The organism is Candidatus Methylomirabilota bacterium, assembly GCA_035936835.1.
Taxonomy (GTDB): Bacteria; Methylomirabilota; Methylomirabilia; order Rokubacteriales; family CSP1-6; genus AR37.
This window is the reverse complement of the sequence record DASYVT010000196.1, coordinates 1-54,662: the sequence shown is the minus strand read 5'-3', so window position 1 is coordinate 54,662 and position 54,662 is coordinate 1. Positions and strand designations below refer to the sequence as shown.

Annotated in this window: 50 protein-coding genes; 48 read left to right on the top strand and 2 right to left on the bottom strand. The window is 68.3% G+C overall.

Annotated elements, in window-relative coordinates; all coding sequences use genetic code 11:
- The first annotated feature begins 56 nt into the window (after positions 1 to 56).
- The 30 genes from VGV06_17680 to VGV06_17535 all read left to right on the top strand — a co-directional run bounded on the left by VGV06_17680 (position 57) and on the right by VGV06_17535 (position 33,802).
- Positions 57 to 917: an ABC transporter substrate-binding protein gene (locus VGV06_17680; GenBank protein ID HEV2056976.1), complete on the top strand. Its 861-nt coding sequence runs from the start codon at positions 57 to 59 to the stop codon at positions 915 to 917.
- Positions 914 to 1,906, top strand: coding sequence for an ABC transporter substrate-binding protein (locus VGV06_17675; protein HEV2056975.1), 993 nt, complete (start codon positions 914 to 916; stop codon positions 1,904 to 1,906). The genes VGV06_17680 and VGV06_17675 overlap by 4 nt, the downstream gene beginning before the upstream one ends.
- A 607-nt stretch (positions 1,907 to 2,513) precedes the next feature.
- Positions 2,514 to 2,993, top strand: coding sequence for a hypothetical protein (locus VGV06_17670; GenBank protein ID HEV2056974.1), 480 nt, complete (start codon positions 2,514 to 2,516; stop codon positions 2,991 to 2,993).
- Positions 2,994 to 3,015: 22 nt separating this feature from the next.
- Positions 3,016 to 3,384 carry a HEPN domain-containing protein gene (locus tag VGV06_17665; protein HEV2056973.1) on the top strand — a complete coding sequence of 123 codons (369 nt, stop codon included), beginning with the start codon at positions 3,016 to 3,018 and terminating at the stop codon, positions 3,382 to 3,384.
- Between the two features lie 571 nt (positions 3,385 to 3,955).
- Positions 3,956 to 5,623, top strand: a complete 1,668-nt coding sequence (locus VGV06_17660) for an iron ABC transporter permease (protein ID HEV2056972.1) — start codon at positions 3,956 to 3,958, stop codon at positions 5,621 to 5,623.
- A 3-nt stretch (positions 5,624 to 5,626) separates the two neighbouring features.
- Positions 5,627 to 6,811, top strand: a complete 1,185-nt coding sequence (locus VGV06_17655; protein HEV2056971.1) for an MFS transporter — start codon at positions 5,627 to 5,629, stop codon at positions 6,809 to 6,811.
- Positions 6,808 to 7,923: an ABC transporter ATP-binding protein gene (locus tag VGV06_17650; GenBank protein ID HEV2056970.1), complete on the top strand. Its 1,116-nt coding sequence runs from the start codon at positions 6,808 to 6,810 to the stop codon at positions 7,921 to 7,923. Before VGV06_17655 ends, VGV06_17650 begins: the two co-directional genes overlap by 4 nt.
- Before the next feature lie 48 nt (positions 7,924 to 7,971).
- Positions 7,972 to 8,292 (top strand): rhodanese-like domain-containing protein, encoded by a 321-nt coding sequence (locus VGV06_17645; protein HEV2056969.1) that lies wholly within the window; start codon positions 7,972 to 7,974, stop codon positions 8,290 to 8,292.
- A gap of 116 nt (positions 8,293 to 8,408) precedes the next feature.
- Positions 8,409 to 9,173 (top strand): enoyl-CoA hydratase-related protein, encoded by a 765-nt coding sequence (locus VGV06_17640; GenBank protein ID HEV2056968.1) that lies wholly within the window; start codon positions 8,409 to 8,411, stop codon positions 9,171 to 9,173.
- A gap of 4 nt (positions 9,174 to 9,177) precedes the next feature.
- The gene (locus VGV06_17635; protein ID HEV2056967.1) at positions 9,178 to 9,909 is read left to right on the top strand and encodes an HAD family hydrolase; all 732 of its coding nucleotides are present in this window, start codon (positions 9,178 to 9,180) and stop codon (positions 9,907 to 9,909) included.
- Between the two features lie 52 nt (positions 9,910 to 9,961).
- A complete protein-coding gene (locus VGV06_17630; GenBank protein HEV2056966.1) occupies positions 9,962 to 10,486 on the top strand; it encodes an adenine phosphoribosyltransferase in 525 nt (174 codons plus the stop codon).
- A 132-nt stretch (positions 10,487 to 10,618) separates the two neighbouring features.
- Complete coding sequence (locus tag VGV06_17625) at positions 10,619 to 10,972, top strand: hypothetical protein (GenBank protein HEV2056965.1); 354 nt, start codon at positions 10,619 to 10,621, stop codon at positions 10,970 to 10,972.
- A 55-nt stretch (positions 10,973 to 11,027) separates the two neighbouring features.
- Positions 11,028 to 11,885 (top strand): 3-hydroxybutyryl-CoA dehydrogenase, encoded by an 858-nt coding sequence (locus tag VGV06_17620; protein HEV2056964.1) that lies wholly within the window; start codon positions 11,028 to 11,030, stop codon positions 11,883 to 11,885.
- An 11-nt stretch (positions 11,886 to 11,896) separates the two neighbouring features.
- Complete coding sequence (locus VGV06_17615; GenBank protein HEV2056963.1) at positions 11,897 to 13,183, top strand: ABC transporter substrate-binding protein; 1,287 nt, start codon at positions 11,897 to 11,899, stop codon at positions 13,181 to 13,183.
- A 33-nt stretch (positions 13,184 to 13,216) separates the two neighbouring features.
- On the top strand, positions 13,217 to 14,089 hold the full coding sequence (locus tag VGV06_17610; protein ID HEV2056962.1) for a branched-chain amino acid ABC transporter permease: 873 nt from the start codon (positions 13,217 to 13,219) through the stop codon (positions 14,087 to 14,089).
- Positions 14,090 to 14,097: 8 nt separating this feature from the next.
- Entirely contained in the window at positions 14,098 to 15,045 is a 948-nt protein-coding gene (locus VGV06_17605; protein ID HEV2056961.1) for a branched-chain amino acid ABC transporter permease, read from the top strand.
- Entirely contained in the window at positions 15,042 to 15,776 is a 735-nt protein-coding gene (locus VGV06_17600; protein HEV2056960.1) for an ABC transporter ATP-binding protein, read from the top strand. Before VGV06_17605 ends, VGV06_17600 begins: the two co-directional genes overlap by 4 nt.
- Positions 15,754 to 16,467, top strand: coding sequence for an ABC transporter ATP-binding protein (locus VGV06_17595; GenBank protein HEV2056959.1), 714 nt, complete (start codon positions 15,754 to 15,756; stop codon positions 16,465 to 16,467). Before VGV06_17600 ends, VGV06_17595 begins: the two co-directional genes overlap by 23 nt.
- A 267-nt stretch (positions 16,468 to 16,734) precedes the next feature.
- Positions 16,735 to 22,929, top strand: a complete 6,195-nt coding sequence (locus tag VGV06_17590; protein HEV2056958.1) for a GAF domain-containing protein — start codon at positions 16,735 to 16,737, stop codon at positions 22,927 to 22,929.
- An 8-nt stretch (positions 22,930 to 22,937) separates the two neighbouring features.
- Positions 22,938 to 23,993: an anthranilate phosphoribosyltransferase gene (gene trpD / locus VGV06_17585; protein HEV2056957.1), complete on the top strand. Its 1,056-nt coding sequence runs from the start codon at positions 22,938 to 22,940 to the stop codon at positions 23,991 to 23,993.
- Positions 23,994 to 24,157: 164 nt separating this feature from the next.
- Positions 24,158 to 24,892 (top strand): GntR family transcriptional regulator, encoded by a 735-nt coding sequence (locus VGV06_17580; GenBank protein ID HEV2056956.1) that lies wholly within the window; start codon positions 24,158 to 24,160, stop codon positions 24,890 to 24,892.
- Positions 24,889 to 25,668: an electron transfer flavoprotein subunit beta/FixA family protein gene (locus VGV06_17575; GenBank protein ID HEV2056955.1), complete on the top strand. Its 780-nt coding sequence runs from the start codon at positions 24,889 to 24,891 to the stop codon at positions 25,666 to 25,668. The genes VGV06_17580 and VGV06_17575 overlap by 4 nt, the downstream gene beginning before the upstream one ends.
- A 26-nt stretch (positions 25,669 to 25,694) precedes the next feature.
- A complete protein-coding gene (locus tag VGV06_17570; protein HEV2056954.1) occupies positions 25,695 to 26,684 on the top strand; it encodes an electron transfer flavoprotein subunit alpha/FixB family protein in 990 nt (329 codons plus the stop codon).
- Between the two features lie 99 nt (positions 26,685 to 26,783).
- Positions 26,784 to 27,941, top strand: a complete 1,158-nt coding sequence (locus VGV06_17565; protein HEV2056953.1) for an acyl-CoA dehydrogenase — start codon at positions 26,784 to 26,786, stop codon at positions 27,939 to 27,941.
- Positions 27,942 to 28,024: 83 nt separating this feature from the next.
- The gene (locus VGV06_17560; GenBank protein ID HEV2056952.1) at positions 28,025 to 29,677 is read left to right on the top strand and encodes a methylmalonyl-CoA mutase family protein; all 1,653 of its coding nucleotides are present in this window, start codon (positions 28,025 to 28,027) and stop codon (positions 29,675 to 29,677) included.
- A gap of 12 nt (positions 29,678 to 29,689) precedes the next feature.
- Complete coding sequence (locus tag VGV06_17555; GenBank protein HEV2056951.1) at positions 29,690 to 30,757, top strand: branched-chain amino acid aminotransferase; 1,068 nt, start codon at positions 29,690 to 29,692, stop codon at positions 30,755 to 30,757.
- A gap of 2 nt (positions 30,758 to 30,759) precedes the next feature.
- Entirely contained in the window at positions 30,760 to 31,173 is a 414-nt protein-coding gene (locus tag VGV06_17550; GenBank protein HEV2056950.1) for an HIT family protein, read from the top strand.
- Positions 31,174 to 31,184: 11 nt separating this feature from the next.
- The gene (locus VGV06_17545) at positions 31,185 to 31,589 is read left to right on the top strand and encodes a cobalamin B12-binding domain-containing protein (GenBank protein ID HEV2056949.1); all 405 of its coding nucleotides are present in this window, start codon (positions 31,185 to 31,187) and stop codon (positions 31,587 to 31,589) included.
- A 273-nt stretch (positions 31,590 to 31,862) separates the two neighbouring features.
- Positions 31,863 to 33,026 carry an acyl-CoA dehydrogenase family protein gene (locus VGV06_17540; GenBank protein ID HEV2056948.1) on the top strand — a complete coding sequence of 388 codons (1,164 nt, stop codon included), beginning with the start codon at positions 31,863 to 31,865 and terminating at the stop codon, positions 33,024 to 33,026.
- The gene (locus VGV06_17535) at positions 33,023 to 33,802 is read left to right on the top strand and encodes an enoyl-CoA hydratase/isomerase family protein (GenBank protein HEV2056947.1); all 780 of its coding nucleotides are present in this window, start codon (positions 33,023 to 33,025) and stop codon (positions 33,800 to 33,802) included. The genes VGV06_17540 and VGV06_17535 overlap by 4 nt, the downstream gene beginning before the upstream one ends.
- Positions 33,803 to 33,814: 12 nt before the next feature.
- On the opposite strand, the gene VGV06_17530 is transcribed toward VGV06_17535, so the two are convergent.
- Positions 33,815 to 34,867 (bottom strand): 2-dehydropantoate 2-reductase, encoded by a 1,053-nt coding sequence (locus VGV06_17530; GenBank protein ID HEV2056946.1) that lies wholly within the window; start codon positions 34,865 to 34,867, stop codon positions 33,815 to 33,817.
- A 56-nt stretch (positions 34,868 to 34,923) separates the two neighbouring features.
- On the opposite strand from VGV06_17530, the gene VGV06_17525 reads away from it, so the two are divergent.
- The 5 genes from VGV06_17525 (at position 34,924) to VGV06_17505 (ending at position 39,635) form a co-directional block, all read left to right on the top strand.
- Positions 34,924 to 35,679 (top strand): ABC transporter ATP-binding protein, encoded by a 756-nt coding sequence (locus tag VGV06_17525; GenBank protein ID HEV2056945.1) that lies wholly within the window; start codon positions 34,924 to 34,926, stop codon positions 35,677 to 35,679.
- Between the two features lie 22 nt (positions 35,680 to 35,701).
- The gene (locus tag VGV06_17520) at positions 35,702 to 36,424 is read left to right on the top strand and encodes an ABC transporter ATP-binding protein (GenBank protein ID HEV2056944.1); all 723 of its coding nucleotides are present in this window, start codon (positions 35,702 to 35,704) and stop codon (positions 36,422 to 36,424) included.
- 48 nt (positions 36,425 to 36,472) lie between these two features.
- Positions 36,473 to 37,684: an ABC transporter substrate-binding protein gene (locus VGV06_17515; protein HEV2056943.1), complete on the top strand. Its 1,212-nt coding sequence runs from the start codon at positions 36,473 to 36,475 to the stop codon at positions 37,682 to 37,684.
- An 84-nt stretch (positions 37,685 to 37,768) separates the two neighbouring features.
- Positions 37,769 to 38,656 carry a branched-chain amino acid ABC transporter permease gene (locus VGV06_17510; protein HEV2056942.1) on the top strand — a complete coding sequence of 296 codons (888 nt, stop codon included), beginning with the start codon at positions 37,769 to 37,771 and terminating at the stop codon, positions 38,654 to 38,656.
- Positions 38,657 to 38,744: 88 nt separating this feature from the next.
- A complete protein-coding gene (locus VGV06_17505; GenBank protein HEV2056941.1) occupies positions 38,745 to 39,635 on the top strand; it encodes a branched-chain amino acid ABC transporter permease in 891 nt (296 codons plus the stop codon).
- Here the strand turns inward: VGV06_17505 and VGV06_17500 are convergent.
- Positions 39,619 to 39,972, bottom strand: a complete 354-nt coding sequence (locus VGV06_17500; GenBank protein HEV2056940.1) for a hypothetical protein — start codon at positions 39,970 to 39,972, stop codon at positions 39,619 to 39,621. The genes VGV06_17505 and VGV06_17500 overlap by 17 nt on opposite strands.
- 276 nt (positions 39,973 to 40,248) lie before the next feature.
- Here VGV06_17500 and VGV06_17495 point away from each other — a divergent pair, with 276 nt between their 5' ends.
- The 13 genes from VGV06_17495 to VGV06_17435 form a co-directional block, all read left to right on the top strand.
- On the top strand, positions 40,249 to 42,159 hold the full coding sequence (locus tag VGV06_17495; GenBank protein HEV2056939.1) for an AMP-binding protein: 1,911 nt from the start codon (positions 40,249 to 40,251) through the stop codon (positions 42,157 to 42,159).
- Positions 42,160 to 43,035, top strand: a complete 876-nt coding sequence (locus tag VGV06_17490; protein HEV2056938.1) for an ABC transporter ATP-binding protein — start codon at positions 42,160 to 42,162, stop codon at positions 43,033 to 43,035.
- Between the two features lie 37 nt (positions 43,036 to 43,072).
- Positions 43,073 to 43,966, top strand: coding sequence for a branched-chain amino acid ABC transporter permease (locus VGV06_17485; GenBank protein ID HEV2056937.1), 894 nt, complete (start codon positions 43,073 to 43,075; stop codon positions 43,964 to 43,966).
- Positions 43,967 to 44,110: 144 nt separating this feature from the next.
- Positions 44,111 to 45,187: a branched-chain amino acid ABC transporter permease gene (locus tag VGV06_17480; GenBank protein HEV2056936.1), complete on the top strand. Its 1,077-nt coding sequence runs from the start codon at positions 44,111 to 44,113 to the stop codon at positions 45,185 to 45,187.
- A gap of 32 nt (positions 45,188 to 45,219) precedes the next feature.
- Positions 45,220 to 46,530, top strand: coding sequence for an ABC transporter substrate-binding protein (locus VGV06_17475; GenBank protein HEV2056935.1), 1,311 nt, complete (start codon positions 45,220 to 45,222; stop codon positions 46,528 to 46,530).
- A gap of 25 nt (positions 46,531 to 46,555) precedes the next feature.
- Positions 46,556 to 47,371, top strand: a complete 816-nt coding sequence (locus tag VGV06_17470) for an ABC transporter ATP-binding protein (protein HEV2056934.1) — start codon at positions 46,556 to 46,558, stop codon at positions 47,369 to 47,371.
- A complete protein-coding gene (locus tag VGV06_17465; protein HEV2056933.1) occupies positions 47,368 to 48,159 on the top strand; it encodes an ABC transporter ATP-binding protein in 792 nt (263 codons plus the stop codon). The genes VGV06_17470 and VGV06_17465 overlap by 4 nt, the downstream gene beginning before the upstream one ends.
- A gap of 16 nt (positions 48,160 to 48,175) precedes the next feature.
- Positions 48,176 to 50,068 (top strand): AMP-binding protein, encoded by a 1,893-nt coding sequence (locus VGV06_17460; GenBank protein HEV2056932.1) that lies wholly within the window; start codon positions 48,176 to 48,178, stop codon positions 50,066 to 50,068.
- Positions 50,061 to 50,957: a branched-chain amino acid ABC transporter permease gene (locus VGV06_17455; GenBank protein HEV2056931.1), complete on the top strand. Its 897-nt coding sequence runs from the start codon at positions 50,061 to 50,063 to the stop codon at positions 50,955 to 50,957. The genes VGV06_17460 and VGV06_17455 overlap by 8 nt, the downstream gene beginning before the upstream one ends.
- A gap of 3 nt (positions 50,958 to 50,960) precedes the next feature.
- Positions 50,961 to 52,028: a branched-chain amino acid ABC transporter permease gene (locus VGV06_17450; protein HEV2056930.1), complete on the top strand. Its 1,068-nt coding sequence runs from the start codon at positions 50,961 to 50,963 to the stop codon at positions 52,026 to 52,028.
- Between the two features lie 24 nt (positions 52,029 to 52,052).
- Complete coding sequence (locus tag VGV06_17445) at positions 52,053 to 53,300, top strand: ABC transporter substrate-binding protein (protein HEV2056929.1); 1,248 nt, start codon at positions 52,053 to 52,055, stop codon at positions 53,298 to 53,300.
- Between the two features lie 91 nt (positions 53,301 to 53,391).
- Positions 53,392 to 54,186, top strand: coding sequence for an ABC transporter ATP-binding protein (locus VGV06_17440; GenBank protein ID HEV2056928.1), 795 nt, complete (start codon positions 53,392 to 53,394; stop codon positions 54,184 to 54,186).
- A 128-nt stretch (positions 54,187 to 54,314) separates the two neighbouring features.
- The coding region (locus VGV06_17435) for an AMP-binding protein (protein HEV2056927.1) at positions 54,315 to 54,662 on the top strand (348 nt) is incomplete at its 3' end.

Here is a 54,662-nt window from a genome sequence, read left to right as displayed (position 1 = left end):
AGCAGGCGGGAAAGGTGCCTCGGATAGGTTTTCTTGGGGGGAGGTCCCCTTCCGATATGTCGCCCTTCCTCGACGCGTTCCGGCAAGGGCTGCGCGAGCTCGGGTGGGTTGAGGGCCAGAATATTGTCATCGACTATCGATTTGCGGAGGGTCGGTTCGACCGGCTCCCGGACCTCGCGGCCGAGCTGGTCCGGCTCAAGGTGGACATCATCGTAGCGGTGTCGACGCCAGGAGTGGTGGCAGCCAAGAACGCCACCGAGACGATCCCCATCGTCATGATTTCCGTTGGCGATCCTGTAGGGCTCGGGCTCATCGCGAGCCTCGCGCGCCCGGGCGGGAACGTCACAGGGTTGTCCTACAGCGCCGGCCTGGAAATAGTCGGCAAACAGCTGGAGCTGCTCAAGGAGACCGTCCCCAAGATCCGCCGTGTGGCGATCCTCTCGAACCCGGCCAATCCGTCCCACCCGCCCGCGATACGAGAACTGAACGTCGCGGCCCGGTCGTTGGGAGTGCGGCTTCAATTCCTGGAGGCCCGAGGTCCCAACGAGTTCGACGGCGCATTCGCGGCGATGGCCACAGAGCGTGTGGGAGCACTCCTCGTACTGACAGATGGGGTGTTCATCCTCCACCGAACACAGCTCGCAGACCTCGCAGCAAGGAGCCGCCTGCCGGGAGCACATGGCACTAGGGAGATGGTGGAGGCCGGGGGCCTCATGTCTTACGGGCCGAGCCTGCGCGATCTCTACCGGCGCAGCGCCGCGTACGTGGACAAGATCCTGAAGGGCGCGAAGCCGGGCGACCTCCCCGTCGAGCAGCCGACGAAGTTCGCGCTGGTCATCAACCTCAAGGCCGCGAAGGCTCTGGGGCTCACGATCCCGCCGTCGCTGCTGCAGCGGGCGGATGAGGTCATCCAGTGACCACACGCCGGGCATTCATCGGCATTGTGGCTGGCGGCATCGTCGTCGCGCCGCTCGCGGCCCAGGCCCAGCAGGCGGCCAAGATCGCTCGAATAGGCTACCTGACGCCCAACCTGGCCGCTTCCCCCCACACGCACGAGGCCTTCCGTCAAGGACTGCGTGACCTCGGTTACATCGAGGGTCGCAACGTCGTCATTGAATACCGAGATGACGAGGGAAAGCCCGAGCGGCTCCCCGCTCTCGCGGCCGAACTGGTTGCGCTCAAGGTTGATGTCATCGTGGCCGGAGCCACACGCCATGCCCTGGCCGCCAAGCAAGCGACCAGGACCCTCCCCATTGTCTTCGCTGCTGCGGGCGATCCGGTTTCGAGCGGGCTCGTCACCAGCCTGGCGCGGCCGGGCGGTAATGTCACGGGGTTGTCCATCCTCGGCCCGGAGCTCGTCGGCAAGCGTCTGGAACTGCTCACGCAGGCCGTTCCGGGGGTCACGCGGGTCGCTTTCCTCTGGCATCCAGGTGCCGTCCCCGAACGCACGTACAAGGACATGCTGAAGGCAGCAGAAGTCGCGGCCCGGGCGCTGGGGGTGCGGCTTCACTTCGTTGAGGCGCGAGGGCCCGTTGATTTCGACAGGGCCTTCTCGGACATGACCAGGGCGCGCGCGGGTGCTCTGACTGTGTCGCCAAGCGCCATGTTCGTCACCGAGCGAAGACGCCTCGTGGACCTGGCGGCAAAGAACCGGCTGCCGGCAGTGTACTCATGGAGGGAGTTTATCGATGCCGGGGGCCTTATGGCCTATGGACCGAACGTTACTAATTCGTTTCGGCGCGCCGCTACCTACGTGGACAAGATTCTCAAGGGTACGAAGCCCGCCGACCTGCCCGTCGAGCAGCCGACGAAGTTCGAGCTGGTCATCAACCTCAAGACCGCCAAGGTGCTCGGGCTGACGATCCCGCCGTCGCTACTACAGCGCGCCGACGATGTCATCCAATAAAGCGATGTGCCTCCCCGACACCGTGGACCCGCGCGAGCCCAAGGGGAAGTGAATGGCTGCCGCTACCAGTGTCCTCGTCACGCGATGCCAGGAAAGAACCGAAAGTTGTCTCCTACTTGCGGGGGCTCACACAGGCGGCTATGCTCGCGCCGAGCCTCAAGAGGCTTTGAGACGGGCCTTCAGGTGTTAGGGGAAAACGTACATCTCTGGTAAGGTGAACGCGCATGGGGAATGAGCCCGTTGGACAAGCCCTCCTGACGTGTGACGCTGTGGCCCGCGATCCAGGCGGGAAGATTACCCTCTATGGACTCTTCGACCGCATTTGGGCGGGAAAGTTTCCTGCCGTCCATCCGATGATGTCGGTTTACTGGAGATGTCAGCTTCCGGGTCCAGGCCGTGTCGGAGTTGGACTCCTCAAGCCAGATGGGGCCAGCCTGATCGAACTTGAGCCAGCGGAATCTGGGCGAGAAGGGCAACACGTAATGCAAGGGACCTACACGCTGTCTCCCGTAGAGTTTCCCAGCGATGGAGAATACACACTCGTATTGCGCTACAACGGCAAGGACGTTATGAGAAGCGCCCTGCAGCTCCAGAAGCAAGGCTAGCGGTGAGCACCGACACCGTTGTTGAAGATAGAGACGTCGCCACCATTGGTTTCGTGTTCGCTCGAAGAGCGACTTCCACGTCCTACGGTGAAGAGGATGTGGCGGGCGGGTTGCCGACGACGCACCGTCCATCCGGCAGTTCGGACTTCTGGGGAGTATTCACGCATACGACCGCGGCGCGGAAGCGGCCAATCGACGTGGAGTCTGCGATGGTTGCTTTTGCGGGAAGCGCCTTGGGGGTACCGGACGTTATCGCCGTGACCTACGCCAAGGAACGTCATTCCAATCTTGTGTGGACGTTCATTAGGCAGCGCGACAGGGCTGTCAGAAGAGAAATCTACGTCAGAGAGCGAGCGCTGATGGCTCAGTACCCAGAGCTTACCTTTGACTTCAACGTGGTAGCGCTAGACCAGAGCGCGGTAGGGACGCTAGTTCCAGATGATTTGCAAGGCCGGGTGGTCATGTACCGTCCGAGAGAGTAGTCTCTGGGGTCTCTTCTCTGAGATGCCGACGAAGGAGCAGCACCTTCATCAGGCGCAGCACAACGAAGCCTTCCTTGCAGCCTTCGATCTAGCTCGCTCTCCTTTTCTAGATTGGGCTGTAACAGCAGCCTTCTATGCGGCGTTGCACTATCTGCGGGCGCTGATGTCCAAACTGAACTACACGAACATCTCGGGCTACGGGGACATGGATAGGGCATTTGACCGCCTTGCAATCCTCAAGAGGAATCCCGAGATACACGACTCGTACCGGCAACTGAAAGACGACTCTCGATCGGCCCGTTACGACATGTGGCGTCCGACAGGCGGAGATGTTGTGGACCTTCGCGACGAATTGGCAAAGATAAGGGACTTCGTCGTTCCGAAGCTCTAGCGCACCCCACGCACCAGACTGCTTCGCCAGGCTCCGGCACAAGCCGCCAATAGGTGTCCGCTTCAGGCACCGCCAGGAACCCCTACCCGTGACCGGGCTCCCGCCTCTCGCTCAGCGGGCGAGCGCCGTCTCGATCAGCCGCGTCGCCACGGGGCCGGGCAGCGTGACCGGTAGGCGGGCGGGCACACACGACGCGGACGAGGCCACGCACGGCGGGCCTGTGGTCGTCAAGGAGTGCATGGCCCATGAGGCGCGTCTGGGGCGCGGTATAGATGCCGTCAAACTATCGCAGCAAGTTCAACGTGCCGCTCGGGATCGAGAGCCAGGGCTTCTGCGTCCTGCCGAAGGCGCCCTGAGGATCGCCGCCGTCTCCATGATATTCTTACCGGCACCATGTTCGGCGCAATGCTCGATCCGACCCGTACGCCTGCCGCGCGCGTGACAGCAAAGTGACGCCCAAGGCCGCCCGCAGCACGTTCTCCACGACCAGCGAGGCCGAGCAGCTCGTGCGCCCCGACACGCCGGGAGGCGCTCGCCTCTTGACGGTGAGCTGCCGGCCGTCGCCTCACTCGTGACCCGGCGCCCGAGCGCCGAGAGCGTGCTGGTGTGGTCCCTGCTCCTCCTGCTGGGGGCGGGTATCGTCTACCCGCTGCTGCAGGTGCTGTCCGTGGCGGTCATGGTGGACGGCCGGCCGACCGCGGCGCCGTTCCTCGCCTTCTTCGCGCGCCCGCTCTTCCGGGAGGCGTTCGTCAACACGCTGGTGTCGGGCGTGCTCGCGGTCGCGCTGGGCAGCCTGATCGCGGTGCCGCTGGCGCTGCTCACGGTCCGCTACAGCTTTCCCGGGCGCGGGCTGTTGACGACGCTCGGGCTCCTGCCGCTCGTCATCCCTCCGTTCGTCGGGGCCGTCGCGTTCCAGCAGATCCTGGGGCGCAGCGGCATGGTCAACCTCTTCCTCCTCGAGCGGTTCGGCGTGACCGTGCCGTTCATGGAGGGGCTCTGGGGCGTGATCATGGTGCAGACGCTCCACTACTTTCCGTTCATTTGGCTGAACACTGCGGCCGCGCTCTCGGCGCTCGACCGGTCGCTCGAAGAGGCGGCGCAGAACCTGGGATCGTCCGGCTTCCGGCTCTTTCGCCGGGTCCTCTTGCCGCTGTCACTGCCGGGCTACGCGGCCGGAGCGCTCTTGACCTTCATCCGCGTGATCGACGACCTCGGGACTCCGCTCATGCTCAACTACACGAAACTGCTGGCGCCGCAGGCCTACGTGCGCGTGACGACGGTGGGGTTGACCGACGTGGACGGCTATGTCATCTGTGCCGTGCTGGTGGCGTTGTCGCTCTCGGCCCTCTGGATCTCGAAGGGGCTCCTGGGGCGCGGTGACTTCACGTCGCTTGGGAGGTCCGGCGAGACGCCGGCCGTGGCGCTCGGCGGGGGCGGGACGCTCGCGGTGTGGGCGATCGCCATTCTGCTCCTGGGGCCGGCGCTTCTCCCGCACGTGGGCATCGCGCTCCTGTCCGTGTCCAAGGTCTGGAGTCTCTCGCCGCTGCCGTCGGTGTATACGCTGGGCAACTACGACGAGATCCTTTTCCGCGCGCCGCATTTCATCTGGAACACGTTGCGCTACGCGCTCTTGGCGGCGGCGCTCGACGTGGGGCTGGGGGCCGTCATCGCCTGGCTCCTGCTGCGCGGGCGGACCCGCGGGCGGCAGTGGCTGGATGCCATCGCCACCATGCCCTTGGCGGTGCCGGGCGTGGTGCTGGCGGTGGGGTACCTGCGCGTCTTCCACGGCTGGAGCGTGCCGGGGCTGGGGGCGCCGCTGACCTCGACCTGGCTCATTCTCGTCGTCGTCTACGCCGTGCGCCGACTGCCCTACACGGTGCGCGGCGCCTACGCCGCGCTCCAGCAGCTGCCGGTCTCGCTCGAAGAAGCGGCGCAGAACCTGGGCGCCAGCCGCGCGCGCGCCTTTCTCAAGGTGACGCTCCCGCTCATGGGGCGCGGGCTCCTGGCGGGCGGGCTCCTGGCTTTCGTCAGCTCCGCGGTGGATCTCTCCTCGACCATTCTTCTCGTGCCGAACGTCGAGCTCGGGCCGCTCTCGTACGGCATTTATCTCTACATGCAGTCGGCCGTGGGCCGCGGCCCCGGCGCCGCGCTCGGCGTGGTCGCCATCGTGCTCGTCGCGGCCGGCACCTGGCTCGCCACGCGCCTCGCGCGCGGCGGCGCCGGGCTCTTCCGGGCGTAGGGCATGGCTAAGCAAACGTTCCGGGGCGACTGGGTGCTGCCGTTCTCGATGTTCTTCGGCACCTTCGCCTGGTCGTTCGTGTTCGTCAGCCTGCCCTTCTACATCCTGAAGATGTCGACGGTGGACGCGGCGGCGACGCTCCGCTGGACGGGCTGGATCCTCGGCGTCAGCTCGCTCGTGACCGTGGTGACGGCGCCGTTCTCGGCGCGCTTCTTCGGCGAGCGCCACCCGAAGCGATCGTACATTCTCACCCAGCTCCTGCAGGGCGGGGGCTTCTTCCTCATGGCGATGGCTCGCACCCTTCCGGAGCTGTTCTTCTCGCGCATGCTGCTGGGCTTCATGGGCGCCGTGTCGACGTTCGCCTTCATCATGGTGGGGCGCTCCGGCCGCGACGTGCGGCGCGGTATCGCGTCGATCCAGTCCGGCATGACGCTGGGGCAGGTGCTCGGCCCGGCCGCGGGCGCGCTCGTGGCCGGGCGCATCGGCTTCCGGTTTTCGTTCGTGGCGGCGGGCCTCATGCTCTGGGCCTGCTCGGCCCTGGTCGCGTGGGGCGTGCCGTACCGGCCGGTGGAGCTGCTCCCACACGAGCGCCCGCCGACGGCGTCGGTCAAGGAGGTGGCGACGGTCTGCCTCCTGGTCCTCGCGGGCTCGACGCAGGTCTTCTTTCTCACGGCCATCCTGCCGCAGATCCTCCCGCCGCTGGGAGTCGCTCCGTCGGACATGCTCGAGGTGAGCGGGTTCCTGCTCTTGGCCACCGGCGCGGCCGCGGCGGTCGGCGCCATGCTCGCCCCGCGTGTCGGCGAGATCGTGGGCGACCGGCGCACCATTGTGTGGTTCCTTGCGGCCTCGTCGCTCGGGCTGGCGGCGCTGGCCGCCGCCCCCGACGTCTGGAGCTTCGGCGTGCTCCGCTTCCTGCAGGTGCTCTGCATAGCCCCGGTCTTCCCGCTGTCCGTGGCGGCCATCGCCCAGCGGGCGTCGGGGACGGCCATCGGTATCGTGAACTCATCGCGGATCGCGGCCGCGTTCCTGGGCCCGGTCATCGCCACGACCCTCCTCGCCTGGATGCCTCCGGGCGCGGTTTACCTGGTGCTGGCCGGCCTGGGCCTCCTGGTAGTGCCGCTGCTGGCAGGGCTGTCCGGGCCGGGGGCATATCCGCCGGGGGCATATCCAAAGGAGGCACGCTCGTGACGCAAGACGAAACGGTGATCCGGGTGTCCGAGGTGCGCATGGAAGGGGTGGGCAAGCGCTACGGCGCCGCCTGGGCCGTGAAAGACGTGTCCATCTCTATACGCCCCGGCGAGTTCTACACCCTGCTGGGCCCGTCGGGCTGCGGCAAGACCACGCTCCTGCGCATGCTCGCGGGCTTCGTCCAGCCCGACCTGGGGCGCATCTTCGTGGACGACGAGCCGATCGACTCCGTGCCGCCGTGGAAGCGCAACCTGGGCATGGTCTTCCAGCACTACGCGCTGTGGCCGCACATGAGCGTCTTCGAGAACGTCGCCTTCGGGCTGCGCGAGCGCCGGGTCTCCGGGGCCGAGCTCGACCGCAAGGTCAAGGCCGCGCTTCAGCAGGTGGGGCTCGAGGGCTTCGAGACGAGACGGCCGACGCAGCTCTCTGGGGGGCAGCAGCAGCGCGTGGCGCTCGCGCGCACGCTGATCGTCCAGCCGCGCCTCCTCCTGCTCGACGAGCCGTTGTCGAACCTCGACGCCCAGCTCCGCTCCCAGATGCGGCTCGAGCTGGCGAGACTCCACCGCGACGTCGGCATCACGACGCTGTACGTCACCCACGACCAGGCCGAGGCGCTGTCGCTCTCCACCCGGATCGCGGTGCTCTCGGACGGCGCCCTCGTGCAGGAGGGGCGGCCCGAGGAGATCTACTGGAAGCCGCGGAACGCGTTCGTGGCCGAGTTCGTCGGCGCCGCGAACCTCGTGCCGGTGAGCGTGGTCGAGCTGCGCGAGATGGGCGTGGTCGTCCAGACCCGAGGCGGCGCGCGCCTGCCCGTGTCGTCGGGTGCGCACGCCTGGTCGGTGGGGGACCGGGCGCTCCTCTGCCTGAGGCCCGAGGCGCTTCGCGTCGAGGAGGGGGAGCGGTCGGCCGGCGGCATCCCGGGGACGGTGGCCGCCCACGTCTTCGAGGGCTCGCGCCAGCTCTACGACGTGACGATCCCCGGGGGCACGATCAGGGTCGAGATGATCACCTCGGCCCTCGTCGGGCGGAGCTTCAAGCTGGGCGACCAGGTCAGGGTAGAGGTTTCGCCCGAGACGTCCGTCCTGCTCCCTGACGAGGGGGCCGCGGCATGATATCGTCGGACCCGGAGGGCCCGCACCCATGAGCGCCGACCCACACCCGTGAGTGCTGAACTGACGGCCGTTGAACTGAAGCAGCGGCTCGATCAGCGCGAGCCCCTCGTGCTCCTCGACGTCCGCCAGGATTGGGAGACGCGGCTCTGCCGGCTCGACAATGCCCTGCATATCCCCATCGAGGAGATCGAGCTGCGCTCGGACGAGCTCGACCCGGCCGCCGAGATCATCGTCTACTGCCACCAGGGCGTGCGCAGCGCCGCCGTCGCCGAATACCTCCGCGGCCTCGGCTTCGCCAATGTTCGGAACCTGGCGGGCGGCCTCGACGCGTGGGCCCGCACCGTCGACCCGTCGATGCGCCGGTACTGATGTTCGAGCTGAGACGCTGCCGAGGAGCCGCAGGCGTGGCGGTTCGAGCTGAAGGGCGAAACCCTGAGGCGAGAGCTGAGTGGATCGGCGGCGAGGCGAGGGCTGAATAGGTGCCCATGCCCGCGCTCGTGCGCGTCGAGAAGAAGGCCGGCTGCGCGTGGGTCACGCTCGACCGCCCGCCGCTCAACCTGATCGTCCCCGAGCTCATCGCCGAGCTGCGCGCGGCATTCGAGGCTCTCGCGCGGGACGAAGGCGTGCGCGCGGCGGTCGTGACGGGCGCCGGGCGCGCGTTCACGGCCGGCATGCAGGTGCAGGTGCTCCGGGACCTACGTCCTGCCACGGCCAAGGCGCTCATCACGTCGCTGCACGAGGCGATCCACGCCGTCCACGACGCGCCCTTCCCGACCGTCGCGATGGTCAACGGCCCGTGCCTGGGCGCCGGCTTCGAGCTCGCGATGGCCTGCGACCTCCGCGTCGCCGCCGCCGGCGCCCAGCTGGGATTGCCCGAGGTGAAGGTGGGGGCGCCCTCGGTGATCGAGGCGGCGCTCCTGCCCGCGCTCGTCGGCCCCGGACGCGCGGCCGAGATGCTTCTGACGGGCGACACTATCGCCGCCGACCAGGCTCTCGCCTGGGGACTCGTCAACCGTGTGGCGCCGGCGGAGGAGATGGAAGCGGTCACGGCCGCGCTCGTCGAGAAGATCCTCGCGTGCGCGCCGCCGGCCATCAGGCTCCAGAAGGAGCTGATGATCCGCTGGCGGAACACGGACCTGGCCTCCGCCATCCGCATCGGCATCGACGCGTTCGCCCGGAACTACGCGACCAGCGCCGGGCGCGAAGCCGCGCTGGCGTTCCTCGAGAAGCGCCCGGCGAAGTTCGAGTAGGCGGATGATCAAGGCCGTCACGTTCGACTTCTGGGAAACCCTCGTCCGCGACTCGCCGGAGAATCTGCGCCGGCAGCGCGTCCTTCGCATTCAGGCGCTGCAGCGCGTGCTGGCGGGCGCCGGCAGCGGGATCGGCGAGGCGGAGGCGGCGGAGGCCTACGACCGCTCCGAGCACGTGCTCGTCGAGCGTTTCTGGGGCCGCCACCGCGATCCGCTGATAGCCGAGCAGGTGCGGCTCGTCCTGGAGACGGCGTCGCCGGGCGTCTCCCGAGTCATGACGCCCGCCCTTTTCAAGGAGGCGCTCGCCGGCTACATCGAGCCGGTGCTCCACGTGCCGCCCGAGCTGGAGCCCCGGGCCGCGGAGGCCGTGCGGGAGCTCGCGTCGCGGGGCATCGCGCTGGGCATCATCTCCAATACCGGCCGGACTCCCGGCGTCATCCTGCGCCGGGTCCTCGAGCGGCACGATCTCCTTCGCCACTTCACGGCCGCCTCCTACTCCGACGAGGTCGGCTACCGCAAACCCGACGCCGAGATCTTCCGGCGAACGCTCGCGGAACTTGGTATCGGGGCGGGTGAGGCGGCCCACGTGGGTGACAATCCGGTCGCCGACGTGCAGGGGGCGCAGCGCGTCGGGATGCGCGGCGTCCACTACGCCGCTGCCGGGCGGCCCGGCGCCGCCCACGCCGATCTGATCGTCGCCGACCTCGGCGATCTGGCCTCACGACTGATGCGCTGACGGCTTTTTCGTGTTGCGTCATTCCTTTCCGGCGGGTAACATCCTTCCCCTCATGGACGTGGCGTCGCTGAAGGCAAAGATCCGCGATATCAAGGACTTCCCCACCGAGGGCATTCTCTTCAGAGACATCACCACGCTGCTCAAGGACGGGCCGGCGTGGGCGGCGGTGATCGAGCATCTGGCCGCGAAGTACCGGAAGGGCTCGGTCGACGTCGTGGTCGGTGTCGAGTCGCGCGGTTTCATCTTCGGCGGGGTGCTGGCGCGAGAGATCGGGGCGGGCTTCGTGCCCGTGCGCAAGAAGGGCAAGCTCCCCGCGGTGGTGATCGAGGAAGAGTACGAGCTCGAGTACGGCCGGGATGTGCTCGCCATCCACGAGGACGCTATCACCAAGGGCCAGAAGGTCCTGGCCGTGGACGACCTCCTCGCGACGGGCGGCACGATGGCCGCGACGCTGCGCCTGGTCGAGCGGCTGGGAGGCGCCGTGGTCGCCTGCGAGTTCCTGATCGAGCTGAGATTTCTCAAGGGGCGCGAGCGGCTGAAGGGCTACCGCATCGAGTCCCTCATTCAGTACGACTAAAGAGTTGGCAGTACGACTAAAGAGTTGGCAATATGACTAAGGAGTCGGCAGTACGATTCTTGGGCACGATTGAGGTCGATCCGGCTATGATGGGGCGGGTGATGGACAATGGTCGGCGTGGCGGAGGGTTGCATGACTAGGCGGATTGTGATCGGGCTGGTGCTGTCGGCCACAGTGGCGGGGGGCATCAGCGCCCCCGCGGCCGCCGAGGAGGTCCGCCAGGGCCTCAACGCGCCGATGATCCTCCAGATGCTCGCGCGGCCCGTCGAGAAGCCCGAGTCGGTGATGCGCGAGATGCTCCGACCCGACGCGGTCCAGGCCAGGCCCGTGCGCTTCGACCAACCGCAGGTGATGCCCGACGGCTCGGTCCGGTACGGCACCGACGCCGCGTCGGTCACGATGACCATCAGGAACCCGTGCCCGCCAGGCGATATCGAGCACGAGATGATGGCCCTGCGGTCGCTGCCCGGCCGCGGCCGCAGGTAGCCCGCCGCCGCTTCGCGTCGTAGTCCGCAGCTCGCCCTGAGGAGGTCGCTTTCGCATGGCCATCAAGCAGGTCGGTGTGATCGGTTGCGGGCTCATGGGTTCCGGCATCGCGCAGGTGTCGGCGCAGGCCGGCTTTCCGACCGTGGTGATCGAGGCGAACCAGGCTTTCCTCGACAAGGGGCTCGGCGGGATGCGCAAAAGCCTCGAGGGGCTGGTCGCCAAGGCCAAGATGGAGGAACGGGTCAAGGACGAGACGCTGGGGCGTCTCAAGGGCTCGACGCAGCTTGAAGACCTCAAGGACTGCGACCTCGTCATCGAGGCCATCACCGAAAACCAGCCGCTGAAGAACGAGACCTTCGCCAGGCTCGACGCCATTTGCCGGCCCCACGCGCTGCTGGCGTCGAACACCTCCTCCTGCAACGTCACCGCGATGGCCGCCGCCACGAAGCGCCCGGGGCAGGTGCTGGGACTGCACTTCTTCAATCCGGTGCCGCTCATGAAGCTCGTGGAGGTCGTGCAGTCCATCCTGACCGACCCCGCGACGGTTGCGGCCGCCTACGAGTGGGTGCAGGCCGTCGGCAAGGTGCCGGTCAAGACCAAGGACTCGACCGCCTTCATCGTCAACCGGCTGCTTGTGCCCTACCTCCTCGACGCCATCCGCGTCTATGAGGGCGGCCTCGCCACGCTCGAGGACGTCGACCAGGCGATGAAGCTCGGCTGCGGATACCCGATGGGGCCGTTCACCCTGCTGGACCTGGTCGGGCTGGACACGACCATGTTCGTCGCCGAGGTGATGTTCGAGGAGTTCCGCGAGGCCAGGTACGCGCCCCCGCCGCTCCTCAAGCGCATGGTGATGGCGGGCAGGCTCGGGCGAAAGACGGGGCGCGGCTTCTACGACTACAGCCGGAAATAAAGGGGGTCGTGATGGGTGAGCACCGGACAGGCAAAGGCACGGATCGCAGGACCTTCCTCAAGACAGCGGGAGCCGCGGCGGGCGCGACGGCGCTCGTGGGTTTTCCCGCGGTCCTGCGGGCGCAGGCGCCCACATTCAAGGTCGGCGTGGTCCATCCCATGACGGGGCCGCTTGCCGAACCGGGGCAGGCCTGCCGGCTGGGCGCCCAGATGGCCGCCGACGCCATCAACGCCGCCGGCGGGATCAAGTCGATGGGCGGGATGAAGCTCGAGCTGCTGGTCGGGGACACCCAGACGAAGCCCGACGTGGGGCGGAGCGAGGCCGAGCGCGTCATCAACCAGGGCGCGCAGATGCTGATGGGCTCCTTCGACTCCGGCAGCACGGCGGCCATGGTCCCCGTGACGCAGCAGCGGCGCATACCATTCCTGGTCGACATCGCCGCGGCCGACCCGATCACGGCGAACGTCGCGAAATCGGTGCAGGAGGGGCAGCAGAAGGTCCAGTACGTCTACCGGAACTTTCCAACCGGCTCATCCTTCGGCCGGAAGGCCGTGCAGTACTTCGGCGAGATCTTCAAGGAAGCCGGGGTGTCGCCCAAGCGGGTCGTCCTGATGTACTGCAACGATCTCTTCGGCCAGAACAACGCGAAGGGCTTCCAGGCGGCCCATGCGGCGGCGAAGCCGTCCTGGGATATCGTCGACGTGATCCCGTGGCCGGAGCCGCCCCAGGATCTCTCGACGGAGGTCTCGCGCGCCAAGGCGGCGAAGCCCGACATCATCGCGCCCATCACGCGCCCGGCCAGCGCGCAGCTGCTGCTGCCCGAGATCCGCAAGCAGCGGCTCGACATCCTGGGCATCGTCGGGCCGGGGAGCCCCGGTCTCTACGAGGCCGGCCAGCTCGCCGCCCTGAAGGAAGACCTCGAGTACGTCATGAGCAGCCTTCCGTGGGCAAACTTCAAGAACCCGCGCACCCAGAAGGTGGCGGAGGACTACCTGAAGCGGTCCGGTGGCAAGACCTTCGACACGAACTCCGGGTACTCCTACGACGGCATGATGCTGATCGCCGATATCCTCGAGCGCGCGAAGTCCGCGGATCCGGACACCATCGTGGAGGCCATCAAGAAGACGAACTACGCGGGCGGCCTGATGCAGTATGCCGGCCCGGTCGTCTTCAACGAGATCGGCGACAACCCCAACGCGATCACAACCATGGTGCAGATCCTTAACCAGAAGCCCGTCGCGGTGTGGCCCAAGGAGGCCGCGCTCCAGAAGTTCGTCTTCCCGCGTCCCAAGCGTTGACCGCCGACGGGCCCCGGCCGGGAGGGCAATAGGGTGGATCCGACCCTCATCGGACAGGGCCTGCTCAGCGGCTTCCTCTTCGGCGGTGTCTACAGCCTGATGGCCGTCGGGCTCACCCTGATCTTCGGGGTGATGCGCGTCGTCAACTTCGCCCACGGCGACATGATGGTCTGGGGCATGTACCTCGCCTGGCTGCTCGCCTCCCGCGCTGGGATCGACCCCTACGGGGGCTTCGTCGTCTGCGCCGCGGCGCTCTTCCTTCTCGGGTTCGCGGTCCAGCGGGGACTCGTCGACCGCATCGTGGACGCGCCGCACGAGATGCAGATCCTCCTGATGCTCGGCGTCGCCCTCGTCCTCGAGAACGCCGCGCTGGTCGCCTTCGGTCCCGACCCGACGCGCGTGCGTTCACCGCTCAGCCGGTCCACCCTGTGGCTCGGCCCCATCTTCGTCGACGTGACCCGCCTGCTGACCTTCGGCGTCGCGATGGCGCTCACGGCCGCGCTGTGGCTGTTTCTCTCGCGCACCGACCTCGGCCGGACCATGCGCGCCGCCGCCGACAACCCGTACGGCGCCCGCGTCATCGGGGCGGACGTGCGCCGTGTCTACGCCGCCGCGTTCGGCGTCGGCGCCGCCTGCGTGGGCGCCGCCGGGGCGCTGGTGTCGCCCATCTTGCCCTTCCAGCCGACTAGCGGTCTTGGGCTCTCCGTGACCTCGTTCAACATCGTCATCATCGGCGGCATGGGCAGCCTCCCGGGCGCCTTTGCCGGCGGCATCCTCGTCTCGGTCGCCGAATCGATGGGCGCCGTGTTCCTCTCCCCCTCGATGAAGGAGCTGGTCAGCTTCGGGCTCCTGATCGCCATCCTGCTCTTCCGGCCGGCCGGCCTCTTCGGCAAGACCACGGCCTGAGCTCCCGCGTGAAGCTTGCCGCGCTCCTGGCCGTGGCAGTCCTCGTCGCGCTGCCGTGGGTCGTGAGCTCCTACGTGGTCACCGTGCTGATCTTCATCTTCTTCTACGCCTACCTCGGCCAGGCCTGGAACATCGTCGGCGGTTACGCGGGGCAGCTGTCCGCGGGGCACGCGGCCTTCGTCGGCGTCGGGGGCTACGCGGCGGCCCTCCTGTCCATGCACGCGGGGCTCACGCCCTGGATCGGCATGTGGATCGGCGGGGTGCTGGCCGCGGCGCTCGGGGCGGTCATCGGCTATCTGGGCTTCCGGTTCGGCCTACGCGGCTTCTACTTCGTCCTGCTGACGGTCGCCTTCGCCGAGATCTGCCGCGTCGTGGCGCTGAACGTCGACGCCGTCGGCGGCGCGCTCGGCCTCTACATCACGTTCACGGGCAACCCGCGGCAGTTCCAGTTCCAGGACAACCGCGGCTACTACTACGTCGCCCTCGCGCTCATGCTGGGAGCGACGGCGCTCGTGTGGGCACTCGAGCGCCACCGCCTCGGCTCGTACCTCACGGCCATCCGCCAGGACGAGGGCGCCTGCGAGGCCCTGGGTGTGGACACCTTCCGCTGCAAGATGCTGGCGATGGTGCTGTCGTCCTTCCTCACGGGCGTGGGCGGGACGTTCTACGCCTTCTACCTCTTCTCGCTGCAGCCCAACGCGGTCTTCGGCATCCCGCTGTCGGTGGAGATCATCATTCGGCCCATCGTGGGCGGCGCGGGCACGGTGCTGGGCCCCATCTTCGGCTCGTTCATCCTGAGCCCGCTCGCCGAGATTTCGCGCACGTACTTCTCGCAGGGCGGCTGGAACGGCGCGCACCTGATCGTCTACGGTCTCCTGCTGATCGCCGTGGTGCTGTTCCTGCCCCAGGGCGCGTACCCGGCGCTCCTGCGCTTCGCAAGGAGGCGGTCGGCATGACCCTGCTCGAGGTCTCGGGCCTCAGCAAGCGCTTCGGGGGTCTCCAGGCCGTCGGCGGCCTCGACCTGTCCATGGCCCAGGGCGAGATGCTCGGGATGATCGGGCCCAACGGGGCGGGGAAGACCACGGTCTTCAACCTGCTTTCGGGTTTCCTTGCGTCCGACTCGGGAGAGGTCCGCTTCCGCGGCCGCCGCCTCCACGGCCTCAAGCCCCACGAGATCTGCCGGCTCGGGCTGGCGCGCACCTTCCAGATCGTCCGGCCGTTCCCGCAGCTCTCCGTCGTCGAGAATGTCAGGATCGCGGCGCTCACCCGGCACCCCGCCATGGGGGAGGCCCTCGATGCGGCGCGGGCCGTCGTGGAGCGCGTCGGGCTCGGCGCGCGGCAGCGCGAGCCCGCCGCGGGGCTGACGCTCGCCGACCGCAAGCGGCTCGAGCTGGCTCGCGCGCTCGCCACAGAACCGACTCTGCTGCTGCTCGATGAAGTCATGGCCGGGCTCAACGCGACCGAGATCGACACCATGGTCCGGCTGGTCGGCGCCATCAACGCGGGCGGGGTGTCCGTGCTGCTCATCGAGCACAACATGCGCGCCGTCATGTCGCTCTCGCACCGCATCGTGGTGCTCTCGTTCGGCGAGAAGATCGCCGAGGGTCCGCCGCGGGCCGTCGCCGCCGACCGCCGGGTCATCGAAGCCTACCTCGGGGAGGAGTATGTCCACCCTGCTGCGCCTTGACGGGATCCAGGTCGGGTACGGGGACATGACGGCCGTCCACGAGGCCTCGCTCGAGGTGCGTGAAGGCGAGACGGTGGCGCTCATCGGCGGCAACGGGGCGGGGAAGACGACGACACTCCGCGCCGTCTCCGGCCTGCTGCCGCTCCGCAGCGGGAGCATCGAGTTCGCCGGCGAGCGCCTCGACGGTCTCGGTCCCGCAGACGTCGTCGCGCGCGGCATCGCGCACGTGCCCGAGGGCCGCCAGCTCTTCCCCACGATGACGGTGAGAGAGAACCTCGAGCTGGGCGCCAGGTCGGTCGAAGCGCGCCGGCGCCGGGCCGAGACGCTCGCGTGGGTCTTCGATCTCTTCCCGCGCCTCTCGGAGCGGCAGAGGCAGGTGGCGGGCACGCTGTCGGGCGGCGAGCAGCAGATGTGCGCCATCGGCCGCGGGCTCATGGCGAAGCCGCGTCTTCTGATGCTGGATGAGCCCAGCCTGGGTCTGGCCCCCGTCGTGGTGCGAACGATCTTCGAGGACCTCCAGCGCATCAACCGGGCGGGGTTGACGATTCTGCTGGTGGAGCAGAACGTCCTGCGCGCGCTCGAGCTCTGCCACCGCGGCTATGTCCTCGAGAACGGGCGCATCGCGCTCGAAGGCCCGCGCGAGGCCCTGCTCGCGAGCCCCCACATCAAACAGGCCTACCTCGGCCTCTAGCCCAGGCCGCCGATAAGGGCCCATCTGCTTCGTTGGCTCGGTTGCTCCTCGCTCAACGTACGGGAAGTACGCCTCGCTCGTCGCCTCCCTCGCCGCCTCGCATCTGGACCCTTCTCGCCGGCCTGCGGCCGTCGGGCGCCGCCTCGCATCTGGACCCCTTTTGACCAGCGTGCAGGCGGGGGGAGACGGGGGCGCCGCGAAAGTTGCCCTCGTGGGCCGTTCTGCATATGCTGGTCTGACCGGGTCTCATGAGGCCCGGCTCCCTTCATGCGTTCCTCGAGACGGGATCTTCTCTTTGGAGTCGCGCTCGGCGCACTGGCGCTCTCCGCGCTGGGCGCGGGCGGCGTCGCCGTCGCCCTCCGCCATGTCTCGCTCGCGCGAGAGCAGGCGGCGGCGCGCGCCCAGGAGTCGGCGGCCACGCTCGTGGCCGATGCGCAGGCCGCGCTGGTCCGCGAGGCGCGGCTGCTCGCGCGAGACCCGGCCCTTGTGGACGGCGTCGCCAAGGGCGACTGGGCGACGTTGGCCCGAGGCGTCTCGCCGCGTCTTGCCGCCCTCACCCTCGAGCGGGTTGCCGATTTCGTCTCGGTCCTCGACGTCGCGGGGAGCGCGCTCCTCCAGGTGCCCGCACTGCCGCCGACGCCCATTCCCGACCCCGCGGCCATCAGCGCATCGCCGCCCGGGCTGACGGTTCTCAACGGCCATCCCTATGTCGTCGCCGCAGTCCCCGTGGTCGGCCCGGCGGCGGGAAATGCGGGGGAGGCCCGGCCCGCGGGTTTCGTGGTCATCGCCCGCCGGCTCGAGAACGTGGCGCCGCCGGCCGCGGGAGCTTCTGCCCGGCCCGGCATGCTGTTCCTCGTCAATGGCCGTCCGCTCGTCTCGTCTCTCCAGCGTCCGCCGACGGCGGACTGGATCGGAGCGACAGTGGCCGGCAAGGTCAGCCTCGACGGTGGGCGGGATTTCCTCGTCCGTCCCGCCGGCCAGGTCGCCGTCTCAGGGCCGGGCCGGCTCTGGCTGCTCGTCGCCGATGACGGCGAAGGCCGCCGGCGCGCTCTCGTGGGGTGGCTGACGGGGCTGGGGATATGCGGGCTCGCCAGCGCCGCGGCGGCGCTCCTGCTCTACCGCGAGCCCGGGGCGCCGCGCCGGCGGGCGGTTGAGCCGCTGCTCGAGCCGGAGCCGTCCGATCCCGATCTGGGGCTGGCCCGGCGAAACCGCGAGCTCGAGGCTCTCAACGCCGTGGCGCTCAGCATGGGCCGCTCGGCCGACGTCGTCGCCACCGCCGGGGAGATGCTCGATGTCGTCCGCGCGCTGGCGCAGATGGACGTGGGCGGCGTGCACCAGCTCGATCCGACCGACGGCACGCTGACGTTGATCGCCCAGCGCGGGCTCACGCTCGAGTTCGCGGCCCATATCCGCGTGAGGCCGGTCGACGGCTCCTATGTCGGCGAGGCGGCCCGGACGGGGCGGCTGATCGTGACCCACCTCGACCCGTCGGCGCTCACCGAGCCCTGGCTGACCCAGCTGCAGGCCGTGCGCGCCCACCGGACGCAGCTCGCCCTGCCCATCCCCGTCAAGGGGCGGACCTGGGGTGTGATGTCGCTCATCTCCCAGGAGCAGCGCGAGTTCCTGCCCGAGGAGATCAAGGTCTTGGAGGCCGTTGCCCACCAGATCGGGCAGGCGGTCGAGCGCGCGCTGCTCCTGGCCGAGATGGAGGAGCAGAGCCGGCGGCTCGAGACGCTCGCGCGGATCGGCCACACCCTCACGGCCGCCCGCTCGCTCGAGGACGTGCTGGCCGCGATCGTGGGCGCCGCCCGCGGGCTCGTGGCGGATGGCGCGGCGCGGCTCGCCGTCGCCGAGGGCGACCGGCTCCGCTTCTGCGCCGAGGCGGGCATGCTCGGACGCTCGGCCACGGAGCGGGTCGGCAGTCTCGCGTTCGGCGAAGGCGTCACCGGCCGGGCCGCCGCGAGCCGCCAGCCCATCCTCATCGACCGGATCGAGGCCGAGCCCGGGGTCGTGGGTCTCCCGTGGCTCAGGGCCGAGGGCGTCGTCTCGGGCGCCGTCATCCCGCTCCTCGTGCGCGAGCGGCTGGTGGGCGTCCTCAATGTCTTCACGCGCACGCCCCACGCTTTCGTGGCGGCCGACATGGACCTCCTGCTCTCCTTCGCCAGCCATGCCGCCATCGCGATCGACAATGCCCAGCTCTTCGCCGAGGCCCAGCAGAGCGCGGCGCGCTATCGGGCGCTGTTCGAGGTCAGCGGGGCCCTCGCGTCTTCGCTCGAGCTCGACCAGATCCTCGACGCCATCGTCGAGCGCTGCCAGGGTCTCACGGGCGCGGCGGCCGTCGGAATCTTCCGCGCCGATGCAGACACCGGCCTGTTGACGTATGCGCGGGCCACGGGTGTCTCGAGCGAGTTCCTCCGCGGCCTGCGCGTGCGTGTGGGCGAAGGCACCGCCGGCCGCGCCATCCGCGAACGGAGTCCTGTCTGGACCGAGGACATCCTCAACGATCCGGCGATCCCGCTGTCCACGGACACGCGGATCCTGGTCGAGCGCGAGGGCTACCGGGGCGTGCTCTCCGTCCCCATCTTCATCAAGGGCGAGCCCTACGGGGGTCTCACGGTGTTCTGGTGGCAGCCGCACCCGGTCTCCGCGGCGGAGATCGAGGTGATGACGGCGCTGGGCGGCCAGGCGGCGGTCGCCATCGAAAACGCCCGGCTCTTCGCCGACGAGCGGAGCGGCCGCGCTTCCCTCTCCGCGCTGCTCGAGGTGAACAAGAAGATCGGCCTGCTCGCGCCCACCGACACGCTGCTGACGGGCGTGGCGGAGGAGGCCATGCGGCTGCTCGACGTGGACAACGCCGGCTTCCGGCTCCTCGACGGCGACGAGCTGGTCGTGGCGGGCTTGGCCGGTTCCGCGCCCGAGAGCATGCTCCAGCCGCGCATCAAGGTGGGAGAGAGCCTCGCCGGCAGGGTCGTCGCCCATGGGCAGCCGATCATCGGCCATCTCGACTCACTGCCCGATCTCCTGCCGCAGCACATGGCCGCCGACCGGCGGCTCGGCTACACGCACTTCATGGGGCTGCCGCTGCGCGTGGGCGAGCGCATCATCGGGGTGCTCATCTTCCGGGCACGGCGGGCCTTCAGCCGTCGCGACCAGGAAGTCGCCGAGGCCTTCGCCGGCCAGGCCGCCGTCGCCATCGAACACGCGCGGCTCTACCGCGAGGCGGCGCAGCAGGCCGAGCGGCTGCGCTCACTGGCCCGCCTGACCCAGCTCGTCTCGTCATCGCTCGACACGGACGAGGTGCTGGGAGGCATCGCGCGGGCCGCAGCCGCCCTCATGGGCGTGCCCGTGGTGTCAGTGTGGGTCGCCGAGACGGAGAGCGAAACGCTGCGCGTGCGTGCGTTCTCGGACGAGCCGATGGGGGCGACGTATCCGCTCCGGACCATGGCCTTCGGCCAGGGCCCCATCGGGGTGGTGGCGGTGCAGCGCCAGGCCCTGTCCATCCCGGATGCGGTGGGCGATGGCCGGCTGCTCGCGGAGTCGTGGTGGCGGGAGCACGGCCTCACGAGCTTCCTCGGCGTGCCCATCGTCCTCCAGGACCAGCTCCTGGGCGTCCTCGCGCTGTGCGGGCGGGCGCCGCTCCGGCTCGGCTCCGACGAGCGCGAGCTGATCGAGAGCTTCGTCGCCCAGGCCGCCGTGGCCATCCGCAACGCCGGACTGTACGCTCAGACCGCCCAGCGGCTCCAACAGACCCGCTCGCTCCTCGAGGTGGCCGAGATCCTCAACTCGACCCTCGAGCCGCGCCGCATGCTCAAGCAGGTTGCGCAGCGAATCGCGGTGGTCTGCGGAGTGGACCGTTGCAGCATCGAGCGGTGGGAGGGCGACCACGTCATCCCGCTCATGTCTCAGTTCGCGGACGGGCGGAAGGAGCCCGTGCTCTGGACCGCTTTCGAGGCTATGGTCGACGACCTTCCGCGCGAGGTGCCGATCCACGCCCAGGCCATCGAGACGCGCCGTCCCGCGATCGTCCCCGACGCCTCGGACACCGACCTGATCCCGCGGGCCTGGGTCGAAGCCTTCCACATCAAGTCCTACATGGTCGTGCCGCTCATCCGGCAGGACGAAGTCATCGGCGTCATGACGCTCGACTATACGGAGCGCGTCACCCCGTTCGAGCCGTGGCAGAAGGACCTCGGGATGGCCATCGGCAACCAGATGGCGCTCGCCCTCGAGAACCAGCGTCTCTACGGACTCGTCCAGGAGCGCCTGCAGGAGGCGACGACGCTCCTGGCCGTGAGCCAGGCGCTCTCGGAGCCCGAGGGCGTGGGGGAGGCCCTGCGTCGCGTGGCCGCCGAGGTCGGCCGCACGTTCGGCGCCGACATGGTGGGCGTCTACACGCTCTCGGTCGACAAGAGCGCGCTGGTCCCGGCGGCGGGCTGGCACGTGCCCAAGGCCCTCGTGGAGACCTTCCTCGCCCGCCCCTTCGTGCTCGAGCGCATGCCCGCTCTCCGTCAACTGATGCGCGAGGGGCGGGCGGCCTGGTCCGTGGACGTGAAAAACGATCCCCGCATAGACCAGCAGGTGTTCGAGGGCATCGACTCTCACTCCGTCCTCTTCGCGCCCGCCCTGGCCGGCGGCGAGCCTGTGGGCGGGGTGTTCCTCGTCTGGTGGGAGACGGGGCGTTCGTTCCCGCCGCAGGACGTGCGGCTGATCGAGGGCGTCGCCTCCCAGGTCGGCCTCTTCATGGACAACGCCGACCTGACACGCCAGACGCGGCTCCGGCTCGAGGAGAGCGAGGCGCTCCTGTCTGAGCTCTCCGTGCTCCACGACCTCTCCCGCACCGTCACGGGCCAGCTGCGCCAGGAGGACGTGGTCGAGGCCATCCACCGCCAGGTTGCGCGGCTCCTCGACGCCCGCCACACGGTCCTGGTCGTCATCGACGACGCCACGGCGGAGATGGTGCCGCTCCTGCGCATGCAGGACGGCGTCCGCGACCTCGAGCTGCCGCGGCGCTCCATCCACGACCGGATAGGCCTCATGGCCAACGTCGCGACGTCGGGCCGGCCCATCCGGACGGACGACTACGCCGGGGAATGCGTCCGCCGCGGCATGGAGCCCGCGCCGGGCAACCAGGCCCTGCCGCACTGGATCGGCGTGCCCATGCTGGCCGGCTCCCAGGTGGTGGGCGTGTTGGCGCTGCGCAGCACCGACAGGCCCTTCTCCGAGGCCGACGAGCGCGTGCTGACGAACATCGCGGGCCTGGCGGCGCTGGCGCTTCGCAGCGCGCGGCTCTACCAGGACCGCACCCGCGCCTACGAGGACCTGGCGCTGGCGCAGGATCAGCTGGTGCGCAGCGAGAAGCTCCGCGCGCTCGGCGAGATGGCCTCGGGCGTGGCGCACGATTTCAACAACCTCCTCGCCGCCATCCTGGGGCGCGCCCAGCTGCTGCTGCACCGAGTCGCGGACCCAACGGCGCGCCAATGGCTTCAGATCATCGAGCGCTCGGCGACGGACGGCGCGAAAACGGTCCGGCGGCTCCAGGAGTTCACGCGCATCCGGCGGGACCAGCCTGCCGTCGCGGTGGACCTCAACCAGGTCGTCCGCGAGGCGCTCGAGCTGACCGAATCCTCATGGCGCCTCGAGCCGCCGCGGCGCGGGATCGCCATTAGCGCGGTGACCGAGCTCTCCACCGACCTGCCGACGACGCTCAGCGACCCGGCCGAGCTTCGAGAGGTGATGACCAACCTGATCCTCAACGCGGTGGACGCCATGCCCCGCGGCGGCACGCTCACGCTCTCGACGGCGCGCCGGGGGGAGTCGATCGAGCTCCGCGTCGTCGACACGGGTGTCGGGATCCCGGAGGCCGTGCGGGGCAAGATCTTCGACCCGTTCTTCACGACGAAGGGTCCCAAGGGGACGGGGCTCGGGCTGTCCATGACCTACGGCATTCTCTCGCGGCACGGCGCGACCATCACCGTTGACAGCCAGGAGGGCCGGGGAACGACGTTCACCTTGCTCTTCCCGGTCGGCGCCGCGCCGCGGGCGCCGGTCCCCGATGCCGGCGCGGCCGGGCCCGCGGTGACGCTGCGCTGCCTCGTGGTCGACGACGAGGAGTCCGTGGGGGACATGGTCGCCGACGTGCTCCGCTCGGCCGGGCACACGGTCGGGGTCGCGCGCAGCGCCTCCGAGGGGCTCTCGCGCATCAGGAGTGAGCCGCTCGACCTGGTCTTCAGCGATCTGAGCATGCCCGGGATGACGGGCTGGGAGCTCGCCCGCGCCGTGCGCGACGCGGTGCCGGGCCTGCCGGTGATCCTGGTCAGCGGCTTCGCGGTCGAGGTTTCCCCGGAGGAGCTCCAGGCCAGCGGCGTGCATTCGGTGCTCGCCAAGCCGGTCAATATCGGCGAGGTGCTCGATGCCGCCGCCGCGATCAGGCCGCGCGGGGAGCGGGGAGGCGAACGGCCGTGACCAGTCCGATCATCACCGAGGCCGTGCGCGCCCTCGTGGATCGCAGGGATCTCTCGCGCATCGAGGCGGCGGCGGCCATGGAGGCGATCATGTCGGGCGCGGCGACGAACGCCCAGATCGCCGCGTTCCTCACCGCGCTCCGGATGAAGGGCGAGACGGTGGAGGAGCTGATCGGCTTCGCCCAGGTGATGCGCCAGAAGGCGGTCAAGGTCCGAACGCAGGCAGGCGAGGTCGTGGGGGCGACGGGCACGGACCGCGAGATGCTGATCGACACCGCTGGCACGGGCGGCGACGCCTCCGGGACGTTCAACGTGTCCACCGCCACCGCTTTTGTCGTGGCTGGGGCCGGGCTCAAGGTCGCCAAGCACGGCAACCGCTCGGTCTCCTCGCTCTGCGGGTCCGCCGACGTGGTCGAGACGCTCGGCATCAACATCGAGCTCCCGCCGGCCAAGATCGCCCGCTGCGTGGACGAGGTCGGGATCGGCTTCCTCTACGCGCCGCTCCTGCATACGGCCATGAAGCACGTCATGGCGGCGCGCCGCGAGATGGGCATCCGCACCGTCTTCAACATGCTGGGGCCGCTGACCAACCCCGCCGGCGCCAACGCCCAGATCATCGGGGTCTACTCGGACGCGCTGACGGAGACGCTCGCCCGCGTCCTGGCCGAGCTCGGCACCTTGAGAGCCTTCGTCGTCCACGGCGCCGACGGGCTCGACGAGATCTCCAACACCGGCCCGAGTCACATCTCCGAAGTCCACGAGGGAGTGGTCCGGAGCTCGACCGTTCGCCCCGAGGATTTCGGGCTGTCGCGGGCCACGATCCAGGACCTGCGCGGCGGCGATCGCGCGGAGAACGCCCTGATCATCCGCCAGGTCCTGGCGGGCGAACCCGGCCCGCGCCGAGACATCGTGCTGATGAACGCGGCGGCTGCCCTCGTGGTGGGCGGCAAGGCGCGCGATTTCAAGGAAGGCGTGGCGCTGGCCGCGCAGTCCATCGATTCGGGAGCGGCCGCCGCCAGGCTGGTGGGCCTGGTCGCCCTCTCACAGCGCCTGGGCAGCGAATAGCGCCCTCTCGGGCGCCCCTTGACCGGGGTCCAGGCCCCCGGGTACAATTCCTCCGGTTGCCGTAACTGCCTGTCCGGCCTGACTGGAATCCCGTCCCGAAGCTCGACGTGGGAGCCGAGCGGCCGCCAGAGTTCTAGAACACTCGCGACTTTTAAGGAGGCGCCGTGCGGAGCCGCGTGCCCCGGTACCACCAGATCGCGGAAGCCCTGCGCGACAAGATCAGTGCGGGCCGCATCGGCCCTGGCGAGCGCCTCGACAACCAGCGCCGCTTGGCGATGGACTTCGGCGTCACCCTCATGACCCTCCGCCAGGCGCTCGAGGTGCTGGAACGAGACGGCCTGATCACGCGGCGGCACGGCCTCGGCACCTTCGTGGCGGCGCCGTCAGTCGACTACGACATCCTGCACTTCCGCGCCTTCGCCGGCGATCTCACCGCGGTCGGCGAGAACGTCTCCACGCGCTTCCTCCGCACCCAGCGCGCCCGGACCGACCGGCACGCGGCGCGCGAGCTCGCGCTCGAGCCCGGCGCCCGCGTCTTCGTGCTCGAGCGGTTGAGGCTGGTGGACGGGCACCCCACGAGCTTCCAGGTCTCGCACCTGCCCGCGGCGCTCGGCGAGGAGGTGGCGAAGGCCGACCTCGCGGTCACACCGCTCCGCCAGGTGCTGGCTTTCAAGCTCGGCATCGAGATCACCGGCGCGCGTGAGACCGTCTCCGCCGAGACGCTGCCGGCCCGCGCGGCGCGCGAGCTCGGCTGCGCGCCCGGCGTGCCCTGCTTCCGCTCCGACCGCGTCTCGACCGACGCCGAATCGCGCCCCATCGTGTACGACCGGGTGTTCATTCCCGGCGACCGCTTCCGGATCACGCGCCAACTCCACTACGACAGGAGCGCCACTGCATGAAGATTCTCGTGATGATCAAGCAGGTGCCGGACACGGCGACCCAGGTCAAGATCGGGTCGGACCCCAAGGCCATCGATACGGCCGGCATCACCTGGATCGTCTCCCCCTATGACGAGTACGCGCTCGAGGAGGGGCTTCGGATCAAGGAGAAGCGCGGGCAGGGCGAGGTCGTCGCCGTTTCCCTCGGCCCGGACCGTGTCAAGGAAGCCCTGCGCTCGTGCCTGGCCATGGGCGCAGACCGCGCCATTCACCTGAACGATCCCGCCTGGGAGCTGGTCGACACGCTCATGACGGCGCGCGCGCTCGCGGCCGTGATCAAGCAGGAGGCGCCGGCATTGGCGCTCTTCGGGCGCCAGGCCATCGACGACGACATGGGCGCGGTGGGCGCGGGCGTCGCCGAGCTGCTGGGTTGGCCCTGCGCGTCCTGGATCATGGAGGCGTCGGTGGACGAGGCCGGCAAGGCTATCCGCGTCGGCCGCCAGGTCGAGGGTGGGCTCGAGCTTTTCGACCTGCCGCTGCCCGCGGTGGTGTCGGCCCAGAAGGGCTTGAACGAGCCGCGGTACCCGACGCTGAAGGGCATCATGGGAGCCAAGAAGAAGGAGATCAAGGACGTCAAGACCGCCGATCTCGGCCTCACGGCCGAGACACCGGCGCTGTCGGTCATCAAGCTCGAGGCGCTGCCGCCGCGGCCCCCGGGGCGCATCATCCCAGGCGAGCTGGCGGAGGCCGCCAAGGAACTCGTCCGCGCCCTTCGCGAAGACGCGAAGGCCATCTAGAACACTCAACGGGAGAAACGAATCTCATGGCGGGTTCTTTCTGGTCTCTGGTCGAGGACGACAGGCAGGGCAATCCGAAGAAGGTCATGGCCGAGGTGCTGGGCGAGGCATCGCGCTTGGCAAAGCAGATGGGCGCTCCGGCCGAGGCAGTGTGGCTGACGGACACGGCCACCGACGCCGGCATCGCGCAGCTCGGGCAGTGGGGCGCGAAGCGCGTCCTGCTCCTCGAGAATCCCGCGTTCGCTCCGTACCGTGGGGAAGTGTGGGCCCCGGTGCTGGCGGAGCTCTGCCAGAAGGAATCGCCTCAGGCCTTCTTCGGCGCGGTGACGGCGCGGCAGCGCGAGGTCATGGCGCGGCTGGCCGCCCGCCTCGGCGCGGGGCTCTCCGCAGATTCGACGGCGCTGACGCTCGAGGACGGCAAGCTGATCGCGACGCGGCCGGTCTACGCGGGCAAGCTGCTTTCGAAGATGACATGGGCGAAGACGCCGTGGCTCGCGACGCTCCGGCCCAACGTCTTCAAGCCGGCCGACTCGCAGCCGGGAGCGGTGGCCTCGGTGGAGAAGCCCGCGGTCACGCTGCCCGCCGCCGCCATGAGCCTGGTGGAGCGCCGCGAGGAGTCCTCCACGGGCCTGCCGGAGCTGGCCGAGGCGGAGATCGTGGTCTCGGGCGGTCGCGGGCTCAAGGGGCCGGAGAACTTCGTGATCCTGGAATCGCTCGCGAAGGTGATCGGCGCGGCCGTCGGCGCCTCGCGCGCGGCGGTGGACGCCGGGTGGCGGCCGCACCGCTTCCAGATCGGCCAGACGGGGCGGACCATCTCGCCGAAGCTGTACCTGGGCTTCGGCATCTCGGGCGCCATTCAGCACCTGGCGGGAATGCGGACCTCCAAGGTGATCTGCGCCATCAACAAGGACCCGGAGGCGCCGATCTTCAAGATCGCCGACTACGGCATCGTGGGCGACCTCTTCGAGGTTGCGCCCCTGCTGGAGCAGGAATTCAAGAAGCTCCTGGAAAAGTAGTTCGAGCTGAGACGGGGCCCGCCTTTCGAGCTGAGCGGCACAGCCGCGAGGCGAGGGCTGAGTTGAACAAGGGCGATTGAGGGAAGATCGGGGAACAGAATGCGGATCGAGCTCACTGACGAGCAGAAGATGATCCAGGCGGTGGCCCGGGACTTCGCCGAGAAGGAAGTCCGCCCCATCGCCCCAGCCATCGACCGCGAGGCGCGCTTTCCGCGGGAGACCGTGCGGCGCATGGGCGAGCTCGGGCTCATGGGCATCGCCGTGGCCGAGGCCTGGGGTGGGAGCGGCGGCGACACCGTCGCCTACGCGGTGGCGCTCGAAGAAGTCTCGCGCGGCTGCGCCTCGCACGGCGTCATCATGACGGTGAACAACTCGCTCTACTGCGACCCCCTCGCCAAGTTCGGCTCGGAGGAGCAGAAGCGTCGCTTCCTGGCCCCGTTCGCCTCCGGGCAGAAGCTCGGCTGCTTCTCGTTGACCGAGCCTGAGGCGGGCTCCGACGCCACCAACCAGAGCACGCTCGCCCGCCGCGACGGCGACGCGTACGTCCTCGACGGCCGGAAGATCTTCGTCAGCAACGGGAAGGAGGCCGCCGCCGCGCTCGTCTTCGCCCAGACGGACCGGGCCAAGGGCCCCCGCGGGATCAGCGCCTTCCTCGTCGAGAAAGGCACGCCGGGCTTCACCGTCGTCAAGACCGAGGACAAGCTCGGCATCCGCGCCTCCGACACGGCCGAGCTTCTCTTCGAGAGCTGCCGCGTGCCTGCGTCCTGCCGGCTCGGCGAGGAGGGGCAGGGGTTCAAGATCGCCATGACGACGATCGACGGCGGCCGCATCGGCATCGCCGCGCAGGCCGTCGGCATCGCCGTCGCGGCGTACGAGGCCGCGCTCGGCTACGCGCGGGAGCGCAAGAGCTTCGGCGTGCCGATCGGCCGGCACCAAATGGTCCAGTGGATGCTGGCCGACATGGCGACCGCGATTGAGGCGGCGCGCCTGCTCACGTTGCGCGCGGCGTTCCTCAAGGACAGGGGCGAGCCCTTCGGGCCCCAAGCGGCGATGGCGAAGCTCTTCGCCTCCGAGATGGCCATGCGCGTCACGACGGACGCCGTGCAGGTCCACGGCGGCTACGGCTTCATCAAGGAGTACCAGGTCGAGCGGCACTTCCGGGACGCGAAGATCACCCAAATCTACGAGGGCACCTCGCAGATCCAAAAGCTCGTCATCGCCCGACACCTGCTCTCGGGCGCGGCGGCGGGCTCCTAGGCGACGGTAGTTTGAGCTGAGACGTGGCCGACGAGCCGCAGGCGAGGAGCACGGCGAGGCGAGGGCTGGGTAAGGAGGAGACCATGGCCGAGGGCAAGGAGCGCTGGGAGAAGGACACGTACGGGCCGTTCGTCGACGGCTCGCCGGAGAGGGCCGTGCCGTACGAGTCGCTCTCCGGGATCCCCATCCAGCCGCTCTACACGCCGGAGGACCTCCAGGGCTGGCGGTACGAGGACAAGCTCGGGTACCCGGGCGAGTTCCCCTACACGCGCGGGCCGTACCCGTCCATGTATCGCGGCAAGCTCTGGACCATGCGGATGTTCGCGGGCTTCGGAAGGCCCAAGGACACCAACGCCCGGTTCAAGTACCTCCTCGAGCAGGGGCAGACGGGCCTCAGCACCGCCTTCGACATGCCCGCCCTCATGGGCTACGACGCCGATCATGCGCGCGCCCGCGGCGAGGTGGGGCGCGAGGGCGTCTCGGTCTCGACGCTCGCCGACTTCGAAGTGCTCTTCCGCGACATCCCGCTCGACCGGGTCACGACGTCGATGACGATCAACTGCACGGCCTCTGTGGCCCTGGCCATGTACCTGGCGCTGGCCGACAAGCAAGGCGTGTCGTGGGAACAGATCGGCGGCACCATGCAGAACGACATGCTCAAGGAGTTCATCGCGCAGAAGGAGTGGATCTCGCCGCCGGAGTCGGCGGTGCGCATCGTGGTGGATACTATCGAGTTCTGCTCGCAGCACGTGCCGAAGTTCAATCCGGTCTCGATCTCGGGCTACCACATCCGCGAGGCGGGCTCGACGGCCGTCCAGGAGCTCGCCTTCACGCTCGCCGACGGGTTCGGGTACGTGCAGGCGTGTGTCGCGCGGGGGCTCGACGTGGACAGCTTCGCGCCGCGCCTGTCGTTCTTCTTCGACATCCACAACGACTTCTTCGAGGAGATCGCCAAGCTGCGGGCGGCGCGCCGCATCTGGTCGACGGTCATGCGAGAGCGGTTCGGCGCAAAGAAGGCCGAGTCCATGCGGCTCCGGACCCACACGCAGACGGCCGGGGTGTCGGCCACGGCCCAGCAGCCACTCAACAACATCGCGCGCGTGGCGATCCAGGCGCTGGCGGCGGTCCTCGGAGGCGCGCAGTCGCTGCACACCAACTCCTTCGACGAGGTGCTGGCTCTGCCCACCGAGGAGGCCGTGACCGTGGCGCTGCGCACCCAGCAGATCATCGCCGAGGAGACGGGCGCGCCGCTCACGATCGACCCGCTCGGCGGCGCCTACTTCCTCGAGCGCCTGACGGACCAGATGGAAGAGCAGGCGATGGGCTACATCCGGAAGATCGACGAGATGGGCGGCATCATCCGCGCGATCGACTCGGGCTACCCGCAGCACGAGATCGCGGACGCCGCCTACCGCTACCAGCTCCTGGACGACCGCGGCCGGAAGATCGTGGTGGGCGTCAACAAGTACGTCATGGCCGACCTGAAGCCGGTCGAATACCTCAAGCTCGACGAGGCCATCGAGCGCGAGCAGGTGGAGGCCGTCAGGGCCACCAAGGCCTCGCGCGATACGGCCAGGGTCGAGAAGCGCCTCAAGCAGCTGGCCGACGCGTGCCGGGGCGGCCAGAACGTCATGCCCGTGCTGGTGGACGCCGTCAAGGACTACGTCTCGCTCGGCGAGATCTCCGACGTCTACCGCCAGGTTTTTGGCCTCTACCGGGAACCGATCATCTTTTAGGGGGGCGGCGCCATGTCCGACGCGATCAGGATCGTCAAGGCGACGATGCACAAGCCCAAGCCGAAGGACTCGGCTCTGGGCTTTGGGACCCTCTTTACGGATCACATGTTCGTCGCCAACTTCCAGGAGGAAAAGGGGTGGTACGACCCGCGGGTCGAGCCGTACGGGCCGATCCCGCTCGATCCGGCCGCGGCGGTGCTGCACTACGCCCAGGCGATTTTCGACGGGCTCAAGGCCTTCCGCGGAGTGGACGGCAAGGTGCGGCTCTTCAGGCCGCAGAAGCACGTGCAGCGCATGAACCACTCTGCCGAGCGGATGTGCATCCCGCCTCTCGACCCGGACTTGGCGCTTCGCTCGCTCGTGACCCTGGTCGGGATCGAGCGCGACTGGGTGCCGAAAACGGTCGGGACCTCGCTGTACGTCCGCCCGACCATCATCGCGAGCGAGGCTTTCCTCGGGGTGCGCCCGGCCAAGTCGTACATCTACTTCGTCATCCTCTCGCCTGTTGGCGCCTACTACCCCGAGGGCATGGCGCCGGTGAAGATCCGCGTCGAGGAGAAGTACGTGCGCGCGGTCGAGGGCGGCCTGGGCGGCGCCAAGACCGGCGCCAACTACGCCGCGAGCCTCATGGCGGGCGAAGAGGCCAAGCACGAGGGATTCACGCAGGTCCTGTGGCTGGACGGCGTGCACCGCAAGTACATCGACGAGGTCGGTACCATGAACATCATGGTCAAGATCGCTGGTGAGGTGATCACGCCTCCGCTCGGCGGGACCATCCTGCCGGGCGTGACGCGCGACTCGGCGCTCACGCTGCTCCGCGACTGGGGCGCCAAGGTCAGCGAGCGCCAGATCTCGATTGACGAGGTCGTGGCGGCCCACAAGGCGGGCGCGCTCGAGGAGGTCTTCGGCACGGGCACGGCGGCCGTGATCTCGCCGGTTGGCGAGCTCGCCTACAAGGGCCACCGCATGGTCGTCGGCGGCGGGAAGATCGGGCCGACCACCCAGAAGCTCTACGACGCCATCGTCGGCATCCAGTACGGCACCGCGCCGGATCCGCACGGCTGGACGGTCGAGGTCTAGCCATGGCCGACTGCGTCTTCTGCATGATCCGGGACGGGAAGATCCCGTCCGCGAAGGTCTACGACGACGAGCGGACGCTCGCCTTCATGGACATCAACCCGCTCACCCGCGGGCACTGCCTCGTCGCCACCAAGGCGCATGCGGCGACGCTCTACGACGCGGACGTGGAGGACCTCAAGGCCGCCATCACCACCGCCAAGAAGGTCGCCGGGGCGCTGCGGAAAGCGTTCAGCCCCGACGGGCTCAACGTGCTGCAGGCCAACGGGGCGGCGGCCTTCCAGTCCGTGCCGCACTTCCACCTGCACCTGATTCCCCGCTGGACCGGCGACGGCAAGGGCTTCGACTGGAAGCTCGTCCCGGGCAACCGGGAGGAGATCATGGGCATCGCGGACCGTATCCGCGCGATGTTCGGGTAGCGAGGGATCTCATGACCGAGCGCAAAATCCGGGTGGTGGTGGCCAAGCCGGGTCTCGACGGGCACGACCGCGGCGCCAAGATCGTCGCGCGGGCGCTCCGCGACGCCGGCTTTGAGGTCATCTACACCGGGCTCCACCAGACGCCCGAGCAGATCGTCGCGACGGCCGTTCAGGAGGACGCCGACGCCGTCGGGCTGAGCGTGCTCTCGGGCGCCCACAATTACCTCTTCGCGCGCGTGCTGGAGCTGCTCAGGGAAAAGGGAGCGGACGACATCGCCGTGTTCGGAGGCGGAATCATCCCGGCCGAGGACATCAAGACGCTCAAGGCGATGGGCGTCAAGGAGCTCTTCACGCCGGGCACCTCCACCCAGGACATCATCCGCTTCGTCCGCGACAACATTCGAGCTGCTGTATGAGCCCTGTGCGGACAGTCCGCCGGCACCGCGAGCCGGGGGTGCCTTCCTCCGCCGAGACCTCCTCGCCTAGACGCGCCGCCTCGCTCGGGCGCCTCCGCCCGCCCCCCATCCCCCAGAGGGGGTGCGCTCGCCGCCCTGCTCCGCAGGGACGGCTCGCGCGGCGGCGGCGCCCTGCGCTTCGGGGCGCGCTACGGCTCGTCGGACTCGCTCCGGAAGGCACCCCCGGCTCGCGGCGCCGGCTGGGGTTGGTGGTCGTGGCAAGGGAGATAGCGCGTGGACTTTGAGCTGACGCGGGAGCAGCGGGCGGTCCGGGCCATGGCCCGCGAGTGGGCGCTCGCCGAGGTCGCCCCCGTGATCCACCGCTACGACGAGGCCCACGAGTTCCCCCACGAGATCCTCCAGAGCCTCGGCAAGACCGGGCTCTTGGGCGCGCTCGTGCCGGAGGAGTACGGCGGCGCCGCGCTCGACTACGTCTCGTACGCGCTGGCCGTCGAGGAGCTCAACCGCGTCGACGCCTCGGTGGGCATCACGATGTGGGCCCACAACTCCCTCTGCACGAACCACATCGCGCTCTTCGGCTCGAAGGAGCAGAAGGCGGCGTACCTGCCGCGCCTGGCGCGCGGCGAAATGCTGGGCGCCTGGGGGCTGACCGAGCCGGGATCGGGATCGGACGCCGCGGCGATGACGTCGCGAGCGGTCCCCGACGGCCCCCGCTTCATTCTCAATGGCAGCAAGGCCTTCATTACCAACGCGGGCGTGGCGGAGGTCGCCGTCGTGATGGCCGTCACCGACCCGGCGCGGGGCAACAAGGGCATCTCCGCCTTCGTGCTCGAGCGGGGCATGCAGGGTTTCAGCGCCGGACGCCCCTACCGGAAGCTCGGGCTCCATGCCTCGAACACCGCCGAGCTCATCTTCGACAGCGTTGCCGTGCCCGCCGCCAACCTCGTGGGCGAGCTCCACAAGGGCTTCGTCAACACCCTGCAGGTGCTCGAGGGCGGCCGCGTCGCCATGGCCGCCATGGCTGTCGGCATCGCGCAGGCCGCGCTCGACCAGGCGCTCGCATACATGAAGCAGCGGCGGGCCTTTGGCAAGACGCTGGCCGAGTTCAACGGGCTCCAGGGCATGATCGCCGACATCGGCACGGAGGTCGAGGCCGCGCGCCTCCTCACGCTCCGCGCCGCGGCCCTCAAGGACGCGGGACGGCCGGCGAAGACGGCCGCATCGATGGCAAAGGTCTTCGCGTCTGAGGTCGCGATGAAGGCCGCGAGCAAGGCGCTCCAGATTCACGGCGGCGCGGGCTACATCACGGAGTTCCCCATCGAGCGTATCTTCCGCGACGCCAAGGTGACAGAGATCGGCGAGGGCACCTCGGAGATCCAGCGCATGGTCATAGCCCGCGACATTCTCGGATTCGGTCAGGAGCGGACGTCCCCATGACGGAGCCGAGCGTGCTCTACGAGGTGCGGGACGGCGTCGCCACGCTCACGCTCAACCGTCCCGGCGTGCTGAACGCCCTTCACCACGATCTCGCGGCGCAGCTGGCGGATCACGCGGAGGCCGCGGCCAAGGACCGGGACGTCTGGGTGGTCGTCGTCCGGGGCAGGGGCCGGGCGTTCTCCTCGGGCATGGACAGGGAGGAACTCTCGGCGGGGCGCATCGGCGAGGCCTTCTACCGGCATTGGATCCGCGGGCTCAATTGCCTCGAGGACATGGACAAGCTCGTGGTCGCGGTGCTCCACGGCTACTCGATCGGCGGCGGGCTCCAACTCGCGGTCGCGTGCGACCTGCGCCTGGCGGCCGACGACGCCGTCCTTGGGCTCGGCGCCACGCGCCACGGCCTCATCCCGGACGGCTCCATTCTGCGGCTTGCCCGCATCATCGGTCTCGGGCGCGCCAAGGAGCTGACGCTGCTGAACGACCACATCGAGCCCGGCGCGGCGCTCGCCATGGGGCTCGTCAACTGGGTGGTGCCGGCGGCGCAGATCGATGCCAAGCTCGGCGAGATCGTCGAGAAGGCTTTCCACGCCTCGCGCACGGCCACGGGCCACGCCAAGCGGCTCCTGCACGCGTCTTTCCACGCGGACCCGCGCGACATGATCGAGGAGATCGTGCGCGCGCAGCAGGACTGCATGGGATCGTGGGAGATCGAGGTGGCGAACCAGGCCTGGGACGCCTCGAAGAGGGACGCCCGCTTCTTCCCTCGTACCCGCTAGGCCCCGCCGGAGCTAGGCGCCGGCGGCCGTGAGCGCCTGCTCGATCAGCTCGGGGGCGGGCCTGCGGGCGCCCGCGTCGATCTCGCGCACGAGGCCGACCACGACCGACCCGAGGGGCGTCGCCACCCCGAGCTCGCGCCCGCGAGCCACCACGTGGCCGTTCATCTGCTCGATCTCCGAGCGCCGTCCCTTGGTCACGTCCTGCGCCATCGAAGCGCGCCAGTTCCGGCCCGAGCCGCCCTTGGGCACGAGCATGGCGTCGAGCTCGGCGTAGACGGCCCCGTCGTCCGCTGCCGCCCAGGTCTTCGCCTCCGCGCCGCCGAACTTGGGGATCGAGTAGCCGGCCGCCAGCCCGACGCGGGCCGACTCGGATGCCAGGCGGATGGTGATCTCGCGCCCACGCGGCTGTGCCGCGATCTCGAGGCTGCCGAGCCCGGTCATCGCCTGCACGGGATTCCCCATCGCGTTCGCGCAGAGCTTGGACCAGCGCTCGCCCCAGAGGTTGTCCGTCGCCTTGGCGCCGTCGATGACGGAGAGCATCTTGGCCAGCGCCTCGACGCGGGGCGTGATCCTGCCGTCGTGCTCGCCGGCGCGGAACACGTCGTGCCCGGAGCCGCTGCCCTTCTCGGCGCCCCGCTCGACGCGCCCGGGCTCCCAGAGGGCGACCGCGATCTTGGACATGACGAGCCCGACCGAGCGATCCGGCCCGGCGATGGCCGCCACGACGGGGTCGTTCCAGCAGTTTTGCGCCGAGACGACGTAGGCATCAGGCCCGAGGCGAGGAAGGGCCATGTGCGTCGCCCACGCGGTGTCGTAGGCCTTGACCGCCACGAATGCGACGTCGAAGTCGGCCCCGAGCCGCTGCGCCTCGTGGATGTGGAGCGCCGCCGGCCGCGCCTCGAAGGGCTCATGCGGCCCGCTCACGCTGATGCCGTGGGCGCGTATCGCCTCGACCTGCGCGGGCCAGGGGTCCACGAGCGTCACCTCGTGCCCGGCCCGGGAGAGGAAGCCGCCGAGATAGCTGCCGATCGCGCCTGCGCCGATGAAGAGGAGTCGTGGGCTCATGGCACGCATGATATCCGCTTGCGCGGTCCGAACGCCACCGTTATCATCGGCCGAACATGCCCACCGACGTGATCCTCGAGACCGATGGTCTGACGAAGGAATTCCGTGGCTTCGTGGCGGTCAAGGACGTCAGCCTCCGGGTTCGGCGCGGGACCATTCACGCCCTGATCGGGCCGAACGGGGCGGGGAAGACCACTTGCTTCAACCTGCTGACTCACTTTTTGGTGCCGACGCGCGGGCGCATCACCTTCAACGGCCGGAACATCACGGGCTCGCGCCCGGCGGACATCGCGCGCCACGGGCTCGTGCGCTCGTTCCAGATCTCGGCCGTGTTCCCGCATCTGACGGTGCTGGAGAACGTGCGCATCGCGCTCCAGCGGCGGCGCGGCGGGTCGTTCGACTTCTGGCGCTCGCAGGCCGCGCTCGATGCGCTGAACGATCGCGCGCTGGAGCTGCTGGAGGCCGTCGGGCTGGGCGGCTTTGCCGGGCTCCAGGCGGTCGAGCTGCCCTATGGACGGAAGCGCGCGCTCGAGATCGCCACGACGCTCGCGCTGGAGCCCGAGATGCTGCTGCTCGACGAGCCCACGGCCGGTATGACCCACGAGGACGTGGACCGCATCTCCGCCCTGATCAAGCAGGCCGCGGCGAACCGGACGGTGCTCATGGTCGAGCATAACCTGAGCGTCGTCGCGAACCTGTCGGACACCATCACGGTCCTGGCTCGCGGCGAGATCCTGGCCGAGGGCGACTACGCCGCCGTGTCGCGCAACCCCGACGTCATCCAGGCCTACATGGGCCAGGGTGACGGCTGAGAGCCCGATGGCTGAGGGCCCGATGGCTGATGGTCGGCCGCCCGGGGGCGCGCTGCTCGAAGTGCGGGACCTCCACGCCTGGTACGGCGAGTCGCACATCCTCCACGGCGTGGACTTCGAGGTGCGGCAGGGCGAGGTGGTGACGCTCCTCGGCCGCAACGGCGCGGGGAAGACTACGACACTCAAGTCAGTCATGGGCATGGTGTCCCGCCGCCGCGGGTCGATCCGCTTCGACGGGCGAGAGCTCATCATGCTGCCGTCCAACCGCATCGCGCGCCTGGGCCTGGCCTTCTGCCCCGAGGAGCGCGGCATCTTCGCGAGCCTCAACGTCGAGGAGAACCTGCTGCTCCCGCCCGTCGTCCGCGAAGGCGGCCTCGGCGCTGACGCCATCTTCGGGCTCTTCCCCAACCTCAAGGAGCGGCTGAGGAGCCAGGGTACCAAGCTCTCGGGCGGCGAGCAGCAGATGCTGGCCATCGGCCGGATCCTCCGCACAGGGGCCCGGCTCCTGCTGCTGGATGAACCGACCGAGGGATTGGCGCCGGTGATCGTCCAGCAGATCGGCGCGACGATCCGACGGCTCAAGGCCGAGGGATTCACGATCCTGCTCGTCGAGCAGAACTTCCGCTTCGCGGCGACCATGGCCGACCGCCACTACGTCATGGAGCGCGGCTGCGTCGTGGACATGATCCCGAACGAGGCGCTCGAGGCGAGCATGGGCAGACTGCACGACTACCTTGGGGTATAATTCCGGCGCCCGGATCTGTTACCACCCGAACAAAGGAGCAGGAGACCCATGATGAGGAAGACACTGATAGTGCTGGCGGTGCTGCTGGCTTTCGCCGCCGACCCGGCTCAGGCCCAGATCTCGGACGGCGTCATCAAAATCGGCGTGCTGAACGACCAGTCCGGGCTGTACGCCGACCTCGCGGGCGCCGGCTCCGTGGTCGCGGCGCGCATGGCGGTCGAGGACTTCGGCGCTGCCGCCAAGGGCATGAAGGTCGAGATCGTCGCCGCCGACCACCAGAACAAGGCCGACGTCGGCTCGGCCATCGCCCGGCAGTGGTACGACGTGGACAAGGTCGACCTGATCGTCGACGTGCCCAACTCCGGCGTGGCGCTCGCCGTCAGCCAGATCACGAGGGACAAGGCCAAGGCGTTCATCGTCTCGTCGGCCGCGACCTCCGATCTGACGGGCAAGGCCTGCTCGCCGAACACCGTCCACTGGACCTACGACACCTGGGCGCTGGCCAACGGTACGGGCAACGCGGTCGTCAAGACAGGCGGGGACAGCTGGTTCTTCATCACCGCCGACTACGCCTTCGGCCACGCCCTCGAACGCGACACCGAGGCGGTCGTGCTCAAGAACGGCGGCAAGGTGCTGGGCAAGGTCCGGCACCCGCTCAGCACGCAGGACTTCTCGTCGTTCCTCCTGCAGGCGCAGGCCTCGAAGGCCAAGGTCATCGGCCTCGCCAACGCCGGCGGCGACACGACCAACGCGATCAAGCAGGGCGCCGAGTTCGGCATCGTCAAGGGCGGCCAGAACTTCGCCGGCCTCCTCGTCTTCCTCACCGACGTGCACGCCCTCGGCCTCGAGAAGGCCCAGGGGCTGCTCTTCACCGAGACGTTCTACTGGGACATGAACGATAAGACGCGCGCCTTCGCGAAGCGCTTCGCCGAGCGCAACCGGGGCATCCACCCGACCATGATCCACGCGGGCGTGTACGCCGGCGTGTCCCACTACCTGAAGGCGGTCGAGGCGCTCAAGTCGGACGACGGCACCAAGGTCATCGCCAAGATGAAGGAGATGCCGACGGATGATCCGCTCTTCGGCAAGGGCACGATCCGCGCGGACGGGCGGAAGATCCATCCCGCGTACCTCATCGAGGTCAAGAAGCCCTCGGAGTCGAAGTACGCGTGGGACTACTACAAGATCCGGGCGACCATCCCGGCCAACGAAGCCTTTCGCCCCATCGACCAGGGCGACTGCCCGCTGGTGAAGAAGTAGCGTGAGGGCGCGGCGGAGAGCGGGGGTGCCCCCGCTCTCCGCCGCCAAGCCGCACGCCCCCGCCAGCGCGGTCAACACCCAATAGTGTCCACCGTCTTCGGCGTACCCACCCAGGCGCTCTTCGGTCAGCTCCTGATCGGGCTGATCAACGGCTCCTTCTACGCCGTGCTGAGCCTCGGGCTGTCGGTCATCTTCGGCCTGCTCAACATCATCAACTTCGCACACGGCGCCCAGTACATGATGGGCGCGTTCGCCGCATACTTCCTGCTGCAGTGGTCGGGGCTCGGGTACTGGTGGGCGCTTCTCGTGGCGCCGATCGTCGTGGGCTTCTTCGGCATCGTCCTCGAGCGGACCATGATCAGGCGGCTCTACCACCTCGACCATCTCTACGGCCTCCTGCTGACCTTCGGCTTCGCCCTCGTGATCCAGGGGATGTTCCGTCACCAGTTCGGCTCCTCGGGACTGCCGTACGCCATGCCGGCGCAGCTCGCAGGCGGGCGAAACCTGGGCTTCATGTTCCTGCCCAACTACCGCGCCTGGGTCATCGTGTTCTCGCTCGGGCTGTGCCTCGGGACGTGGTACGTCATCGAACGGACCAAGCTGGGTTCGTACCTGCGGGCCGCCACCGAGAACCCGGCGCTGGTCCAGGCCTTCGGCGTCAACGTGCCGCGCATGGTGACGCTCACGTACGGCTTCGGGGTCGCCCTGGCGGGCGTCGCAGGAGTGCTGGCGGCGCCCATCTACCAGGTCAACCCGCTCATGGGCGCCGACCTGATCATCGTCGTCTTCGCGGTCGTCGTCATCGGCGGCCTGGGGTCCATCATGGGCTCCATCATCACCGGCTTCACCCTCGGCGTGGTCGAGGGGCTGACCAAGGTCTTCTACCCGGAAGCCTCCAACACGGTGATCTTCGTGATCATGGCTGTCGTGCTCTTGTTCAGGCCCACGGGCCTCTTCGGGCAGGACAAGTAGCGTGGCCACGGCCCCGGAGGTTGCGGCCGCGCCCGTCCTCGAGACGCCCGCCGCGTCCGGCAGTCACCAGATCGTGGCCTTTGCCGTCATGGTCCTTCTCCTCGTGGTGGCGCCCTTCTTCGTCTACCCGCTCTTCCTCATGAAGGCCCTCTGCTTCGGCCTCTTCGCGTGCGCGTTCGGTCTCTTGATCGGCTACGTCGGGCTCCTGTCGTTCGGCCACGCCGTCTTCCTCGGGTCTGCCGGCTACATCTCTGCGCACACGGCCAAGGTCTGGGAGTGGCCGCCCGAACTCGCCATCCTGGCGGGCACCGTCGCGGCGGCGGCTCTCGGCGTCGTGATCGGGGCGCTCGCGATCCGGAGCAAGGGCATCTACTTCGCCAATATCACGCTCGCGCTCGCGCAGATGGTCTACTTCTTCTACGTCCAGGCGCCCTTCACCCATGGGGAAGACGGCATCCAGGCTGTGCCTCGCGGGATGTTCCTGGGCGTGTTCGACCTGCGTCACACGCTGACGATGTATTTCGTGGTGCTGGCGATCTTCCTGGCGGGCTTCCTCGTGATCTACCGGGTCATCCACTCGCCGTTCGGGCAGGTGCTCAAGGCCATCCGGGAGAACGAGCCGCGCGCGGTCTCTCTGGGCTACGCCGCCGAGCGCTACAAGCTCCTGGCCTTCGTGCTCTCGGGCACGCTGGCGGGGCTCGCAGGCGGCACCAAGGCCATCGTCTTCCAGCTGGCCTCGCTGACCGACGTGCACTGGACCATGTCGGGCGAGGTGGTGCTCATGACGCTTCTGGGAGGACTCGGCACGGTGTTCGGGCCCGTCGTCGGGGCCTTCATCATGATCACCCTCGAGCACTACCTGGCCCAGTTGGGCGCCTGGGTGACGGTCGTCCAGGGGCTGATCTTCGTCGTCTGTGTGCTGACCTTCCGCCGCGGTGTGGTGGGCGAGCTAGCCAAGTTGATTAAGAGGCCTCTGTAGTCCCTCGGCCGCCCCGCGCGATCGAGGCCCGGCACCGGTCTTCGAAGTCCTTGTGTATCTTCTCGTATCTGGCCTTGATCTCCGCCAGTTTGCGCTCCCACTCGAGACCGGCCTGCCGCCGCTCTCCGGTTCGGCAGGCCTCCCGGCCGGCTCCCGCCTGGCAGCGGGCGAGAGCCTTGTCGAGCGCGTCCCGGTGGATGTCTTCGACCTGCTCGATCTCCGACAGCCGGGCGTAGTCGATGAGCGCCCGGGCGCGCTCGGGCGCGGCGCAGTCCAGCTCGAGCTGGGCTGCCGCGCCGGCGGACCCCAGAATCAGCCAAATGAGCCATCCCGCCATTGCGTCCCTCATCCTAACAGAGGGGCCGTAAACCCTTGTCTTACCGAGCCAATGGCTTGACAGGCCCATGACCCTCGGCTAGAATCTCGCCACTCCAGCGTGAGGTTCAGCGCTGCGACACTCCCGAGATCTCCAGATCGGCGGCCGGACGAATGCTTGGGATAGGGGTATGGAGACGCACTCCAACGGCGTAGGCGGGCAGGGCACGGTGTACAACCACGCGACCCGCGCGGCAGGGCGCGGTCGACTGCGCCCCGATTGCGTTACGACGGTGTGATGGAGCCCTCGGCCGAGACACTGCCGCAGCTCCTGCTCGCCCAGGCCGAGCGCTGGGGGAATCGCCGCGTCGCCATCCGCGAGAAGGAATTCGGCATCTGGCAGGCCTACACGTGGCGCCAGTACGCGGACCACGTCCAGCGCATCGCCTTGGGATTGGCCAGCCTGGGCTTCCGCCGCGGCGACAAGATTGCCGTCATCGGCGATAACCGCCCGCAGCTCTACTGGACCATGGTGGCGGCCCAGGCCCTGGGCGGGGCGCCAGTGCCCATCTACCAGGACTCCATCGCCGCGGAGATGCATTACGTCATCGACCACTCCGAGTCCCGCGTGGTCGTCTGCGAGGACCAGGAGCAGGTGGACAAGATCCTCGAGATGAAGGACAAGCTGCCCGCGGTCGAGATGGTCATCTACGACGACCCGAAGGGCATGCGGCACTATGACTACCCATTCCTCCAGAGCCTCGACAAGGTCCAGGAGCTGGGCGCGGGGTTCGCCGTCGCGCACCCTGGGTACTGGGACGCCGAGGTGGCCAAGGGCAAGGCCTTGGATCTCGCCATCATCAACTACACGTCGGGGACGACCGGCTTTCCTAAGGGCGTGATGATCTCCCACGGGGCGCTCATCAGCACCGCCAGGAACTTCCTTCAGGCCGAGCGGCTGGACGAGCGCGACGAGGTGATGGCCTACCTGCCGATGGCCTGGATCGGCGACAGCTTCTTCTCGCTGGCGGTGGCCTTTCTCTCCGGCTGCACGGTCAATTGCCCTGAGGACGCCTCGACGGTCCGGCACGACTTCCGGGAGATCGGCCCCACCATGACATTCGCGCCGCCTCGCATTTGGGAAAACATTCTCTCTCAGGCCCAGGTGCGCATCGAGGATGCCAACTGGCTCCAGCTCCGGCTGACGAAGTTCTTCCTTCCGCGCGGCATGCGCAAGGCCAAGCTCGAGCTCGAGGGCAAGCCCGTGTCCGTGGGGCTCCGCGCGCTGTGCTCCCTCGGGCGGTGGCTCGTCTTCGACCCGCTCCGCGACCAGCTGGGCTTCCGCCGCATCCGCGCGGCGATCACGGGCGGCGCCGCCCTCGGGCCGGAGATGATGCAGTTCTTCCGCGCCATCGGCGTCAACCTCAAGCAGCTCTACGGCGCCACCGAGTGCTGCGCCCCGGCGACCTTGCACCGTGACGGCCACGTCAAGCTCGAGACCGTCGGGCCGCCCATCCCAGGCGTCGAGATCACGCTCTCCGAGCGGGGCGAGGTGCTCATCCGCACCGCGGGCCTCTTCTCGGGCTACTACAAGAGCCCCGAGCAGACCGCCGCCGCGCTCAAGGACGGCTGGCTCCACACCGGCGACGCGGGCCTTTTCGACCCGGACGGGCAGCTGGTCATCATCGACCGCGTCAAGGACGTGGCCACCCTCCACGACGGCACGGTCTTCGCCCCCCAGTACATCGAGAACAAGCTCAAGTTCAGCGTCTACATCAAGGAGGCCGTAGCGGTGGGCAATGAGCGGCCCTACGTCGCCGTGATGGTCAACATCGACATGGAGGTTGTCGGGAACTGGGCCGAGCGGCGCGGCATCGGCTACTCGGGCTACACCGACCTCGCCCAGAACCCGGCCACCTACGACCTGCTCCACGAGGAGATCCGCCGGACCAACCAGACCCTGGCTCCGTCGCAGCGCGTCACGCGCTTCGCCATCCTGCACAAGGAGCTGGACCCCGACGATGCCGAGATCACGAGAACCCGGAAGCTCCGTCGCGGGTTCATCAATGAGAGGTATGCGCCCATCATTGCCGCTCTCTATGACCCCAAGGCCGCGAGCGTCGCCGTGAAGGTCACGGTGACCTACGAAGACGGCAGGACGTCGGACATGGAGCGTCAGGTGCGGATCATGGACGTGGAAGGGGTCTAGATGCCGGTGACCCTCGCTGAGCGACCGATCCCGGGAGCAGGCGCTGCAGGCGCCCCACGCTGGGAGCCTCTACTCCGGGTCGACGACATCACCGTGCGGTTCGGGGCGGTGCAGGCGCTCTCCGACGTGAGTGTGGACGTCTACCGAGGAGAGATCGTCGCGATCATCGGCCCGAACGGGGCGGGGAAGACCACCCTGATCAACGTCATCAGCGGCTTCTACCATCCCCAGAAGGGGCGGATCCTGTTCGAGGGCAAGGACAGGACCCAGCTCAAGCCCTACGACGTGGCCGCCCTCGGCGTCGCCCGGACGTTCCAGAACGTCGCCCTGTTCAAAAGCATGACCGTGCTGGACAACATCATGACCGGCCGGCTGCTCAAGATGCGCGGACACTTCCTCCTGGACGCTATCTACTGGGGGCCTGCCAGGCGGCAGGAGCTCGAGCACCGGGCCGCCGCCGAGCGCGTCATAGACTTTCTGGAGATCCAGGCCATCCGCAAGACGCCAGCCGGCCGGCTGCCCTACGGCCTCCAGAAGCGGGTGGAGCTGGCCCGCGCGCTGGCCGCCGAGCCGCAGCTCCTCCTGCTGGACGAGCCGATGGCCGGGATGAACGTCGAGGAGAAGGAGGACATGTCCCGCTTCATCCTCGACGTCCACGACGAGTTCGGCACGACCATCGCCCTGATCGAGCACGACATGAGCGTGGTGATGGACATCTCCGACCGGGTCGTGGCGCTGGACTACGGCCGGAAGATCGCCGACGGCCCGCCCGAGGTCGTGCGGAAAGACCAGGTCGTGATCGACGCCTATCTTGGGGTGGACCATGGGGGGGTCGCCCATGGGGGAGTGGATCATGGGGGGGTCGCCCATGGTTGACCTCCTCCGGGCGGTGTTCTTCGCGCCGTTCGCCGACATGGCGGGCAACGTCACGTTTCTCGTCGAGGTGCTCGTCGGCGGCATCGCTGCGGGCCTCATGTATTCTCTCGTCGCTCTGGGATTCGTCCTGATCTTCAAGGCCTCGGGCGTGTTCAACTTCGCCCAGGGAGTCATGGTGCTCTTCTCGGCGCTCACGCTGGTCGGCCTGATGGAGCGCGGAGTGCCGGTGCCGGCCGCTCTCGCGCTGACGGCGCTGACCATGATCGCCCTGGCGTTCGCCATCGAGCGCGTGGTGCTGCGGCCGCTGGTCAACCAAGAGCCCATCATCCTGTTCATGGCGACCATCGGGCTCAACTTCTTCCTCGAGGGTTTCGGCGAGATGGTCTGGGGCGCCAACGTCAAGAAGCTCGACGTCGGGATCCCCGACACCTCGTTCATCGTGCGCGGGGTGCAGATGAACCGGCTGGAGCTGACCGCGGCGCTGACCGCGGCCGTCCTGGTGGCGATCCTGGCCGTCCTCTTCCAGCGGACCAAGATAGGCCGGGCGCTCCGGGCGGTGGCCGACGATCACGAGGCGGCGCTCAGCATCGGCATCCCGCTCAAGACCATCTGGGTCGTCGTCTGGTCGGTGGCCGGCCTGGTAGCCATCGTGGCGGGGATCATGTGGGGCGCCAAGAGCGGCGTGCAGTTCAGCCTGTCGCTGATCGCGCTCAAATCGCTGCCCGTCCTCATCCTGGGCGGCTTCACATCGGTGCCCGGCGCCATCGTCGGCGGCCTCATCATCGGCGTGGGAGAGAAGCTCGGCGAGGTGTACTGGGGTCCGCTCGTCGGCGGGGCCATCGAGAACTGGTTCGCGTACGTCCTGGCGCTGACCTTCCTGCTGTTCCGGCCCCAAGGGTTGTTTGGCGAGAAGATCATAGAGCGCGTATAGAGCGATGATAACGGCCCATCTGCTTCGTTGCCGCCCTCGGCCGCACGCTCAACGTACAGAGAGTACGCCTCGCGTGCGGCCCTCGGGCGGCGCCTCGCATCTGGACCCTTCTCATCGCTCTAGAAATCGGGAGAGGGTCGGCGCGTGATCTACAGGGAGACCGGACAGTTCAAGAGCAGCTACGCCAGCGACCAGGCCATCTTCCCGGTCGTGCAGGATAGGATCTTTGTCCTGCTGGTGGTCGCCGCGGCGTTCCTGGTGCCACCGCTCGCCGCGAACGACTACTGGCTGCAGGCCGTTCTCATCCCGTTTCTCATCTACGCCTTGGCGGCGCTGGGGCTGAACCTCCTCACGGGATACGCGGGGCAGGTGTCGCTGGGCACGGGCGGATTCATGGCCGTCGGCGCCTACTCGGCGTTCAAGTTTTCGACCAGCTTCCCCGGGCTCAATATCATCGTTGTCTTCCTCCTCTCAGGCCTCATCGCCGCCCTCGTGGGCGTCGTGTTCGGCGTGCCCAGCCTTCGAATCAAGGGCTTCTATCTAGCAGTGGCGACGCTTGCGGCCCAGTTTTTCCTCATCTGGCTCTTCAACAAGGTGCCGTGGTTCGTGAACTACGCCTCGTCCGGCACCATCACCGCGCCGACGCGCACCGTGCTCGGGGTCATGGTCACCGGACCCCAGTCGACGGCCGGGGCGCGGTACGTGGTGGCGCTCGGTCTCGTCGCAGTGTTCGCCCTCATCGCCAAGAATCTGGTGCGCGGGCGGGTGGGGCGGTCGTGGATGGCCATTCGCGACCGGGACATCGCCGCCGAGATCATCGGCGTGCGTCCCCTGCGCACCAAGCTGCTGGCTTTCGCCATCAGCTCGTTCTACTGCGGCGTGGCCGGCGCCGAGTTCGTGTTCCTGTACCTCGGCAGCGCCGAGACGCTCGCCTTCGACATCAACTTGTCGTTCCTGGTGCTGTTCATGGTCATCATCGGGGGCTTAGGGAGCGTGCTCGGGTCGTTCCTTGGCGCGGGCTTCATTGTGCTCGTCCCGATCTTCCTGACCAATGTTCCCCACCTGATCGGGCTGTCGCTGCCGGTGGCCCTGCAAAAGCAGATGGAGCTGATGGTCTTCGGCGCTTTGATCATCTTCTTCCTGATCGTCGAGCCGAACGGGCTCGCGCGGCTGTGGCAGATCACGAAGGAGAAGCTTCGGTTGTGGCCGTTTCCCCACTAGCGCAAAGGAGCGTAACTATGACGAGAGGAAGAATGGCGTTGATCGGCCTGCTGGCCCTGGCGGTCATGCTCGGGCCCTTAGCCTCCGTCGTGCCCGCGCAGCAGGCGCAGGGTATTTTCGTTCCGCTGCTAGTCTACCGGACTGGTCCGTATGCGCCGAGCGGGATCCCGATCGCGAATGGGTTCGTGGATTACTTCACGCTGGTCAACGAGCGGGATGGCGGCATCAACGGCGTCAAGCTCGTCTGGGAGGAGTGCGAGACCCAGTACGACACCAAGCAGGGCGTCGAGTGCTACGAGCGGCTGAAGGCAAAGAACCCGGTGCTGGTCAACCCGTACAGCACGGGCATCACCTACCAGCTGATCCCCAAGGCCGCGGTGGACAAGGTCGTCGTCTTCTCCATGGGCTACGGGATGACCGCCGCGGCCGATGGGCGCTGGTTCCCCTGGGTCTTCAGCTTCCCGACGACTTACTGGAGCCAGGCGTCCGCCGTCATCCGCTACATCGGCCAGCAGGAGGGCGGGCTCGACAAGCTCAAGGGCAAGAAGATCGCCCACATCTATCACAACAGCCCCTACGGCAAGGAAGCCAACCCGACGCTCGAGGAACTGGCCAAGAAGTACACCTTCGAGCTGACGCTGCTTGCCGTGGACCATCCCGGTCAGGAGCAGAAGGCGACGTGGCTCCAGGTCCGCCGGCTCAATCCCGACTGGATCTTCCTGTCGGGCTGGGGCGTGATGAATCAGGTCGCGGTCAAGGAAGCCGCGTCCACCGGCTTCAGGATGGACCACCTCATCGGCAACTGGTGGTCGGCCAACGACTCCGACGTCGTCCCCGCCGGCGAGGGTGCCAAGGCCTACAAGGGCGCGACATTCCATCATCCGGGCACCAACTTCAGGGTCTTCCAGGACATCGTCAAGCACGTCTATGACAAGGGCAAGGGCGCCGGGAAGAAGGAGGACATGGGCGCGCCGCTCTACAACCGCGGCGTCGCCAACGCGATGTTCTCCGTCGAGGCGATCCGCACCGCGATGGGCAAGTACGGCAACAAGGTGCTCACGGGCGAGCAGGTCCGGTGGGGGTTCGAGAACTTCAACCTGACGGAGCAGCGGCTCGACCAGCTCGGCATGAAGGGCTTCACGAGGCCGATCAAGGTCTCCTGCGAGGACCACGAGGGCAATGGCCCCGTGCTGATCCAGCAGTGGAACGGCCAGAAGTGGCAGGTCGTCTCGGAGTGGCTCGCGCCGATGCGCGACGTCGTCCGCCCGAAGGTCGAGCAGGCCGCCATCGAGGAAGGCAAGAAGCTCAACTACACGCAGCGCGACTGCTCGAAGGAGAAGTAGCGCGGTGGTGGGAGGATACGGCGCCGTGAGCGACACGCCCTCGCCGCTGCTGGCGGTGAACAACATCGAGGTGATCTACGATCACGTGATCCTCGTGTTGAAGGGCGTGTCGCTCGCCGTCCCCGATGGGGGCATCGTCGCCCTCCTCGGGGCCAACGGCGCCGGCAAGAGCACCACGCTCAAGGCCATCTCGGGCCTGCTCCGGACGGAGCGTGGCGACGTGACCAAGGGGAGTATCGAGTTCATGGGCGAGAGCATCAGGCGGAAGGACCCCTCCGAGGTGGTGCGGCGCGGCATCGTGCAGGTCATGGAGGGGCGTCACGTCTTCGAGCATCTGACCGTGGACGAGAACCTGCTCACCGGCGCCTACACCCAAGCCGATGGCCGTGCGATCAGGCGTGACCTGGATTTGGTGTACACGTACTTCCCGCGCCTGCGGGAGCGGCGGGGCGTCCGCTCCGGGTATGTCTCCGGCGGCGAGCAGCAGATGGTGGCCATCGGACGGGCCCTCATGGCGCGTCCGAAGCTCATGCTGCTGGACGAGCCGTCGATGGGCCTGGCGCCCATGCTCGTGCAGGAGATCTTCGACATCGTCAGCCGGTTGAACCGGGAGGAGGGCGTATCGGTGCTCCTGGCCGAGCAGAACGTCTCCATGGCGCTCCGCTTTGCGGACTACGCCTACGTCATGGAGAACGGCCGGGTGGTCCTCGACGGCGACCGCAAGGCGATCAGCGAGAACGAGGACATCAAGGAGTTCTACCTCGGGCTCTCGGGCGTCGGCCAGCGCAAGAGCTACCGCGACGTCAAGCACTACAAGCGCCGGAAGCGGTGGCTGTCGTGAGCAACCAGCTCGAGATCAGCGAGGTGTCCAAGGCGTTTGGCGGCGTCCAGGCCGTAGCCCGCGTGAGCCTGGACGTGCGGCAGGGTGAGATCCTCTCCATCATCGGGCCCAATGGCGCCGGCAAGACCACGCTGCTCAACATGATCAGCGGGTTCTACCATCCCGACGTGGGGCGCATCCTGCTGGACGGCGCCGACCTGACGCACCTCAAGCCCAGCCGCGTCGCAGAGCTGGGCGTGGCGCGCACCTTCCAGAACATCGCGCTGTTCCGGGGCATGACGGTGCTCGACAACCTCATGCTCGGGCGGCACGTCCGCATGAAGTCGGGCGTGCTCGCGTCCTTCGTCTACTGGGGGCTGGCCCAGAAGGAGGAGGTCGCCCACCGGCGGCGCGTGGAGGACATCATCGACTTCCTGAAGATCCAGGACCTGCGCCGGCAGCCGACCGGGTCCCTCGCCTACGGGCTCCAGAAGCGCGTGGAGCTGGGGCGCGCGCTCGCGCTCGAGCCCAAGCTCCTGCTCCTGGATGAGCCCATGGGCGGCTGCAACCACGAGGAGAAGGAAGACATGGCGCGATTCGTGCTCGACGTCAACCAGGAATGGGGCACGACCATCATCCTGATCGAGCACGACATGGGGGTGGTGATGGACATCTCGGACCGCGTCGCGGTGCTCGATATGGGTCAGAAGATCGCCGAGGGCACGCCGGACGAGGTCAAGGCCAACCCGCGCGTCATCAAGGCCTATCTCGGCGACACGAAAGTGCGCGAGGAGGCCGACCGTGGCTGAGCCCGTGACGCTCCCGATGCTGCTGCAGCGCAACGCTCGAGACTTCCGCGATCGCCCCGCCATCCGGGAAAAGGACCGCGGGATCTGGCAGACGTATACGTGGAGCGAGTATCACAGCAACGTGCGCGACTTTGCCCATGGCCTGGCGGCCCTCGGCTTCAAGCGCGGCGAGAAGCTCTCCGTCATCGGCGACAACCGGCCGCGGCTCTACTGGGCGCAGGTGGCGGCGCAGGCGCTGGGCGGCGTGTCGGTGCCCGTGTACCAGGACTCGATCGCGGGCGAGCTCGCCTACGTCTGGCAGCACGCGGAGGTGTCCGTCATCGTCGCCGAGGACCAGGAGCAGGTGGACAAGATTCTTGGACTCAAAGACCAGCTGCCCGCCCTCCGCCTCGTGATCTTCGACGACCCGCGGGGCATGGGCCACTATCGGCATGATTGGCTCAAGGCCTTCCCCGACGTGGAGGCGCTGGGACGGGAGTTCGAGAAGGCGCATCCGGGCTACTTCGAGCGGGAAGTGGACGCGGGCCGGCCCGACGACGTCGCCATGATCGCGTACACCTCGGGCACGACTGGCAACCCCAAGGGCGCGATGCTGACCCACGCCAACGCCGTCGAGACGGCACGGATCTTCATGCGCGCCGAAGACGTCCGGCCCGATGACGAGTGGCTGTCGTACCTGCCCATGGCCTGGGTCGGCGACGCCATCTACTCGCTCGTGCTGAGCCTGGCGGTCGGCTTCTGCTGCAATTGCCCTGAGAGCCCGGAAACGGTCCAGCGCGACCTGCGCGAGCTCGGGCCCACGACGCTCCTGGCGCCTCCGCGCATCTGGGAGAACATGCTGACCTCCGTGCAGCTCCGGTCGGCCGACGCCACGCCGCTCAAGCGCTGGGTGTTCGAGCGCTCCCGCGCCGTGGCCGAGCGGGCCGAGATCCTCCGCTCCGACGGCAACCCGGTGCCGGCGGGGCTGCGCCTGCTCTGCGCGCTCGGCGAGTTCTTCGTGTACCGGCCGATCCGCGACCAGCTTGGCCTGCGTCGCGCGCGCTGGTGCTATACGGGCGGCGCGCCGCTCGGGCCCGAGACGTTCCGCTTCTTCCGGGCCTTCGGCGTCAACCTCAAGCAGGTCTACGGCTCGACAGAGGTCTCCGCGCTTGTCTCCATCCAGCCCGACAGCGAGGCCAACCCGACCACGGTCGGCAAGCCGTGCCCGGGAATCGAGGTCAAGATCGGTGACAAGGGCGAGGTGCTGATCCGGGGCGCCGGGGTGTTCAAGGGCTACTTCAAGTCGCCCGACGCCACGCGAGAGGTCATCGATGCCGACGGCTGGTTCCGTTCGGGCGACGCCGGGTTCGTCGATCCGCGCGGGCACCTCGTCATCATTGACCGCGCCAAGGACGTGGGAGCCATGGCGGACGGCACGCCCTTCGCGCCCCAGTTCATCGAGAACAAGCTCAAGTTCAGCCCGTACGTCCGGGAGGCTGTCGCCTTCGGCGACGGGCGGCCTTCCGTGTGTGCCATGATCGCCATCGACTCGAACACGGTCGGCAACTGGGCCGAGCGGCACCGCGTGCCGTACACGAGCTACATGGATCTCTCGCAGAAGCCGGAGGTGCGGGAGCTCATCCGCGAGGAGCTGCTGAAGGGCAATGCGACGCTGCCGGACTCGACCAAGGTGCGGCGGTTCCTGCTGCTGACCAAGGACCTCGAGGCCGATGACGCGGAGATGACCCGCACCCGCAAGCTCCGACGCAGCTTCATCGCCGAGAAGTACGCCGCCGTGACCGACGCGCTCTACTCGGGCAAGGACGAGGTGGAGCTTTCCACGGTCGTGACGTACGAGGACGGCCGGCAGGCAACCATCCACTCGCGCGTCCGGCTCGAGGACGTCGAGAAAGTTCCCGCTCGTGTCTGACGACTTCGGCTTCTTTCTGCTCCTGCTCTCCAACGGGGTCCTCGTCGGGCTGATGTACGCGCTCATCGCGCTGGGCTTCGTGCTCGTCTACAAGGCGACCGACGCCATCAATTTCGCCCAGGGCGAGTTCGTGATGATCGCGGCGCTGGTGGTCGCGGGGGGCCTCGCCGCGGGCGGGATGCCGCTCTGGCTGGCCATCTCCCTCGGCCTCGCGAGCATGGTCGCCTTCGGCTTCGCGCTGGAGCGGGTGGTCCTGCGCCGGCTGATCGGTCGCCCGGTCGTGGCCGTGGTCATGGCCACCATCGGGCTCGCCTCCATCCTGCGCGGTATCGGCCCGTCCACCCTCGGCGCCGGGACCAAAACGCTGCCGCTGCCCATCCGCGAGGCGCCGTTCATCGTCGGCCCGCTCTTCATCCCGCCGATCCAGCTGCTCGGCGCGGCGGTGAGTCTCACGTTTCTATCCGCGTTCGGCTGGTTCTTTATGAAGTCCCGGAAAGGCATCGCCATGCGCGCGGTCGCCGACAATCAGCAGGTGGCCATGGCCATGGGCATCAACGTCGAGCGCTACTTCGGCCTGGCGTGGGCGATGACGGGAATGGTATCCGCCCTGGGCGGCATTATCTGGGGTAACCTGCTGGGGGTCGACGTGAACCTCTCCCTGGTGGGCTTCAAGGTGTTCCCGGTGGTGATCCTGGGAGGGCTCGACTCCATCCCCGGCGCGATCGTCGGCGGCCTCATCGTGGGCATCGTCGAGAACATCGCCGCCGGCTACGTGGACCCGTACGTGGGCGGCGGAACCAAGGACTTCATCCCGTACGTCCTCATGATCGTTGCGCTGATGGTCAGGCCGTACGGCATCTTCGGCAAGCGCATTATCGAGAGGGTGTGAGCCGTGATCCATCGTGAGTGCGGAGTCCTCAAGACCAGCTACGAGGCGGACATGGCGTTCTACCCGCTGCCCATCGCCCGGTGGACGGTGGCCGTCCTCGCCGTGCTCTTCTTCGCGGTCATCCCGCTGGCGCTGCACGAGTACTACCTGTCCGTGGCCAACCTCGTCTGGATCGCCGTCATCGGCGCGCTCGGCCTCAACATCCTGGTGGGCTACACGGGGCAGATCTCGATCGGCCACGGGGCGTTCATGTCGGTCGGCGCCTACACCGCGGCGAACCTCGCCACGCGCCTCGACTCCCCATGGCCCGTCAACCTCCTCGCGGGCGGGCTCATGGCGGCGGCAGTGGGAGCCGTGGTCGGCATCCCCTCCCTCCGCATCAAAGGTCTCTACCTGGCCATCGCGACCCTCGCGGGCCAGCTCATCATCGAGTGGACCATCAACCACGTGACGTTCATCAGCGGCGGGGTGCAGGCCTCCATCTCCGTCCCGCGGCCGCGCCTGGGCTCGATGGTGCTCTCCAGCCAGCGCGATATGTACTACTTCCTGCTCGTCTTCGTGGTCCTCGCCATCGTGGGAACCATGAATCTCGTGCGCAGTCGCGTGGGGCGCGCCTTCATCGCCATCCGCGACCAGGACATCGCCGCCGAGATCATCGGCATCGACATCTTCCGCTACAAGCTTTTGGCCTTCGCCGTCTCGTCGTTCTACGCCGGCGTGACCGGCGTGCTCTACACCTACTTCCTCGGCATCGCCAACTACGAGCAGTTCCAGATCGGCGTGTCCATCGACTACCTGGCCATGATCATCGTCGGAGGGCTCGGCTCCGTCCTGGGCTCGATTTTCGGTGCCATATTCATCACCCTGCTGCCCATCGTCATCCGTCTCACCATGGAGTCCTTCGGTGGCCTGTTCTTCGCTCCGCAGACCGTGCTGAACCTCATCCCCAACCTCCGCCTCATGCTGTTCGGCGCCCTGATCATCTTCTTCCTGGTCGTGGAGCCGGACGGGCTGAATCGCTTGTGGCGGAACATCCGGAACTACTTCCGCATCTGGCCGTTCGCGTACTGAGGTACGCGAGGAAAGGAGAAGCTCATGCGACGCAGCCTGATCGTTCTGTTGATGGTGGTGATCGGTTCGATGGGGGCCCTTGGGGGCGCCTCGCCGGCGGCAGGCCAGGAGATCGTCATCGGCGTGCAGTGCGACCGGACGGGAGCCACACAGATCGTGGGGACCGTCCTGTGCCCCGGCTTCCACGACTACATCGCCCTCGTGAACTCCAAGGGCGGGGTCGAGGGCCGGAAAATCAAGGCCCTCGAGATCGACCACGAGTACAAGGTGCCCCCGGCCGTTGAGTCATACGAGCGCCACAAGAAGGAGGGCGCGGTGACCATGGCCGTTTACGGCACGCCCCAGATCTACGCTCTCGCCGCCAAGCTGACCGAGGACCGGATCCCCGGCACGTCGCCGGGCTTCGGCAGCGCCGCCGCCGCCGACGGCATCCGATATCCCTACATCTTCCCCATCGCCGCCACCTACTGGTCGCAGGGCGCGGCGGCGGTGGACTTTGTGAAGAAGCAGATGATGGGCGGGAGCCTCAAGGGAAAGAAGATCGCATTCATCTTCTATGACAACCCCGCCGGGCGCGAGCCGATCGAGGTGCTCGAGGACCTTGCGACCCTGGAAGGCTTCCAGCTCAAGATCTTCGCCGTGCCGCCCCCGGGGGTGGAGATGGGCGCCCAGGTGCTCGACATCGCCCAGCGCTACCGCGCGGACGCCGTGATCGCGCATCTCTTCGGCGGCGCCCCCGCGGTGTCGATCAAGGAGTTCAAGCGCGTGGGCTACCCGCTGAACAAAGTCGTGTCGTTCGTGTGGGGCTCGGCGGAGGCGAACATCGACGCCGCCGGCGGCTTCGCCGCGGCCGAGGGGTACTACACGATGCAGTTCGCAGGTGTCGGAACCGACTACCCGGTGCTGAACGAGATCCGAGAGATGTACAAGAAGGAGGGCAAGCCGGCGCCGAAGGAGATGGCCTCCACCGTCTTCTACAATCGCGGCGTGCTCATTGCCGCGCTGCACGTGGAAGCCATCCGCAACGCGCTCAAGGCCAAACCGGACGGGAAGATCACCGGGGTCGATACGAAGGCCGGCTTCGAGAAGATCTCCGGCTTCACCCTCGGCGGGCTCGTGCCGCCGCTCAAGATCACGCCGACCGACCACGAGGGCGGCGGGCTCGTCCAAATCTGGCAGGTGAAGGGCGGCAAGTTTGTGAAGGTCACCGAGTGGTACTCGGCGTATACCGACGTCGTGGCCAAGCACATCAAGGCGGCCGCCGCCAAGTAAGAGCCGCGACGGCGCGCGGCGAGAGGCCAGCCGCGAGAACGGGAGAGAGGCATCGGAGGGGGCATCTCGCCCCCTCCGATCCGAGACCGATATGCTGACGCTCAACAACGTCGAGGTCGTCTACGACAACGTCATCCTCGTGCTCAAGGGGGTGTCGCTCGAAGTGCGTGACGGGGGCATCACGACGCTCCTCGGCGCCAACGGCGCCGGGAAGACCACCACGCTCAAGGCTATCTCTGGGGTCCTTCGAACCGAGCGCGGGGAGGTGACCAAGGGCTCGATCGAGCTCAACGGCGAGCGGATCGACCGCGTGCCGGCCTACGACATGGTCAAGCGCGGCGTGGCGCAGGTCTTCGAGGGGCGCCGCGTCTTCGAGCATTTGAGCACTGAGGAGAACCTCATCGTCGGCGCCCACATCCAATCCGACCGCCAGCGGGTCGCCGGCGGGATCGAGCGCGTGTACCAGTACTTTCCGAAGCTCAGGGACCGCCGCTCGGTCCAGGCCGGCTATCTCTCGGGGGGCGAGCAGCAGATGCTCGTCATCGGGCGCGCGCTGATGTCCGATCCTCGCGTCATTCTGCTCGACGAGCCGTCGCTGGGCCTCGCGCCCATGCTCGTCGAGGAGATCTTCGAGATCGTCGCGCGGCTGAACCGCGACGAGCAGCTCACAGTTCTGCTGGTCGAGCAGAACGCCGCCCTTGCCCTCGCCATCGCCCAGCACGGCTATGTCATGGAGAACGGGCGGATCGTGCTCGACGGTCCCGCGACCTCGCTGCGCGATAACGCCGACATCAAGGAGTTCTACCTGGGATTGACCGAGGTGGGTGCCCGGAAGTCGTACCGGGACGTGAAGCACTACAAGCGTCGCAAACGCTGGCTGAGCTAGCCATCGACAGGGAGAGGGAGTGGCTCGGCGGGCTGGAGGCCATCAAGGTGGTCGTAGGAGCTCCTGGCGATCCTCGGGCCCAAGAAGAAGGACATCGTCGGGCAGTGACGGGAGGCTGACCGCCCGGCATGAGTGTGCACGCATTCACGGTCTACGACATGATCGCGCGCGGCGCGTCCGTGTACGGCGACGCGCCCGCCGTCATCCAGGGCGACCGCCCCCTGTCGTTCAGAGAATTCAGGCGTCGGATCGACGCGCTCGCCGAGGGCCTGGCGGCCCTGGGCATCGGCAAGGGCGAGCGTATCTGCATCCTGGCGCAGAACCATCCCGCGTATCTCGAGCTGTACGGCGCCTGCGCGCGCCAGGGCATCATCGCCTATCCCATCAACTGGCGATTGACCGAGCAGGAAGTGGAGCGCGTGATGGAGCGCGCGGCGCCGCAGATGATGGTGGCCGACGCGTCGACGCTCAGCGTC

What these genes read in the sequence shown, in the direction of transcription:
- VGV06_17680 (HEV2056976.1), top strand. Translation starts at nt 57, where the DNA reads ATGTCGCCCTTCCTCGACGCGTTCCGGCAAGGGCTGCGCGAGCTCGGG.
- VGV06_17665 (HEV2056973.1), top strand. Translation starts at nt 3,016, where the DNA reads ATGCCGACGAAGGAGCAGCACCTTCATCAGGCGCAGCACAACGAAGCC.
- VGV06_17655 (HEV2056971.1), top strand. Translation starts at nt 5,627, where the DNA reads ATGGCTAAGCAAACGTTCCGGGGCGACTGGGTGCTGCCGTTCTCGATG.
- VGV06_17640 (HEV2056968.1), top strand. Translation starts at nt 8,409, where the DNA reads ATGCCCGCGCTCGTGCGCGTCGAGAAGAAGGCCGGCTGCGCGTGGGTC.
- VGV06_17635 (HEV2056967.1), top strand. Translation starts at nt 9,178, where the DNA reads ATGATCAAGGCCGTCACGTTCGACTTCTGGGAAACCCTCGTCCGCGAC.
- VGV06_17630 (HEV2056966.1), top strand. Translation starts at nt 9,962, where the DNA reads ATGGACGTGGCGTCGCTGAAGGCAAAGATCCGCGATATCAAGGACTTC.
- VGV06_17625 (HEV2056965.1), top strand. Translation starts at nt 10,619, where the DNA reads ATGACTAGGCGGATTGTGATCGGGCTGGTGCTGTCGGCCACAGTGGCG.
- VGV06_17620 (HEV2056964.1), top strand. Translation starts at nt 11,028, where the DNA reads ATGGCCATCAAGCAGGTCGGTGTGATCGGTTGCGGGCTCATGGGTTCC.
- VGV06_17615 (HEV2056963.1), top strand. Translation starts at nt 11,897, where the DNA reads ATGGGTGAGCACCGGACAGGCAAAGGCACGGATCGCAGGACCTTCCTC.
- VGV06_17600 (HEV2056960.1), top strand. Translation starts at nt 15,042, where the DNA reads ATGACCCTGCTCGAGGTCTCGGGCCTCAGCAAGCGCTTCGGGGGTCTC.
- VGV06_17595 (HEV2056959.1), top strand. Translation starts at nt 15,754, where the DNA reads ATGTCCACCCTGCTGCGCCTTGACGGGATCCAGGTCGGGTACGGGGAC.
- VGV06_17590 (HEV2056958.1), top strand. Translation starts at nt 16,735, where the DNA reads ATGCGTTCCTCGAGACGGGATCTTCTCTTTGGAGTCGCGCTCGGCGCA.
- VGV06_17575 (HEV2056955.1), top strand. Translation starts at nt 24,889, where the DNA reads ATGAAGATTCTCGTGATGATCAAGCAGGTGCCGGACACGGCGACCCAG.
- VGV06_17570 (HEV2056954.1), top strand. Translation starts at nt 25,695, where the DNA reads ATGGCGGGTTCTTTCTGGTCTCTGGTCGAGGACGACAGGCAGGGCAAT.
- VGV06_17565 (HEV2056953.1), top strand. Translation starts at nt 26,784, where the DNA reads ATGCGGATCGAGCTCACTGACGAGCAGAAGATGATCCAGGCGGTGGCC.
- VGV06_17560 (HEV2056952.1), top strand. Translation starts at nt 28,025, where the DNA reads ATGGCCGAGGGCAAGGAGCGCTGGGAGAAGGACACGTACGGGCCGTTC.
- VGV06_17555 (HEV2056951.1), top strand. Translation starts at nt 29,690, where the DNA reads ATGTCCGACGCGATCAGGATCGTCAAGGCGACGATGCACAAGCCCAAG.
- VGV06_17550 (HEV2056950.1), top strand. Translation starts at nt 30,760, where the DNA reads ATGGCCGACTGCGTCTTCTGCATGATCCGGGACGGGAAGATCCCGTCC.
- VGV06_17545 (HEV2056949.1), top strand. Translation starts at nt 31,185, where the DNA reads ATGACCGAGCGCAAAATCCGGGTGGTGGTGGCCAAGCCGGGTCTCGAC.
- VGV06_17535 (HEV2056947.1), top strand. Translation starts at nt 33,023, where the DNA reads ATGACGGAGCCGAGCGTGCTCTACGAGGTGCGGGACGGCGTCGCCACG.
- VGV06_17530 (HEV2056946.1), bottom strand. Translation starts at nt 34,867, where the DNA reads ATGAGCCCACGACTCCTCTTCATCGGCGCAGGCGCGATCGGCAGCTAT.
- VGV06_17525 (HEV2056945.1), top strand. Translation starts at nt 34,924, where the DNA reads ATGCCCACCGACGTGATCCTCGAGACCGATGGTCTGACGAAGGAATTC.
- VGV06_17520 (HEV2056944.1), top strand. Translation starts at nt 35,702, where the DNA reads ATGGCTGATGGTCGGCCGCCCGGGGGCGCGCTGCTCGAAGTGCGGGAC.
- VGV06_17515 (HEV2056943.1), top strand. Translation starts at nt 36,473, where the DNA reads ATGATGAGGAAGACACTGATAGTGCTGGCGGTGCTGCTGGCTTTCGCC.
- VGV06_17505 (HEV2056941.1), top strand. Translation starts at nt 38,745, where the DNA reads ATGGTCCTTCTCCTCGTGGTGGCGCCCTTCTTCGTCTACCCGCTCTTC.
- VGV06_17500 (HEV2056940.1), bottom strand. Translation starts at nt 39,972, where the DNA reads ATGGCGGGATGGCTCATTTGGCTGATTCTGGGGTCCGCCGGCGCGGCA.
- VGV06_17495 (HEV2056939.1), top strand. Translation starts at nt 40,249, where the DNA reads ATGGAGCCCTCGGCCGAGACACTGCCGCAGCTCCTGCTCGCCCAGGCC.
- VGV06_17490 (HEV2056938.1), top strand. Translation starts at nt 42,160, where the DNA reads ATGCCGGTGACCCTCGCTGAGCGACCGATCCCGGGAGCAGGCGCTGCA.
- VGV06_17485 (HEV2056937.1), top strand. Translation starts at nt 43,073, where the DNA reads ATGGCGGGCAACGTCACGTTTCTCGTCGAGGTGCTCGTCGGCGGCATC.
- VGV06_17475 (HEV2056935.1), top strand. Translation starts at nt 45,220, where the DNA reads ATGGCGTTGATCGGCCTGCTGGCCCTGGCGGTCATGCTCGGGCCCTTA.
- VGV06_17460 (HEV2056932.1), top strand. Translation starts at nt 48,176, where the DNA reads ATGCTGCTGCAGCGCAACGCTCGAGACTTCCGCGATCGCCCCGCCATC.
- VGV06_17445 (HEV2056929.1), top strand. Translation starts at nt 52,053, where the DNA reads ATGCGACGCAGCCTGATCGTTCTGTTGATGGTGGTGATCGGTTCGATG.
- VGV06_17440 (HEV2056928.1), top strand. Translation starts at nt 53,392, where the DNA reads ATGCTGACGCTCAACAACGTCGAGGTCGTCTACGACAACGTCATCCTC.